The following is a 57671-nucleotide window of genomic DNA, read 5'->3' on the forward strand; positions in this document are numbered from 1 at the left end:
TGTGGGCCTCGTGGTCCCCACCGGCTACTCCTTCAACCTGACCGGAACGGCCATCTACCTCACCCTGGCCTCGATGTTCATCGCCCAGGCCTGCGACATCCACCTCAGCTGGGGCCAGATCCTGCTGATGCTCGGCATGATGCTGCTGACCTCCAAAGGCGCGGCCGGCGTCACCGGCAGTGGTTTCGTGGCCCTGGTGGCGACCCTGACGGTCATGCCCACCCTGCCGGTGGCCGGCGTGGCCCTCATCGTTGGCATCGACCGCTTCATGAGCGAGGCCCGCGCCCTCACCAGCACGGTCTGCAACATCGTCTCCTGCGTGGCCATCGCCAAGTGGCAGGGTGAGCTGGACATGGGCAAGCTCCGCTCCGAGCTCCAGGCGGGCTTCGTGCCCACCGAAGCGGAAAAGATCCAGCTGGCCGAACCGGCCCTGGCCCACTAACCGGCCGGCAGGCCACCACCCCCAGTGTTTGCCCGGGATCCCAGCAGGGGTCCCGGGCAAACCCTTGCAAGGGGGACTACTTCACACCCCTTACGGAAAGGACCCGGAATGAGTGAGCGCCAAACGGAACAGGACACAGCGGAAGACTGTGACGCCGACACGTGCTTCTACTGCCAAAGCCCGGAAACCGACTAGGGGCCAAGTCGCTGGGTCCAGCCGTCGGGCAGGTGTTGCGCGGCAACGGGCCCTAAACCCACTGCTCCCACACCGTCAGCTGCAGGCTGACGGTCCCGGACGAGCCAGCCACAACAGCACCAGCCCCCGCGGAAGGGTCGACGGCGGCACCCGCCTTGCCGCCGTCGTCGTCCCTCCCATCAAAACCAGCATTCCCGGCAAAACCAGCCCAGCGCATCAGGCGCGGGCCGCCGCGACAGCCCCGTCAGCGGAACGCACCGGCGCCTCCAGTCCCAGGTGCTCGCGGAGCGTGCTGCCCCGGTACTCCGTGGGGTACACGCCGCGTTCCTGCAGCTCCGGCACCAGATGGTTCACGATGTCATCCAGCCCGCTGGGGACCAGCCACGGCGAGATGTTGAACCCGTCCACCGCCCCCACCCGCGCGTACTCGGCCAGCTGGTCCGCCACCGCCGTGTAGGAGCCGGTGAAGGTGGAATCGATCCGCGCGGTCTTCGAGGTGACGAACTGCCGGATGGACAGCCCCTTGTCCTTGGCCTCGGCCCGCCACTGGTCCGCCAGCTGCCGGGCCTTGGCACCGTGGAAACCGCTGCCGCGGGTCTCGGACGTTTCCTCCACCACAGGATCGATCTCCGGCAGCGGCCCGTCCGGATCGTAGGCCGAGAGTTCGCGGCCCCAGAACTGCTCCAGGTAAGCGATGGCCTGCTGCGGGCCGATCTGCAGGCTCCGTACCCACTCCTTCTTTTCCGCGGCCTCGGCAGCGGTCGGCGCCAGGATGAACTCGCTGGCCGGCATGATCTGGACGGCATTGGCCCCGCGCCCGGCGGCCAGGGACCGCTCCACCAGGTCCTTGCGGAACTCCACGGCGTCGTCGAACGTGGGGTGGGCGGAGAAGATCACGTCGGCCTGCCGGGCGGCGAAGCTCCGGCCCTCCGGCGAGTCGCCGGCCTGGAACAGCACCGGCCGGTACTGGGCGCTGCGCGGCAGCCGCGGCGTCACATCCACGGTGTAGTGCTGGCCCTCATGGAGCACCCGGCGGGCGGGACCGTCCGGCGTTTCCCACGAATCCCAGATCCGCTTGGCCGTTTCCACGAACGCCTCTGCGTGCTTGTACCGGTCCGCGTGGTCCAGGTAGCCTCCGCGGCGGAAGTTCGCCCCGGTCCAGGCGTTGTCCGTGGTCACGATGTTCCACGCCGCACGGCCGCCGGAGACCAGGTCCAGCGAGGCCAGCCGGTGGGCCAGGTCCGCGGGATCGTTGTACGTGGTGTTCTGGGTGGCCACCAGGCCGATGTTCTGTGTGACGGATGCCAGGGCGGCCAGCATGGTCTGCGCGTCGGGGCGGCCCACCACGTCCAGCGCGTGCGGGCGTCCCAGGTGTTCCCGCAGGCGCAGCCCCTCGCCCAGGAAGAACGCGGCGAAGAGGCCGCGCTCGGCGGTCTGGGCGATGCGGCGGAAGGATTCGAAGTCTGTCTGCGATCCGGACTCGGGGGCCTTCCAGATGGTGCCGGAGTTGACGCCCTGAAAGAAGACGCCGAACTGGATCTGGCCGGACGGCGTGAATTGGTCCGGCGTGCCAACCTGGGATTTAGCACGGGTGTGCTGTGTCATGATTTTCCCCTTACTTTCCGGCACCGGCAGGCGCAGCGGCTGCGGTTGCATAACGGCTGGCTGGGCGGTCCAGGCCCAGCAGATCGCGGAAGGTGCCGTCCTGCACAACCGGGCGGAGTGCCCGGCGCCGGCGCAGTTCCGGCAGCACCAGCCGGCCCAGCTCCTCGAGATCGACAAAGAGCGACGCCGGGTGCAACCGCACGCCGTCGGCCTCCTTTAAAAGGTCAGCCAGGAAGTCGGTGAGACTGGCTGCAGAACCTGCGAACGCCGCCCTGCCGCCGTCGAACGACGCACCCCTCGCAGCCGCGGCCTGCCCGCGGGCGTCCAGCACGAGGTCGAGCTCGGCAACCACCACAACGCCGGCTCCCACGCGGGCCCGCACATCACGGACCTCGGCAGCAAGCAGTTCCGGCGTCGGGGCGGACACCAGCACGGCGTCCACGGCCTCCACCGGAACCCCGCCAATCAGCGAAGCGGGAGCCAGCACGGGCAGCTGCCCCTGCAGCGGCCGCGGGATGATGGACGGCCCCTTGACGGAGTAGCCGGGACCGGCAAAGCCAGCAGGCGTTCGGAAGTCCACATAATGCAGCTTGTCCACGTCGATGTACCGGCCGGTGGCAACGTCCCGGATCACGGCGTCGTCCTCCCAGGAATCCCAGAGCCGGCGGGATACCTCGATGGACGCCGCGGCCTCCTGGCCCAGCGCTGCCCCAGTGACAACAGAACGTCCGACGGCGGCGGCAGCCCCGGGTGCCTCAGCGGCGGTGACGATCCACCCGGCGCGGCCGCCGGAGACGTAGTCCAGGCTGGCCAGCTGGGTGGAGATGTGGAACGGCTCCGTATATACGGTGTCCACCTCGGGCACCAGCGCGATGGTCCGGGACACGGGCCCTGCGAACGCGGCCCGCTGCAAAGCGTTCGCACGGCCGGGAGCGGGCGCGTCGGTGAAGGTGGCAGCGTGGAAGCCCGCGGACTCGGCTGCCAGCACGGCTCGGGTGAGGTCCGCACCGTCCCAGCCGGCGCCGTCGAGCTCGATGGCCAGGAAGCCCGGGTTTTCAAAGGTACTCATTTCTGATCCTTCCCGGTCGGAGCGGCCGTGGCGGTTGCCGGCGTTGCCGCGAAGTTTTCCGCTGTGATGGTCTTGGATTCCGGCAAGGCTTCCTCGGACAGGCCCCAGCGTTCCAGCACCTTCCCGTAGGAGCCGTCCTGGATGACCTCGTTCAGGGCCTCGGAAATCACCGGCGCCAGCCCGTTGCCGCGCAGCGTGGTGGCGGCCACCAGGGTCTCGGACGGCCAGCCGGCGTTGACCTTGCCCACCACCTTCAGGTCGTCACGGGTGTTCTCCCGGTACACGGTGGACGGGTACGGGGCGATGTTCAGGTCCGTGCGGCCGGAGGACAGCGCCAGGATGGTGTCGGCGTCGGACGAGTAGTACTGCAGCGTGGCCGGCGCCTTGCCCTTGGCCTCCAGCTCCTTGTTCCAGGCCAGCAGGATCTTCTCCTGGTTGGTGCCCGAGCCCACGGAGATCTTCAGGCCGGAAATGTCGTCAGCGCCCTTGATGTCATAGGTGGAGGACTTCTTCGCTTCGAACCCCATGTACGCGGCCCGGTAGCTGGCGAAGTCGAACAGCTTCACCCGGTCCTTGTTCACGCCCACGTTGGAGAACACGGCCTCGAAGTCGCCGGACTGGGTCTTCAGCGGCCAGTTCTCCCAGGACGTGACCTGGACATCCAGCTGCAGGCCCAGCTTGTCCGCCACCAGCTGGGCGATGTCCAGCTCCGAGCCGATCGGCGTCTTGTCGTCCGTGGCGTGGAAGGACAGCGGGATGGACCCGGCGGTGGTGGCCACGGACAGCTTGCCGTCCTTGCCGATCAGTTCCGGGACCTTGGCGGCGAGCGCGGGGTCCTTCTCCGCCCGGATCCGCTGCTGGTCCGGCGAGGTGTTGTACACGACGCCGTTACGGGCCGCCGTCGTCTGCGCCCCTCCGCTGGGGTTGCCCGCAGCGGAGGCGCCGGGGTCCGCGCAGCCGGCGAGCGCGGCTGAGCCAAGGAGTGCGGTGCCAAGGAGGACGACGGCGGGACGCGCCGCGGGTGCGCGGCGGCGGCCGCTGGTGGGGAAAGCCATGGGAGTTCCTTAGATGTTGAAGGCCGGTTCGAGCACCTTGGAGAAGAAGCTCCGGGTGCGCGGTTCCTGGGGGTTGCTGAAGATGTCCTGCGGGGTGCCCTGTTCCACGATCTGGCCCTGGTCCATGAACACCACGGTGTCCGCCACGTCGCGGGCAAAGCCCATCTCGTGGGTGACGATGATCAGGGTGGTGCCGGACTTGGCGAGTTCGCGGATGACATCCAGGACCTCGTTGACCAGTTCCGGGTCAAGGGCGGAGGTGGGCTCGTCGAACAGCAGGATCTTGGGGTCCAGGGCCAGCGCGCGGGCAATCGCCACGCGTTGCTGCTGGCCGCCGGAGAGCTGGCGCGGGTAGGCGTCAGCCCGGTCCTTGAGGCCCACCCGGTCCAGCAGTTCCAGGCCCCGGCGGCGGGCTTCCGCCTTGGAGCGCCGCGCCTTGCCGGGCTGGTGCGCGACGACGGGCGCTTCCGCCACGTTCTCCAGGGCGGTGAGGTGCGGGAACAGGTTGAAGTTCTGGAACACCATGCCGATTTCGGTGCGTTGCTTGAGGATGTCCTTTTCGCGCAACTCGTGCAGCCGGTCGCCGCGGACCTCGTAGCCCACCAGCTTGCCGTCAATGGCAATGTACCCGCCGTCCACCTTTTCCAGGTGGTTGATGGTGCGCAGCAGGGTGGACTTGCCGGAGCCGGACGGGCCCACGATCACTGCCACGCCGCCCGGTTCTACGGTGAGGCTGACGCCCTTGAGGACTTCGGTGGGCCCGAAGGATTTGCGCACGCCGGTGATCTCCACCAGGCCGCGGGTGGCGGTGGGGGCGGGAAGGGTCTCAGTCATCAGAAGTTCCTCCGGTTGGGCACCGCGTGGGTGGCGAAGAATTTGCGGGCCTTCTGCAGGGGCGTCAGCGGCAGGTTCCGCACCGCACCCTTGGAGTAGTGCCGTTCGATGTAGTACTGGAAGACGCTCAGCACGGACGTGATGACGATGTACCAGAGCGTGGCCACCAAAAGCAGCGGCAGGACCTGCTGGGTGCGGTTGTAGATGACCTGCACCGTGTAGAACAGTTCCGAGTAGGCCAGGACGTAGACGATCGAGGTGCCCTTGACCAGGCCGATGATCTCGTTGAACGCCGTGGGCAGGATGGCCCGCATGGCCTGCGGGAGCACGATCCGGGTGGAGCGGCGCCAGCCCGGGATGCCCAGCGCGGCCGCGGCTTCCAGCTGGCCCTGGTCCACCGAGAGGATGCCGCCGCGGATGATCTCGGCCGAGTACGCCGCCTGGTTCAGGGTCAGGCCCAGCACCGCTGCCGCGAACTGGCTGATCAGCGTGGTGGTCTGCACCTCGAAGAACCGGACATCGGTGAACGGGATGCCAAGGCTGATCTTTTCGTACAGGTAGCCCAGGTTGTACCAAAGCAGCATCTGAACCAGCAGCGGCGTGGACCGGAAGATCCAGGAGAACGTCCAGGACACCGAGACCAGCAGCGGCGACGCAGACAGCCGCATCAGCGCCAGGATGAAGCCCAGCACGAAGCCCAGAACCCCGGAGATGGCGGTCAGCTTCAGGGTTTCCATCAGCCCGTTGACAACGGACTGCGCGGTGAACCACTGCGCCACCACGCCCCACTCCCAGCGCGGGTTGGTGGCCAGGGACCAGGCCACGGCAAGGACGCCAAGCGCGACGACGGCAGTCCCCACCCAGCGCCCCGGATGCTTTGCTGCCACCACCCGGTAGGACGAATAGTCGGTGGCCTGCCGGACGGGGGCACCAGGCCCGGTTGGCGGCGCTTCCGCCGCGGGCTGCGGTTGTTGTGACTGCGCCACCTTGGTTGCTGCTGAACTCATGCGCCACCTCGATTCTTGTCGTGAATTCCTTGTGCGGGCGGTTGCCCCTGGCTGTTGCCTCTAATGTGGAGCCCTTGCGGCCCTCTGCTGGCTGCAAATCTAGGACCGCGCGGAACGGGCCAGCAAGGCGGCAGGTTGCATATCTTCACCGGAGTTCGCACGGCGTCATGAGTCGTTTTCTTGCGTCTTTTAACCGGCTGTGACGCGGAGTTAACGGGCATGACCAGGCCCTCGACCGCCGTCGTTACGGCTGCCTAGCATGGGCATCCAATCCACCCCCGCCGTCAGGAGCGCCCATGCCAGCCACCATCCCGGCCATCGTCTTCATCGGCGGCGGACCGCGCACGGCGGGCGTGCTGGAACGGATCGCAGCCAACCGGCCGGACGTCTTCGCCGGCCCGCTGCAGATCCACGTGGTGGAGCCGCACATCCCTGGTTCGGGCCGGATCTGGCGCTACGACCAGGACCCCGGCCTCCTGCTCAACTCGATGGCGGCGGACATCACCATGTTCACCGACGAGTCAGTGGACTGCGCCGGCCCCGCCGCCCCCGGTCCCGGGTTGGCCGAGTGGGCCGCCGGCGTGCTGGACGCCTCCATCATCGACGTTCCGGACTTCCCGCAGCCGCTGTGGAAGCAGCTGCGGACCCTGACCGGCACCACCTTCCCCACGCGGCAACTGCAGAGCCAGTACCTCGAATGGTTCTTCCGCCGGGCTGCCAGATCGCTGGGCCGCAGCGTGACAGTCCACCGGACCACCGCCCTCGGCATTACCGCTGTGGACGGCGGCCATGAGGTGGAGCTGGCCAATGGCCGGACCCTGCACGCGGACATCGTCGTCACCGCGCTGGGGCACACGGACTCCCGCCCTGACGCCGTCTCCGCCGGGTTCTCGGACTTCGCCGCCCGGCACGGCGGCTACCACGCGGCACCCGGCTACACCACCGACGTCGACTACTCCCCGATCGCCCCCGGACAGGACGTGATCGTCGCCGGGATGGGCCTGGCGTTCGTTGACCTGCTGGTCCTCCTCATGGAGGGGCGCGGCGGCAGGTTCGAGGAAATGCACGACGGCGGGCTGCGCTACCTTCCGTCCGGACGGGAACCACGGCTGTGGGCAGGGTCGCGCCGCGGCGTGCCGTACCACTCCAAGATTTCCACCTCCCTGCGCGGCCAGGCTCCGGGGCCGCTGCGGTTCTTCACTGCTGCTGCCGTGGATGCCCTCCTGGACGCCCACGGCGAGCTGGACTTCCGGCAGCACCTCTGGCCGCTCATCGCCAAGGAAGCCGGGTACTGCTACTACCGGGAACTCCTGACCGGCAGCCCGGAGCGCGCGGCCATGGAATGGGAAGTGTTTGCCGCCCGTTACGCAGAGGTGGACTGGTACAGCGGCAGGCGCGTGGACCTCGTAGCGGCTGCCGTGCCGGACCGGGGCCTGCACCTGGACCTGGAACGGCTGGACCGGCCCTTCGATGGTGTCCACTTTGCCGGGCACCGGGAGCTGCAGGACGCGGTGGCCCGATACATCGAGACCGATCTCTCTTTGCGCGACAGCCCGGACCATCCGGAAACCCTGGCCCTGTTCCTGGCCCTCCTGCACGTATACATGGAGGTGGGGCGCGTGGTTCCCGCGGAGCGCCTTAACGCGAAGTCCCAGCAGGCCATCCACGGCTGGTGGCATGGCTTCTTCAGCTTCGTGGACTCCGGTCCGCCGCCGCACCGCCTCCGCCAGATGCTGGCGCTGCACCGGGCCGGTCTGCTGCAGTTCCTCGGCCCCGGCCTGGAGGTATCCACCGACGACGCCAGCGGCACCTTCCACGCCACGTCCCCGCAGTCCGGAGTTTCGGTTTCCGCCACCGCGCTGATCGAGGCGCGGCTGCCGTCCACGTCGGTGGCCCGCTCCCTCAACCCGGTGCTCTCTTCGCTGTATGACGGCGGGCTGGGCAGCGAGCAGCAACTGCTGACCTCGGACGGCATCCACTCCACCGGGAAGCTGCTGGTCTCTGCCGGGCACCACCTGGTGGACGCGGAAGGCCGGGCCCAGGCCACCCTCTTCGGCGTCGGGCCCGGAACATCCGGCTGGGGTGCCGGCGCCTTTGCCAGGCCCAACACCAACGCGGCGCCCTTCCGGGAAAATGACGCCCTGGCCCGGAGCATCCTCGGTGTTGCCCGGGACATCGCCGCCCAGGGCCCGCCTGCCAATGTGGCCACCGCACAGGACAAAACAACTCCAGAACCAGCCGCCATCGGAAAGGGCCAGCACCATGACCGCAGAACCCGGGCTCAAGCCCCGCCCCCTCGATCCCGCCAGGCTCTCGGTCCTCAGCCTGCCCATGGATGATCCCCGGGTCCGGCCGCTCCTGGACGAGCTCGCCGTCGAATACGACACCCGCTACGGGGACCTGTTTGGGCGCACCGCTGCCGCGGACGAGCTGAACCGCTACCCCGCGGCGGAATTCGAGGAGCCGCACGGCGCGCTCCTGGTGGTCCAGGAGGACGGCGAGTCGATCGCCGGGGGTGCGTTCCGCCGCTATGACGAAACCACCGCGGAACTAAAGCGGATCTGGACACACTCGGCCCACCGCCGTCGTGGCCTGGGACGCCTGGTGCTGGCCGAACTCGAAGCCCTCGCCGCAGCCCGCGGCTACACCCGGCTGTACCTGACCACCGGGCCACGGCAGCCGGAAGCCAAGCACCTGTACCTCACCACGGGCTACCAGGCGCAGTTCGACCTGGACGCAGACCCGGAAACCATCGGCCCGCTGGCGTTCACCAAGGACCTCACCCCTGACCACAGGAACCCACGGCAGGACTGACCCGCCAGGATGCCGCCCCAGGAGGGTCAGCCGCCGCTAAGCTAGCGCCATGGCCACCAAAACCACAGCAGAGAAGCTTGCCACCATCCAGCAGGGCTACACGTTGGAAGGCGCCACCATCGAACTGGGAGCCGCCATCATCGACGGCGAGCTCCACAAGGACGCGCCGGTGCGGCTGCCGCTGGCCATGATGAACCGGCACGGGCTGGTGGCCGGGGCCACCGGTACCGGCAAGACCGTCACGCTGCACATGATGGCCGAGCAACTCTCCACGGCAGGGGTGCCCGTGTTCCTGGCCGACATCAAAGGTGACCTTTCCGGCCTGGCGACGGCCGCCGTCGGCAGCGACAAGCTCAGGGCCCGCACGGACAGCATCGGCCAGGTGTGGCAGGGGAAGACGTTCCCGGTGGAATTCCTCGCGCTGGGCGGCGACGGCAACGGCGTTCCGGTCCGTGCCACCGTGACCTCCTTCGGGCCCATCCTGCTCTCCCGGATCATGGAACTGAATGACACCCAGGAGTCCAGTCTTCAGCTGGTGTTCTACTTTGCGGACAAGAACGGCCTGGAGCTGATCGACCTCAAGGACCTCCGGGCCGTCATCCAATTCCTCACCTCGGACGAGGGCAAGGACAAGCTTGAGGAACTCGGTGGGCTGTCCAAGGCCACCGCCGGCGTGATCCTGCGGGAGATCGTGAACCTGGAAGCGCAGGGGCTGGAGAAGTTCTTCGGCGAACCGGAGTTCGACACCGCCGAACTGCTGCGCACCGCCCCCGACGGCCGCGGCGTGGTTACCTGCCTGGAACTGCCCACCCTGCAGACCAAGCCCATGCTGTTCTCCACCTTCCTGATGTGGCTGCTGGCAGACCTGTTCGAGGACCTCCCCGAGGCCGGCGACCTGGACAAGCCCAAGCTGGTGTTCTTCCTCGACGAGGCCCACCTGCTGTTCAACGGCGCCAGCAAAGCCTTCCTGGACGCCATCACCACCACGGTCCGGCTGATCCGGTCCAAGGGCGTGGGCATCTTCTTCGTGACCCAGACACCCAAGGATGTCCCCGCCGATGTCCTGGGGCAGCTGGCCAACCGGGTCCAGCACGCCCTGCGCGCCTTCACCCCCGAGGACGCCAAGGCCCTCAAGGCCACGGTGTCCACCTTCCCCCTGAGCGACTACGACCTCGAAGAGACGCTGACCTCGGCGGGCATCGGCGAGGCCGTCATCACCGTCATGAATGAAAAGGGCGCACCCACTCCGGTGGCGCTCACCCGGCTGCGGGCCCCGGAATCCGTCATGGGCCCCAGCGAGGACGCCCTGGTGCGCAGCACGGTGGCGGGTTCGGCGCTGCTGGGCAAGTACGGAACTGCGGTGGACAACCCCTCCGCCTACGAAAAACTCAATGGCAACGCCGCGGCGCCCACAGGACCGGCGGCACCTGCACCTCCTGCCGGCGTACCTGGCACCGGTACTCCTGGCGCCGGTAGCGGCGCTCCCGGCGCGTATGACGTTGACGCCGAGGCCCGCCGGATCGAGGAGGAGATCCTGGGCAGGCCAAGCAGCAGGCCCGCGCAGGTACCCGAACCCCAATACCCTGAGCCCCAATACGACGAACCGCGGGCCTCCGAGTCCAAGACGCGGGCCAAGGCGCCCCGGACGCGCCAGTCCCAGCCCCGCCAGCCGGAGCCGCAGCCGGGCGGCATGATGGGTGACCTTGGCGGAGTCCTCGGCGGCGCCCTGGGCGGCGGACTGAAGAGCATGGCGCGGTCCATGGGCACACAGCTGGGCCGCGAACTGCTCCGCGGAGTGTTCGGAACCTCGTCCCGGCGCCGCCGCCGCTGACCCCGCCACTGGTGTCCCGGGCCTTAGCCAAGGCTCCTGCCGAGGCTGTCCCCGCGTGCCGCCGTCGGGCGTTACGTAGGTGGTGTCCGCCGGATTAGGGGGACACCAACTTTAGAGTGCGTCCGCACTGACGTTACTGTGTAGAACGTGCAGATGAGTCAAGCGTTGGTGAGGATCGCGGCCGGATGGCTGCTGGGCCTCATGCTTGCCGTCGCCGCAGCCATTGTGGCCATCAACGTGGTGAACAATACCGTGGCCAGTCCGCAGCAGCCGGTCAGGGAATACCTGGACGCGCTCAGGAGCGGGGACGGCGGGCGTGCACTGGGGATCCTGCGGGCCGCAGTTCCGCCCAGCAACGCCGCCATGCTGGACGGCAGCGGGTTGCAGACCGCTGCGTCCCGGGTCACCAATGTCTCCATCGGGGACCCGCAGGAACGCCCGGGGAACCAGGTCATGGTGCCCATGGAATACACCATCGACGGCAGCCGGCTGCACACCGAATTCCTGCTGCAGAAGACCGGTACCGAGTGGCTGTTCTTCAACACATGGGCATTCGTCCCGTCACGGCTGCCCACCGTTGATATCACCGTGGTCAACGGCAACGAGGCAGTGGTGAACGGCGTTCCCGTGAACATGCCCAACGGCCGCAATTCCTTCGCTGTGTTCTACCCCGGCGAGTATGAGGCCTCCCTGGATGGGCAGTACTTCTCGGCCCCCGCCACGCGCGCCACGGTCACCGCCAAGGACGCCCCGGTGGCGCCGCTGAACCTGCTGACCCAGGCCACGGACAAGCTGAAGAACGATGTTGCCGCGAAGGTCAGGGAATTCCTGGACGGCTGCGCGGCCGAGGCCGTGAAGGAACAGAAGCTCCAGCCGGACTGCCCCTTCTATTACGCCAGCAACAACCGGGTCCAGGACGGCAGTATCCGCTGGACCGTCACCGAGTATCCGGGGGTATCAGTTGAGCCGTTCGACGGCCGGTGGGTAGTGTCGCCGCTGGACGGCAAAGCCAAGGTTGAGGCACTCCAGCAGAACGCCTTCACCGGGGCCTGGTACCCGCTGGACGCCGAGGTGGACTTCAGCTTCACCACCCGTCTGGACGTATCCGGTGACGCGGTCAAGGTCACACCTCAGCTGAGCTTCTAACCCTGCCCCCCGCCGCGTGCTACAGACTGGCCCAGTTTTGAAGCAATTCCGGCCGTGTTCTTCACTGTCCTAGACCCAATCCAGCCGAGAACTGGGCTGGTTTGGCTGTGGCCACCGCAGTGAGCCCCGGGCCAGCACCTCCCGGACCTGCGCCAGGACGGATTCAGGCGCATGAACCACGTCATCGTAAAAGAACCTGAGTACAGGCAGTCCGTGGCGCACCGCCTGGTTGTCCCTGCGGCGGTCCTTTTTGAATTGCCGGGGTTCCAGATGAAAAGCGAGCCCGTCGATTTCCACGATCAGGAAACCCTCCAGCAGGAAGTCGACCCGGCCGATGCCGTCAATCCACACCTGCGTCTCGGTGGCTATGCCGGCTTCCCTGAACAGCACCCTGGCCAAGGTTTCCAGGAGGGAGTCCGCACCGCGTTCAACCTTGGACACAACGTTCCGTGCCTTGCCGGATCGGTTGCCGTTCAGATGGCGGAACAGGAAGGACGGCTCAATGTCCCCGCGGTTGTAGGCGCACTCCACCATGACCAGCGACTCGAGTTCAGGCAGGCACAGCAGCGCGTGAAGCAGGACGTCGGGCAGTGCGGCAAGGGTCCGATGACGAGGCTGCTGTGTCAACGGAAGTCGGTGGCTGACACAGCGGACTGCGCTCCTCCCGTTGGTCTGCCAGTAGTGGGGCCGCGGCGGGGGTTGAAGCTGCCAGAGACTGTACTGCCGGGCGGCGGATGCACATGTCAGGAGGCTCCGGGCTCGCCCTGCGGCCACTAGGTCCGTTTCAGCGCCCGCAACGGCCAGCAACCCTCGCTCCAGCCGCACCATGCGGCCACTGCGGATTGCCCGGCGAATGTCCGTATCCGTCCCACCGGCGGCAACCACATCACGCCGCAGCAGCACGCCTCCAGCCGATTTGAGGATTTCGGTGGGGTCCATCAGGCCACAATGTCTGCTCCGCGTGGCTAGCGGCAGGGATCACCGGCGCCATGTGGACAAACGAGCTCTCAGAATGGCCCAGTTTTCGGGCTGCTGGAACAGAACTGGCCCGGTTTTCAGGCTTCAACAGTCTGAAAACCGGGCCAGTTTGGCCGGACCTTCGCCGGGTCAGTCCATCCCGCGGAGGTCCAGGACCAGTTCGGTGTCGCCGTCGGCCTGCAGGACCACGGGGATGCCCCAGTCCTGCTGGTAGAGGTGGCAGGCGGCGTGGTCCGGGATCTCGCCGTCCTCGGTCTCGGGGCCGTCGCAGGCCGCGGCGCGGGCGGTAATGTGCAGCACGCCCTCGGGAACGTCCGCAGACAGCTCCAGGGTGCGGAGGAGGCCCACCGAGGTGCCGCCGCCGGCCACCAGCAGCTCGGGCGGCGTGGAGGAGATCTTCAGCTGCGTGGGATCGCCCCAGCGGTCATCGAGCTTCTGCCCGGTGGGAGCCGTGAAGCGCACGGTCAGGTCCAGCGTGCCGGGCGCCACGGGGCTCTTGGGCCGCTGGGTCTGGGACGCACCCTCATCCACCTGTTGCGCTTCCTTGGGGATGGGCACGTACACCAGCTGGTGCTTGTTGGCCTCGACCACCACCAGGAGGGGCTCGGAACCGGCGGACTGGGTGTGGTCCACAATCACGTCGGACGGCTCGGCAAGCCCACGGGCCAGCGTGGACACGGTACCGGTCGCGGGGTCGTAGCGGCGTACGGCTCCGTTGTAGGTGTCAGCGATCGCCACGGAGCCGTCGGGCAGGACGGTCACACCAAGCGGGTGCTGAAGGCGGGCTTCGGCGGCGGGTCCGTCGCGGAAGCCGAAGTCGAACAGGCCCTTGCCCACGGCGGACTCCACGGTGATGGAGGCATCGTCGGCAATGACCAGCTTGCGGAGCGCCGAGGTCTCGGAATCCGCCACCCAGATGTTGCCGTCCGCATCCTCGGCCAGGCCGGAGGACTGGGCGAACCAGGACTCGTGGGCGGGACCGTCGAGGAGCCCTTCCAAGCCGTTGCCGGCGATGATCGACACGGCGCCGGTGACGGGGTCGAAGCTGAAGATCTGGTGCGTGCCGGCCATGGCCACCACCACCGCGTTGAGCTTGCGCGACCATACAACATCCCACGGCGAGCTCAGCGCAACATCCAGCGGGTCAGTGCCCAGCGAGCCACTGAAGCCGGCGCCTTCCTCGTCCACACGCGCCGGGCCGGTTTCCAGCAGGCGCTGGATGCCGTTGCCCGCCAGGGTGGAGGCCTTGCCGTCCGTGAGCGACAGTCCACGCAGGCGGTGGTTGACCGAGTCGGCAATCACGACGTCGTACCCCGCCTTGGCTGCCACGTCTTCCGGGAGCAGGACCAGGCCCTGGGGCTCGTTGAACTGGGCGCTGGCGGTGTCCCCCGCGGCGGGTCCGTCAGCGTAGCCCTTGGTGCCCGAACCGAAGGTGGCCAGCACGGTTTCGAAGTCGGTGCCGAGTTCCACCAGGCGGTGGTGGCCGGTGTCGGTGACCAGCCAGGAACCCTTCTCCGCAGCAACGGAAGCCGCGGCACCTGCCGACGTGCCGCCGTCGGCCGTTCCAGCCGTGGACCCGCGTCCCGGCGGGAGGAAGAGTGCCTTGCCGGGGAAACGCAACGTGCCGGACGTTGCCTCGGGTGCCACGTACGGGCCGGAGCCGCGGTGCAGGGTGCCCTTGGCCTCGTGCTCGGCGATCAGTTCGGGGAGCAGCACCGCGAGTCCGTCCGCGTGGCCTTCGCCGGAAAGGTGCGCCACGATGTAGCCCTCAGGGTCGATGACCACCAGGGTGGGCCAGGCACGGGCGGTGTACGCCTTCCAGGTGTCCAGCTCGGGGTCGTCCAGGACAGGGTGGTGGATCTCGTAGCGCTCCACGGCTGCCGCCAGCGCCACCGGGTCCGCCTCGTGTTCAAACTTGGGCGAGTGGACTCCCACGGTGACCAGCACGTCCGAGTACTGCTGCTCGAGCGGGCGCAGCTCATCGAGGACGTGCAGGCAGTTGATGCAGCAGAAGGTCCAGAAATCGAGGAGCACGATCTTGCCGCGCAGGGCTTCGAGGTCCAGGGACTTGCCACCGGTGTTCAGCCAGTTGCGGCCCACCAGTTCGGAGGCCCGGACCCGGGCATGGGTGCGTACGGTTTCGCTCATCAGCGTCCTTCCAGCTTGTTGCGTTCAGCCAGCTTGGCGTCGCGTTCGGCCAACTTGGCAAACATATCGTTGTAAGCGGTCAGATCGGCGTCGTTATTCCTGTCCGCCGCTCGGTCCACCCGTTTGGTCTCCCGCTGGTCCGACCTGGACCACATGACGGCGACGCCGATCGCCACCAGGAGCGTGGGCACCTCGCCGATGCCCCAGGCCACCGCGCCACCGGCCTGCTGGTCCAAAAGGGCCGACGGCCCCCAGGTACGGCCCAGGTTGCCGAAGTAGTCCGCTGCCATCAGGCCTGTGCCGCCCATGATGGACACACCGAAGAAGGCATGGAAGCCCATGGTGGCCAGGAGGAGCAGCAGCCGCATGGGGTACGGGGCCCGGCGCGGCAGCGGATCCGTGCCGATCATGCTTAGCACGAAGATGTATCCGGTGAGCAGGAAGTGCAGGTTCATCAGTTCGTGGCCCACGTGCTCGCGCATGGCGAAGCCGAACAGGTCCGAGTAGTAGAACAGGATGATGGAGCCGGCAAAGTTCGCAGCCGCGAACAGCGGGTGGGTGACCAGCTGCGAGAACTTCGAGTGCACGAAGACCAGGATCCACTCGCGGGAGCCGCGGGAGCCGTCCCCGCGGGCGGGCAGGGCACGCAGGGCCAGGGTCACCGGCGCGCCCAGCACCAGGAAGATCGGGGCCACCATGGTCAGCGCCATATGGTCCACCATGTGCGCGGAGAACAGGATGCGGCCATAGACCGACGGCGGCCCGGACGTGATGTACGTCAGCACCACCAGGCCGATGACCCAGTTCACGGACCGGAACCACTGCCAGGAGTCTCCGCGCCGGCGGACCTTGGCAACGCCCAGGAAGTAGGTGACCAGGCCGAAGAGGGCCACGCCGACCCAGATCCAGTCCAGGCGCCACTCGGTGAGCCAGCGTTCCGGGGTGAGCTCAGGCGGCAGCTCGTAACCGCTGAGGATGAAGGCCGGTGAGGCGTTGGGCGCCAGCTCCGTCGGCTGCGGCGGGGCTGAACGGCCCAGGGCCACGGCGATGCCGGACGTCGCGCCCATGATCAGCAGCTCCGCCAGGACCAATTGCCACAGCACCCGCCGTGAAGACATGGTGGCCCCCTTGCGGCCCAGCTGCGGGATGACCCACTGCCGGTGCATGAAGCCGATGCCGCCGAGGACCACTGCCGCTGCCGTCTTGGCCAGGATCAGCTGCCCGTAGGCGGAGCCGAAGAGATCCGACCAGCTGGTGACGCGGATGCTGGCGTTGATGATTCCGGAGGCGAAGACCAGGACAAAAGCGAAGCCGGCCAGGGTGGAGAAGCGGCGCAGCGTGGGCTCGGTGATGTCTGTTGTTGCCCCCGGCTTGCTGCCTGTCAGGATCCCGGACAGCAGGGCGAGGATGATGATGCCGCCCACCCAGGTGCTGACCCCCACGAGGTGCAGGCCGAGGGAGTTGATGGCGCCCTCATGGTCCGACGAGCTGGAGGAGTGGCCGATCAGGGCCGTGGGCACCAGGCCGATGAGGGCCAGGATGAGGGTCAGGGCCAGGCCGCCGAGGGACCGGACGCCGAACAGGGCGGTTGTCACCACTGCGGCAATGATGGTGACGGCGAGCCAGGCCCGGCCCGTATCGATGTCCGTCATGAAATAGACCAGGGCCTGCGTGAAGGCGGGGTCGCCGGACAGCCCCTGACCGGCCACGTCGGCGTAGGTGAGCACCAGGACCGCGATGGCGGACAAGGTCCACACTGCGCCCGCAGCGGCAGCCACAGCCAGCGCGCGGGTGAACGCGGGATGTTCGGGCGCCTCGCTGCCGGCGGGAGTCTCCCGGTCCCGGCCACGTGCGTTTAGGTTCTTAAGGTTCTTCGGGAGGATGCCGACGGCGAAGATCAGGCCGCCAATAACAGTCGCCAGGGACACGTTGTGGATGGCCTTGCTGATGGGCAGCCCCCAGCGGACCAGGGCTCCCGGATCGGCGACGCTGCGGGCCGCTGCTGCACCGGAGAAGATCAGTGCTGCTGCGAGGCCCAGGAAGAGAGCCGCCAGGCCTGCCAGCTGCCAGGGCACCGGGATCCCCCGGTTTCCGGCGTCCCGGACCGCAGCTCCCTTGCCAGGACTGGTCTGGGGCGGGGTGGAACGTGGTTTTGCGGCAGAAGACACCATTCCATTGTCCGCTACGCCTGCCCGGGCAGCGAATCCGGGTTAAACGCCAAGGAGCGGCAACCCGTGGGGTTGCCGCTCCTGTTCCAGCCGGCTGCATGCCGGCCGGGAATAAGCTCTACTTCTTGGAGACTGCAGCCTTCAGCTTGGAGCCGGCGGTCAGCTTGACGCTGTGGCCTGCTGCAATCTGGATGGTTTCGCCGGTCTGCGGGTTGCGGCCGGTGCGGGCTGCACGGTCGGTACGCTCGACGGCGAGCCAGCCCGGGATGGTGATCTTCTCGCCGGCGGCGACAGAAGTCTCGAAAACCTCGAACAGTGCGTCGAGGACGGAGTTGACGGCAGCCTGGCTGGTGCCGGCCTTGCCAGCTACCTCTGCAACAAGTTCACTACGGTTCTTAGCCATTGATGTCCTCCTGGACGGTTCTGATTCTGGAGCCTGCACACGGCATGCGCGCAGGCCACTGTTCGAAAACTTACCAGCTTGGACGGTTCCGGGCCGCAAATTCCGCGTGTTTCCGCCATTTTTTGAGGTTAATCACCGATTCTTCGGGCCTTTTCACCCTCCTCAACCCATCACGGGCATGCCGCAGCCCCGCGGGCCACGCTTGGCTGACAGGTACGTACGACGGAGGCCGACACGTCCCAGCCACCGCCCGCCAGGGTGCATGGCCGGAAGGCCCGCAGCGCGTGTTGTTTTGTTTGTTAAATGTGGGAGGCCCCAACCGTGTGTGGTTGGGGCCTCGACCATGAATGATGTTCCGGCGGTGACCTACTCTCCCACACCCTCCCGGGTGCAGTACCATCGGCGCTGTGGGTCTTAGCTTCCGGGTTCGGAATGGGACCGGGCGTTTCCCCCACGCTATGACCGCCGTAACCCTTGTACCCGAACCCCTGGGGGTTGGGAAATCTGTGGTTACAACATGTGGTGTTGTATTCAGTTGTGTTGGTTCCGTGTGCCAATGCCCCGTGTTGGGGGGTTGTTGGTTGGGAACCACATAGTGGACGCAAGCAGAATTTTGTATGTATCTGTGTGGTGTAAGTTATTGGCCTATTAGTACCGGTCAGCTTCACGAGTCGTTAGTCCTCGCTTCCACATCCGGCCTATCAACCCAGTGGTCTGGCTGGGGGCCTCTCACACAATAATGTGTATGGAAATCTCATCTTGAAGCGAGCTTCCCGCTTAGATGCTTTCAGCGGTTATCCCATCCGAACGTAGCTAATCAGCGGTGCACTTGGCAGTACAACTGACACACCAGAGGTTCGTCCGTCCCGGTCCTCTCGTACTAAGGACAGCCCTTCTCAAATTTCCTGCGCGCGCAGCGGATAGGGACCGAACTGTCTCACGACGTTCTAAACCCAGCTCGCGTACCGCTTTAATGGGCGAACAGCCCAACCCTTGGGACCTACTCCAGCCCCAGGATGCGACGAGCCGACATCGAGGTGCCAAACCATGCCGTCGATATGGACTCTTGGGCAAGATCAGCCTGTTATCCCCGAGGTACCTTTTATCCGTTGAGCGACGGCCATTCCACAATGTACCGCCGGATCACTAGTCCCGACTTTCGTCCCTGCTCGAGATGTCTCTCTCACAGTCAAGCTCCCTTGTGCACTTACACTCGACACCTGATTGCCAACCAGGCTGAGGGAACCTTTGGGCGCCTCCGTTACTTTTTAGGAGGCAACCGCCCCAGTTAAACTACCCATCAGGCACTGTCCCTGACCCGGATTACGGGCCGAAGTTAGATGTCCAAAGTGACCAGAGTGGTATTTCAACGATGACTCCACCCGAACTGGCGTCCGGGCTTCAACGTCTCCCACCTATCCTACACAAGCCACTCCGAACACCAATACCAAACTATAGTAAAGGTCTCGGGGTCTTTCCGTCCTGCTGCGCGTAACGAGCATCTTTACTCGTACTGCAATTTCGCCGAGTTTATGGTTGAGACAGCGGGGAAGTCGTTACTCCATTCGTGCAGGTCGGAACTTACCCGACAAGGAATTTCGCTACCTTAGGATGGTTATAGTTACCACCGCCGTTTACTGGGGCTTAAATTCTCAGCTTCGCCGTGAGGCTAACCGGTCCTCTTAACCTTCCAGCACCGGGCAGGAGTCAGTCCGTATACATCGTCTTGCGACTTCGCACGGACCTGTGTTTTTAGTAAACAGTCGCTTCCCCCTGGTCTCTGCGGCCCCGATCCCCTCCCGGACGCGAAGTCCGATCAAGGTTGGGGCCCCCTTCTCCCGAAGTTACGGGGGCATTTTGCCGAGTTCCTTAACCATAATTCTCTCGATCGCCTTAGTATTCTCTACCTGATCACCTGTGTCGGTTTGGGGTACGGGCGGCTAAAACCTCGCGTCGATGCTTTTCTCGGCAGCATAGGATCACCAAATCCCCCCAAACGGGGGTCCCATCAGATCTCAGGCCATATGAGTGGCGGATTTGCCTACCACTCGCCCTACATCCTTAGACCGGGACAACCATCGCCCGGCTCGGCTACCTTCCTGCGTCACACCTGTTAATACGCTTGCCTCCCAGGATCAGGTCCCGCGCTCCACCAAAACCCTCACACCACAAGGGTGATCGGGCAGGTCTCGGGCGGTTAGTATCCCCTGTTCAACATGGACGGTTTTTCGCCGGTACGGGAATATCAACCCGTTGTCCATCGACTACGCCTGTCGGCCTCGCCTTAGGTCCCGACTTACCCAGGGCAGATTAGCTTGACCCTGGAACCCTTGATCATTCGGCGGACGGGTTTCTCACCCGTCTTTCGCTACTCATGCCTGCATTCTCACTCGTGTAGGCTCCACCGCTGGTTTACACCGCGACTTCACCGCCCACACGACGCTCCCCTACCCATCCAGACGCCTGAACCACAAGGGCTTAGCTAATATCTGAATGCCACAACTTCGGCGGTGTACTTGAGCCCCGCTACATTGTCGGCGCGGAATCACTTGACCAGTGAGCTATTACGCACTCTTTTAAGGGTGGCTGCTTCTAAGCCAACCTCCTGGTTGTCTGGGCAACTCCACATCCTTTCCCACTTAGCACACGCTTAGGGGCCTTAGTTGGTGGTCTGGGCTGTTTCCCTCTCGACTATGAAGCTTATCCCCCACAGTCTCACTGCTGCGCTCTCACTTACCGGCATTCGGAGTTTGGCTGACGTCAGTAACCTTGTAGGGCCCATTAGCCATCCAGTAGCTCTACCTCCAGCAAGAAACACGCAACGCTGCACCTAAATGCATTTCGGGGAGAACCAGCTATCACGAAGTTTGATTGGCCTTTCACCCCTACCCACAGCTCATCCCCTCCATTTTCAACTGAAGTGGGTTCGGTCCTCCACGACGTCTTACCGTCGCTTCAACCTGGCCATGGGTAGATCACTTCGCTTCGGGTCTAGATCACGCCACTCACACGCCCTATTCAGACTCGCTTTCGCTACGGCTGCCCCACACGGGTTAACCTCGCGACGTAACACTAACTCGCAGGCTCATTCTTCAAAAGGCACGCCGTCACCAGAATCAGACTGGCTCCGACGGATTGTAAGCACACGGTTTCAGGTACTGTTTCACTCCCCTCCCGGGGTACTTTTCACCTTTCCCTCACGGTACTGGTCCGCTATCGGTCATTAGGGAGTATTTAGGCTTATCAGGTGGTCCTGACAGATTCGCACGGGATTTCTCGGGCCCCGTACTACTTGGGATACTCTCACAGGCGGTACAAACACATTACGGTTACGGGACTAACACCCTCTCTGGTAAGCCTTTCAAAACCGTTCACCTATGCGCGCACATCACACCCCACCAGCCCGGCAGAACTGGTATGGAAAGTCCCACAACCCCGACCATGCAACGCCCGTACTATCACACATGGAACGGTTTAGCCTGATCCGCGTTCGCTCGCCACTACTAACGGAATCACTATTGTTTTCTCTTCCTGCGGGTACTGAGATGTTTCACTTCCCCGCGTTCCCCCCACGCACCCTATGTGTTCAGGTACGGGTCACCAAGTCACTCGCGCGCTTGGCGGGGTTTCCCCATTCGGACACCCTGGGATCACAGTCCGGTTATCGACTCCCCCAGGCTTATCGCAGATTCCTACGTCCTTCTTCGGCTCCTAATGCCAAGGCATCCACCGTGTGCTCTTAAAAACTTGACCACAAAGATCAAAAACAAGCTCACTCGAGAGAACCATGAAAACTGTCCCGCGCACCCAAAGGCACACGAACCAGATCCAGGTTCATTTATCTTGGAAATTGCTTCTTATACAAGATGCTCGCGTCCACTATGTAGTTCTCAAACAACAACCCCACACCACACACCCCACACACACGTGCGTGGGGTGTCATGGCAGGGAAACCAGAAACAAACACTCCCACCAGAACACCACCCACACCCCGAAAGGCGAAGACAGCGAACCCGTGGTCCTGTTGCCTCAGGACCCAACAGTGTGCCAAACACGAAAACCACCACATCACCACGCCCACCGTTCCAGAACCACCACCAGGTGGGATTCGTACTAGAGAAGGACACGACAACACAACGGCCGCTATTTGTTGATATTCCACCCATGAGCACCCGCCGCAGGACAATCGCCTGCGCAACGGGCTTGCTTCCTGACAACCCCCACACCCGGACATACATCCAGGCCGGTAGCTGTAGGCGCTCCTTAGAAAGGAGGTGATCCAGCCGCACCTTCCGGTACGGCTACCTTGTTACGACTTAGTCCCAATCGCCAGTCCCACCTTCGACAGCTCCCTCCCACAAGGGGTTAGGCCACCGGCTTCGGGTGTTACCAACTTTCGTGACTTGACGGGCGGTGTGTACAAGGCCCGGGAACGTATTCACCGCAGCGTTGCTGATCTGCGATTACTAGCGACTCCGACTTCATGGGGTCGAGTTGCAGACCCCAATCCGAACTGAGACCGGCTTTTTGGGATTAGCTCCACCTCACAGTATCGCAACCCTTTGTACCGGCCATTGTAGCATGCGTGAAGCCCAAGACATAAGGGGCATGATGATTTGACGTCGTCCCCACCTTCCTCCGAGTTGACCCCGGCAGTCTCCTATGAGTCCCCACCATCACGTGCTGGCAACATAGAACGAGGGTTGCGCTCGTTGCGGGACTTAACCCAACATCTCACGACACGAGCTGACGACAACCATGCACCACCTGTAAACCGACCACAAGTGGGGGACCTGTTTCCAGGTCTTTCCGGTTCATGTCAAGCCTTGGTAAGGTTCTTCGCGTTGCATCGAATTAATCCGCATGCTCCGCCGCTTGTGCGGGCCCCCGTCAATTCCTTTGAGTTTTAGCCTTGCGGCCGTACTCCCCAGGCGGGGCACTTAATGCGTTAGCTACGGCGCGGAAAACGTGGAATGTCCCCCACACCTAGTGCCCAACGTTTACGGCATGGACTACCAGGGTATCTAATCCTGTTCGCTCCCCATGCTTTCGCTCCTCAGCGTCAGTTAATGCCCAGAGACCTGCCTTCGCCATCGGTGTTCCTCCTGATATCTGCGCATTTCACCGCTACACCAGGAATTCCAGTCTCCCCTACATCACTCTAGTCTGCCCGTACCCACCGCAGATCCGGAGTTGAGCCCCGGACTTTCACGGCAGACGCGACAAACCGCCTACGAGCTCTTTACGCCCAATAATTCCGGATAACGCTTGCGCCCTACGTATTACCGCGGCTGCTGGCACGTAGTTAGTAGCGCTTCTTCTGCAGGTACCGTCACTTTCGCTTCTTCCCTACTGAAAGAGGTTTACAACCCGAAGGCCGTCATCCCTCACGCGGCGTCGCTGCATCAGGCTTGCGCCCATTGTGCAATATTCCCCACTGCTGCCTCCCGTAGGAGTCTGGGCCGTGTCTCAGTCCCAGTGTGGCCGGTCACCCTCTCAGGCGCTACCCGTCGTCGCCTTGGTAGGCCATTACCCCACCAACAAGCTGATAGGCCGCGAGTCCATCCAAAACCACAAAAGCTTTCCACCAACCACCATGCGATGATCAGTCATATCCGGTATTAGACCCAGTTTCCCAGGCTTATCCCAGAGTCAAGGGCAGGTTACTCACGTGTTACTCACCCGTTCGCCACTAATCCACCAGCAAGCTGGCATCATCGTTCGACTTGCATGTGTTAACACGCCGCCAGCGTTCATCCTGAGCCAGGATCAAACTCTCCGTTGAAGTAAAACAGACACAACCAAAACCACCGGAAATAACGGCGACAAAGGCTGCACAAAATTTGAAACCAGCTAAAAACACCAAACCACACCACAGGGGCGGCACGATTCGGCAAATTCAACCAATTACATACATAATCGGTATCAACAAACTTGGCACACTATTGAGTTCTCAAACAACAGACACACCCGGCACCACCCAAACCAACGTTCAGGATCGCTCCGGAGCAACTTTCCAAACTTACCCGATCCCACAATCCGAGTCAAATCCATCTTCCAGGACCCACACCGAATCGAAGACCGCCCCCACCCAGCAACAGCACGCATAAAAGCGAACCATTTTCCAGGCCGTTCAAAAAAGGGGGTTGGCCGCTATTTTTCCGCTTCAGCGGCGGCGACTCAGAAAACAATACCCGCACACAACCCCCACCGCAAATCGGGCTAAACCGGGCCGCACGGGCCACCCTAAACCCCGGAATGACGCGGTTTTTCGCTGCCCAGGCAGGGGCTTTCGCCCCTCTTGCGTCAGTTGGCCGCCTTTATGGAGTGGCTCACATCTGCTGCACGCCGTTCCCCGTTACCCGGAGGACCAGCTCGAAGTCCGCCGCCCGCGGCTTCAACCGGTATGGCTCCAGAACGCCGGGCCCGCACGCTGCTGTCCCCACACCCCTCATGGCATGGTCAAGGTGGATGTAGGTGCGCCCGTCCGGAATGAGATCCGGCCTGTGGGTTGCTGCTGCCAGGGCCTGCATGCTGTACGGCCGGACTGTCAGCGCAAAGGACGCGCCGGAAACGTGCAGCTTCCTGCCACCCGTGCTCACTACCGCGGACTGCACGCCGGACCGGGCCCCCGACTCCTGGGGGCGGACGTACTCCACGTCCAGGTCGGCGAGGGGCAGCTCGAACCATCCTGTCCGGGTGCCTTGCCCGGTGTCCGGGTAACTCTGGTGCGGGCCCTGGCCGAACCAGCCCACGGTGGTTGTGCCGGCACCCAGCACAAGTTCCAGCCCGAGCCTCGCCCACTCCACCTCAAAGCCGGCGTTGAGCCACTCCCCTACCGGAGTGACATGGGTCCGCAAGGCCAGGGAGCCGGCGCTGCTGGTCCACTCATAGTCGACCAACACCCCGAACTGTTTGTCCGCCGCTCCCATGCGCGTGCTGACGCGAAGGTGCTCGCCGCCGTCGGGCGTTGTTTCGGCGCCGATGCCCAGCAGGCGGGTGTGCAGCCGGTCGAGTCCCGCCTCCTTCCACTGGATGGCAAGGGGCCGCTCGTCCGTGCTTCCCCACTCCCGGCCGAGGTCGTTGTCCGTGGGTGCCCACCACAGGACCAGGCCCAGTTTTTCCACGGGCAGGCCACCGATGCAGGTGGGCATGCCGGTGGCCCGGTCGAATACGGCAGGGCCCAGCCGGAGTTCCTGGTCGGTAACGTCAACCGGTTCTTCGGCCGGCGGCATGGCGGGTGGCGGCACCGCCCGGACTGCCTGCCCCCACGCCACCTCATGGCCGGCAGAACCCCAGGCAGTGTCCGCGGCGAGTACGGCGCTGACCGTGAGTACGGCCGGCTGGCTCTCCGGCAGGCCCGCCACATACCGGGCCACCTCCGCCGGCAGCTCCACAACAGCCCGGGACTGCGGTGCGAGCGGCGGCACTGCCACCGTTCCCTCCAGCTGCGTGCCGCCGTCGGCCTCCACCTTGTACTGGAACCGGAAGGCGGATGTGTCCGCGAAGTCCTGCCCGTTCCGCACGGTGAAGCCGGCCCAGGTGCCAGCCACCCCGATGTGCAGCGGCTCAATCACCTTCTTGAAATCCAGCAGGCCGGGACGTGGGTTGCGGTCGGCGTCCACCAGCCCGTCCGTGACGAAGTTCCCGTCATGGATCTCCTCACCGAAGTCCCCGCCATAAGCGAAGTGGTGGCCGCCGCCAGGGGAGGGGACGGTGATCCCGTGCTCAAGCCATTCCCAGACGAAGCCGCCCATAAGCCGGGGATACCGCTCGAACAGCTCCTGGTACTCGCTCATGCCGCCGGGGCCGTTGCCCATGGCGTGCACGTACTCGCACAGCATGAACGGCATGGCGCGGCGACGCGCATCGAGTGCGGCATCCTCCAGGGGCGGCTCGATGCCCTGCCCGATGAGCTCCGTCTCGGCTTGGCTGGCATACATCCGTGAGTAGACGTCCACGAAGGGCGACGACCAGTCGCCCTCGTAGTGGATGGGACGGGACGGGTCACGGTCCTTGGTCCATCGCGACATGGCCGCCAGGTTCCTGCCGGTGCCCGCCTCATTGCCCAGCGACCACATGATCACGGAAGGATGGTTTTTATCGCGCTCCACCGTCCGCTGCATCCGGTCCAGCAGCGCGGCTTCCCACTGCGGATCATCGCTGGGGTTGTGTGCCCAGCCGGCGCTGTGGAAGCCATGCGTTTCGAGATCGCATTCAAGAACCACATAGAACCCCAGCCGGTCCGCCAGCGCAAGGAACTCGGGGTGCGGCGGGTAATGCGAGGTCCTGATGGCGTTGATATTGTGCTGCTTCATCAACCGCAGCTCGGCCTCCACCACATCCGGCGGCACAACGCGGCCAAACCGGGGGTGGTGCTCGTGGCGGTTTACGCCGCGGAGCAGGATCCGCCGGCCGTTCACCTTGAACTGGGCGTCCTCGATGATGATGCTCCGGAAGCCCACCTGCAGCGAGACTGTCTCGCCGGGGCTGCTGACAGTGGCGTCGTAGAGGCGTGGGGTTTCAGCAGACCAGGGTTCCACGCCGGGAACTTGCTGCTCCACCCCGGCGGCCAGTTCGAGGCCAAGTTCCGGAACGCGGACGACGGCGTCAATCGCCTGCCCCGAGCGGGTCACGTCAACGCGGAGCGAGCCGGCGCCCGTTCCCGGGTCGTAGCCCGCGTGGACAAATACATCGTCGATGCCGTGCTCCGGCCGGCCTTGCAGCGTCACGTCCCGGAAGATGCCCGGGAGCCACCACATGTCCTGGTCCTCCACGTAGCTCGAGGCGGAGAACTGGGCCACCCGGACCGCCAGGATGTTGGTTCCTTCGACCAGGACGCCGGAGACATCGAATTCGTGGGCCAGCCTGCTCCCGCGGGTAGTCCCCAGTTCCACCCCGTTCAGCCACACGGTCCCGGCAGAATCGATGCCATCGAACCGGAGCACGGCGTGCGGGAGGAACTCCGGGCCTGCCTCAAAGGCCACCAGGTGGTCGCCGATGGGATTGGCATCCGGCACGTGCGGGGGTTCCACCGGGAAGGGGAACTGGACGTTGGTATAGGCCGGGGAGCCGTGGCCGTGCATGTTCCAGCTCGAGGGGACGGGAAGGGCAGTGAAGCCGGACAGCCCTGTGCCGCGCTGCCACCCGTCGTTGGGTGCCGTCCGGATTCCGGGGCTCAGCCGGAACTTCCATTCCCCATTGAGTGAGAGCCTGGGTGCGTCGGATTCGAGGTACGCCCGTGCTGGAAGGCTTCCCCGCCCCGGGGCCGCAGAGGCCAATTTCCGGGCCTCAGCGGCACCAAGATCCAGGGAGCGGGAGGGGGCCGTGGCGGCGGAGCCGTTACCGGCAGTTTCGGCTCGGTTGTGCAATGGCATGTGTCTTCCTTGGCGGGGAGGAGTACGGTACGTGAACGTTCACGGTGCTGCAGAAGAAGCCTAGCCTGTCCATTTCCATTTGAGTAGGGCTCAGGCGGACTGCCGGAGGACAAGCTGATGCCGGAGGGTCAGGAAGGCCTCGGCGCTGCGGTCCTTGATTGTGCCGGAAAGCAAGCCGTCCACGAGTCCGACGGCGGCGCGGCCCACCGCGCGAAGGTCAAGCGAGAGGGTGGTCAGCTCGGGGGTGAGCAGCTCACCGAGCGGTATCCCGTCCATTCCGATGACCGGACAATCGTTCGGGGCAGACCTGCCAGCTTCCTGGAGCGCCTTCAGTGCGCCTGCTGCCATCAGGTCGTTGAAGGCGAGAATGCCGTCGACCCGGCTGCCGCCCGTTGGGAGGAGGGCGATGGCTGATTTGGCAGCGGCCGCGGACGGCTCCGCCGGCAGGCGGGTGAGGTGCACGCCTGCCTGTTCGGCCTCGGCCGCTGCTGCCGTACTCCGGCTGCTGGCGTTATTGCCTTGGTCAGAGTCAAGGAAGATGATGTTCCGGCAACCACGGGACGACAGGCGTGTCAGGGCGAGCCGGGCAGCGTGACGGTAGTCGAAGGAGATTCCTCCGGCAGTGTCCGTGCCCGGGTAGTCGATGGCGACGACAGGGCGCTGGCCCATCAGCGCCTGCGCTTCGTCAGGGTGCGGCGCAAGGTAGCCGATCAGTGCGTCCACTTGGGGCGCAAGCCGGACAGCGGCAGTTACGGCGCTGCCGGTGCCATGGCCGTAGTCGTCCATCACCACGTTCCAGCCGCGCTCGGTGGCGGCTTCAACCACGCTGGAGGCAAAGGCCGGAAAATAGGGGTTTGTCAGGTCCGGGATGGCGAGTCCTATCGAAGTCCGGGCGCCCTGCACCAGGCCCTTCGCAAAGCGGCTGGGGACGTACCCCATTTCCGATGCGAGTCCCTTGACCCGTTCCCTGGTTTCCTGGCTGATGCCGGCCATGTCATTCATGGCACGGGTCACGGTCTGGCGTGATACACCGGCTGCAGCTGCCACATCCAGGATGGTGGCCCGCTTGCCCCTGGGTCCTGGGATCTGGGGGGTCATAGACGGTAAGTCTAGGCGGCTGGGCCAGATGCGCCATCAAATATGGCTGCTAACCGGGGGTTTTGGGGACCATACCTGATGGAGCAAGTCAGGGGTTGTTTTGTTTGTTAAATGTGGGAGGCCCCAACCGTGTGTGGTTGGGGCCTCGACCATGAATGATGTTCCGGCGGTGACCTACTCTCCCACACCCTCCCGGGTGCAGTACCATCGGCGCTGTGGGTCTTAGCTTCCGGGTTCGGAATGGGACCGGGCGTTTCCCCCACGCTATGACCGCCGTAACCCTTGTACCCGAACCCCCGGGGGGGGTTGGGAAATCTGTGGTTACAACATGTGGTGTTGTATGTAGTTGTGTTGGTTCCTACCAGTACCGTGCCCGTGTTGGGGGGTTGTTGGTTGGGAACCACATAGTGGACGCAAGCAGAATTTTGTATGTATCTGTGTGGTGTAAGTTATTGGCCTATTAGTACCGGTCAGCTTCACGAGTCGTTAGTCCTCGCTTCCACATCCGGCCTATCAACCCAGTGGTCTGGCTGGGGGCCTCTCACACAATAATGTGTATGGAAATCTCATCTTGAAGCGAGCTTCCCGCTTAGATGCTTTCAGCGGTTATCCCATCCGAACGTAGCTAATCAGCGGTGCACTTGGCAGTACAACTGACACACCAGAGGTTCGTCCGTCCCGGTCCTCTCGTACTAAGGACAGCCCTTCTCAAATTTCCTGCGCGCGCAGCGGATAGGGACCGAACTGTCTCACGACGTTCTAAACCCAGCTCGCGTACCGCTTTAATGGGCGAACAGCCCAACCCTTGGGACCTACTCCAGCCCCAGGATGCGACGAGCCGACATCGAGGTGCCAAACCATGCCGTCGATATGGACTCTTGGGCAAGATCAGCCTGTTATCCCCGAGGTACCTTTTATCCGTTGAGCGACGGCCATTCCACAATGTACCGCCGGATCACTAGTCCCGACTTTCGTCCCTGCTCGAGATGTCTCTCTCACAGTCAAGCTCCCTTGTGCACTTACACTCGACACCTGATTGCCAACCAGGCTGAGGGAACCTTTGGGCGCCTCCGTTACTTTTTAGGAGGCAACCGCCCCAGTTAAACTACCCATCAGGCACTGTCCCTGACCCGGATTACGGGCCGAAGTTAGATGTCCAAAGTGACCAGAGTGGTATTTCAACGATGACTCCACCCGAACTGGCGTCCGGGCTTCAACGTCTCCCACCTATCCTACACAAGCCACTCCGAACACCAATACCAAACTATAGTAAAGGTCTCGGGGTCTTTCCGTCCTGCTGCGCGTAACGAGCATCTTTACTCGTACTGCAATTTCGCCGAGTTTATGGTTGAGACAGCGGGGAAGTCGTTACTCCATTCGTGCAGGTCGGAACTTACCCGACAAGGAATTTCGCTACCTTAGGATGGTTATAGTTACCACCGCCGTTTACTGGGGCTTAAATTCTCAGCTTCGCCGTGAGGCTAACCGGTCCTCTTAACCTTCCAGCACCGGGCAGGAGTCAGTCCGTATACATCGTCTTGCGACTTCGCACGGACCTGTGTTTTTAGTAAACAGTCGCTTCCCCCTGGTCTCTGCGGCCCCGATCCCCTCCCGGACGCGAAGTCCGATCAAGGTTGGGGCCCCCTTCTCCCGAAGTTACGGGGGCATTTTGCCGAGTTCCTTAACCATAATTCTCTCGATCGCCTTAGTATTCTCTACCTGATCACCTGTGTCGGTTTGGGGTACGGGCGGCTAAAACCTCGCGTCGATGCTTTTCTCGGCAGCATAGGATCACCAAATCCCCCAAACGGGGGTCCCATCAGATCTCAGGCCATATGAGTGGCGGATTTGCCTACCACTCGCCCTACATCCTTAGACCGGGACAACCATCGCCCGGCTCGGCTACCTTCCTGCGTCACACCTGTTAATACGCTTGCCTCCCAGGATCAGGTCCCGCGCTCCACCAAAACCCTCACACCACAAGGGTGATCGGGCAGGTCTCGGGCGGTTAGTATCCCCTGTTCAACATGGACGGTTTTTCGCCGGTACGGGAATATCAACCCGTTGTCCATCGACTACGCCTGTCGGCCTCGCCTTAGGTCCCGACTTACCCAGGGCAGATTAGCTTGACCCTGGAACCCTTGATCATTCGGCGGACGGGTTTCTCACCCGTCTTTCGCTACTCATGCCTGCATTCTCACTCGTGTAGGCTCCACCGCTGGTTTACACCGCGACTTCACCGCCCACACGACGCTCCCCTACCCATCCAGACGCCTGAACCACAAGGGCTTAGCTAATATCTGAATGCCACAACTTCGGCGGTGTACTTGAGCCCCGCTACATTGTCGGCGCGGAATCACTTGACCAGTGAGCTATTACGCACTCTTTTAAGGGTGGCTGCTTCTAAGCCAACCTCCTGGTTGTCTGGGCAACTCCACATCCTTTCCCACTTAGCACACGCTTAGGGGCCTTAGTTGGTGGTCTGGGCTGTTTCCCTCTCGACTATGAAGCTTATCCCCCACAGTCTCACTGCTGCGCTCTCACTTACCGGCATTCGGAGTTTGGCTGACGTCAGTAACCTTGTAGGGCCCATTAGCCATCCAGTAGCTCTACCTCCAGCAAGAAACACGCAACGCTGCACCTAAATGCATTTCGGGGAGAACCAGCTATCACGAAGTTTGATTGGCCTTTCACCCCTACCCACAGCTCATCCCCTCCATTTTCAACTGAAGTGGGTTCGGTCCTCCACGACGTCTTACCGTCGCTTCAACCTGGCCATGGGTAGATCACTTCGCTTCGGGTCTAGATCACGCCACTCACACGCCCTATTCAGACTCGCTTTCGCTACGGCTGCCCCACACGGGTTAACCTCGCGACGTAACACTAACTCGCAGGCTCATTCTTCAAAAGGCACGCCGTCACCAGAATCAGACTGGCTCCGACGGATTGTAAGCACACGGTTTCAGGTACTGTTTCACTCCCCTCCCGGGGTACTTTTCACCTTTCCCTCACGGTACTGGTCCGCTATCGGTCATTAGGGAGTATTTAGGCTTATCAGGTGGTCCTGACAGATTCGCACGGGATTTCTCGGGCCCCGTACTACTTGGGATACTCTCACAGGCGGTACAAACACATTACGGTTACGGGACTAACACCCTCTCTGGTAAGCCTTTCAAAACCGTTCACCTATGCGCGCACATCACACCCCACCAGCCCGGCAGAACTGGTATGGAAAGTCCCACAACCCCGACCATGCAACGCCCGTACTATCACACATGGAACGGTTTAGCCTGATCCGCGTTCGCTCGCCACTACTAACGGAATCACTATTGTTTTCTCTTCCTGCGGGTACTGAGATGTTTCACTTCCCCGCGTTCCCCCCACGCACCCTATGTGTTCAGGTACGGGTCACCAAGTCACTCGCGCGCTTGGCGGGGTTTCCCCATTCGGACACCCTGGGATCACAGTCCGGTTATCGACTCCCCCAGGCTTATCGCAGATTCCTACGTCCTTCTTCGGCTCCTAATGCCAAGGCATCCACCGTGTGCTCTTAAAAACTTGACCACAAAGATCAAAAACAAGCTCACTCGAGAGAACCATGAAAACTGTCCCGCGCACCCAAAGGCACACGAACCAGATCCAGGTTCATTTATCTTGGAAATTGCTTCTTATACAAGATGCTCGCGTCCACTATGTAGTTCTCAAACAACAACCCCACACCACACACCCCACACACACGTGCGTGGGGTGTCATGGCAGGGAAACCAGAAACAAACACTCCCACCAGAACACCACCCACACCCCGAAAGGCGAAGACAGCGAACCCGTGGTCCTGTTGCCTCAGGACCCAACAGTGTGCCAAACACGAAAACCACCACATCACCACGCCCACCGTTCCAGAACCACCACCAGGTGGGATTCGTACTAGAGAAGGACACGACAACACAACGGCCGCTATTTGTTGATATTCCACCCATGAGCACCCGCCGCAGGACAATCGCCTGCGCAACGGGCTTGCTTCCTGACAACCCCCACACCCGGACATACATCCAGGCCGGTAGCTGTAGGCGCTCCTTAGAAAGGAGGTGATCCAGCCGCACCTTCCGGTACGGCTACCTTGTTACGACTTAGTCCCAATCGCCAGTCCCACCTTCGACAGCTCCCTCCCACAAGGGGTTAGGCCACCGGCTTCGGGTGTTACCAACTTTCGTGACTTGACGGGCGGTGTGTACAAGGCCCGGGAACGTATTCACCGCAGCGTTGCTGATCTGCGATTACTAGCGACTCCGACTTCATGGGGTCGAGTTGCAGACCCCAATCCGAACTGAGACCGGCTTTTTGGGATTAGCTCCACCTCACAGTATCGCAACCCTTTGTACCGGCCATTGTAGCATGCGTGAAGCCCAAGACATAAGGGGCATGATGATTTGACGTCGTCCCCACCTTCCTCCGAGTTGACCCCGGCAGTCTCCTATGAGTCCCCACCATCACGTGCTGGCAACATAGAACGAGGGTTGCGCTCGTTGCGGGACTTAACCCAACATCTCACGACACGAGCTGACGACAACCATGCACCACCTGTAAACCGACCACAAGTGGGGGACCTGTTTCCAGGTCTTTCCGGTTCATGTCAAGCCTTGGTAAGGTTCTTCGCGTTGCATCGAATTAATCCGCATGCTCCGCCGCTTGTGCGGGCCCCCGTCAATTCCTTTGAGTTTTAGCCTTGCGGCCGTACTCCCCAGGCGGGGCACTTAATGCGTTAGCTACGGCGCGGAAAACGTGGAATGTCCCCCACACCTAGTGCCCAACGTTTACGGCATGGACTACCAGGGTATCTAATCCTGTTCGCTCCCCATGCTTTCGCTCCTCAGCGTCAGTTAATGCCCAGAGACCTGCCTTCGCCATCGGTGTTCCTCCTGATATCTGCGCATTTCACCGCTACACCAGGAATTCCAGTCTCCCCTACATCACTCTAGTCTGCCCGTACCCACCGCAGATCCGGAGTTGAGCCCCGGACTTTCACGGCAGACGCGACAAACCGCCTACGAGCTCTTTACGCCCAATAATTCCGGATAACGCTTGCGCCCTACGTATTACCGCGGCTGCTGGCACGTAGTTAGTAGCGCTTCTTCTGCAGGTACCGTCACTTTCGCTTCTTCCCTACTGAAAGAGGTTTACAACCCGAAGGCCGTCATCCCTCACGCGGCGTCGCTGCATCAGGCTTGCGCCCATTGTGCAATATTCCCCACTGCTGCCTCCCGTAGGAGTCTGGGCCGTGTCTCAGTCCCAGTGTGGCCGGTCACCCTCTCAGGCCGGCTACCCGTCGTCGCCTTGGTAGGCCATTACCCCACCAACAAGCTGATAGGCCGCGAGTCCATCCAAAACCACAAAAGCTTTCCACCAACCACCATGCGATGATCAGTCATATCCGGTATTAGACCCAGTTTCCCAGGCTTATCCCAGAGTCAAGGGCAGGTTACTCACGTGTTACTCACCCGTTCGCCACTAATCCACCAGCAAGCTGGCATCATCGTTCGACTTGCATGTGTTAAGCACGCCGCCAGCGTTCATCCTGAGCCAGGATCAAACTCTCCGTTGAAGTAAAACAGACACAACCAAAACCACCGGAAATAACGGCGACAAAGGCTGCACAAAATTTGAAACCAGCTAAAAACACCAAACCACACCACAGGGGCGGCACGATTCGGCAAATTCAACCAATTACATACATAATCGGTATCAACAAACTTGGCACACTATTGAGTTCTCAAACAACAGACACACCCGGCACCACCCAAACCAACGTTCAGGATCGCTCCGGAGCAACTTTTCAAACTTACCCGATCCCACAATCCGAGTCAAATCCATCTTCCAGGATTCACATCGAATTGAAGACCGCCCCATACCAATTTCAAGCGCCCTAAAGAGCAACCAGATTTTGGCTTTGATTTCGGGGTTTTGGCCACCCGGTGAACAGTTCTTCACTGTCTCCCCCGCGGCGACTTAGAAAACAATACACGCACTCCGGGCCCACCGCAAACCGGGTCTCCGGGGGCCGGAAATCCGCGGTTTTGCGCGGCGAAACCCGGGATGGAGCACCCAAGCGGCCTGCCGGCGTCGTAATTCCGGCGTGTGGGCTGCCGCACAGCCCGCCGACCCGGCGCCCACCTGCCACGGCTTAACGCAGAAGGGCCGGCAACCCTAAGGTTGCCGGCCCTTCTCAAGCAGCTGGAATCAGCGGTGCTGGATTACCAGGAAGACTTGGTGATGCCCGGGAGCTCACCGCGGTGAGCCATGTCGCGGAAACGGACACGGGAGATACCGAACTTCTGGAAGGTGCCACGGGGGCGGCCGTCGATGATGTCGCGGTTGCGCAGACGGATCGGGGACGCGTTGCGGGGCAGCTTCTGCAGGCCCAGGCGGGCTGCTTCGCGTGCTTCGTCGGTTGCGTTTTCGTCAACCAGGGTCTTCTTCAGTTCGAGGCGCTTTGCAGCGTAACGCTCAACGATGACCTTGCGCTGCTCGTTGCGAGCAATCTTGGACTTCTTAGCCATGTTTAGCGCTCCTCTCGGAATTCGACGTGCTGGCGGATCTTGGGGTCGTACTTCTTCAGGACCATGCGGTCCGGGTCGTTACGACGGTTCTTGCGGGTTACGTAGGTGTAACCCGTGCCCGCGGTCGACTTGAGCTTGATGATCGGACGTACGTCCTTGTCCTTAGCCACTAGAGCTTCACCCCACGAGCCAGAACGTCGGCGACGACTGCGTCGATACCGCGCACGTCGATGGTCTTGATGCCACGTGCAGAAACCTGCAGCGTGACGTTACGGCGCAGGGACGGAACCCAGTAGCGCTTCTTCTGGATGTTCGGATCGAACCGACGCTTGTTGCGGCGGTGCGAGTGCGAAATGCTGTGCCCAAAGCCCGGCTCGGCCCCGGTCACTTGGCAGTGTGCTGCCATGACTTCTCCTCAAGAATTGAAAGTAATGATCCGCATATCTGCTGCTGGACCATGCTGCCAAGTGCGACCCACAGAATGTACGGGCAACGGTTAGTTACGCAACTTGAGCCCCTAACTACCGGCCACCCTGGAGAAAATTACCGGGCAACCGGAGCAATTGCGCACGCTCCGCGCACTTAGCGCCTACCAAGTCTACGAGTTGACGCAATTAAAGACCAATCGGGTGTATAAGGGCTTGCCCCTGCTGAAAGGTCACAGCCGCCGCTGGTCCCTTTTCACAGCAGGGACATAGCTTCCCCACGCATGTTTGATTCATGAACACGCAGCTCCTGCCGGCGTCCCCGGCCGCAAGCAGCTCCGGCCGCCCGGAGCTTTCACCACCGAAGATACCCGCCCGCGGCTGGTTTGCCCGCCAGTACCGCCAGCGCATGCTGCGGACGGACCTGCTGACCGTCATTGCCTGGGCATCCGTTGCCGCGGCAATCTCCCTGTGGCTGGCCGACGGCGGGGCCACCAACATCACTTCGCCCGCCCCACTGTTCACGGCTGCGGGGATCGTGGCCGGGCTGGCGGGCATGGACCTGGTCCTGCTCATGCTGCTCCTGGCCGCAAGGATCCCGTTCATCGACCGCACCATCGGCCATGACCGGGCCCTGGAATTTCACGGCAAACTGGGAAAGCCGTCCCTCTACCTCCTGTTGGCGCACAGCCTCCTGCTCGCCGTCGGATACGGCATGGCCGAGGGACTGGACCCGGTCAGCGAGTCCATCAACCTGTGGGTGCAGGTGCCCGATATGTGGCTGGCGTTCGTCTCCATGGCGCTGTTCATCGCCGTCGTCGTGACCTCCCTGGTGGCTGTGCGCCGGCGCTTCCCCTATGAGTTCTGGTACGTGGTCCACCTGCTGACCTACGCGGCGGTGGCAACGTCAATCCCGCACCAGTTCAGCGTGGGCGGCCTCTTCGCCGCCGGCACCTGGCAGCGGTGGTATTGGCTCGCCATCTGCATCTACACCGGCTCGGCGCTGGTGTACTTCCGCATCCTTGAGCCGGTGCTGGCCACCGTGCGCCACCAACTGACGGTGGCCCGTGTGGAAGCCGTGGCTCCGGGCGTGGTGAACATCGTCATGCGGGGCCGGAAGCTGGACCAGCTGGCAGGAACGGGCGGACGCTTCTTCATCTGGCGCTTCCTGGCTCCGGGCATGTGGTGGCACCCCCACCCGTTCAGCCTGTCCGCGGAGCCCGTGGTCAACGGCCGGGACGGCCAGGGGACGCTGCGGGTTACTGTCCGGAACCTTGGCGACGGTTCCGCCCGGCTGCTCCGGCTGCGGAAGGGCACCAAGGTGGCCCTGGAGGGCCCCTACGGAATGCTCAGCACGGCAGCCCGGACGAAGAACAAGGTGGTGATGATCGGCGCCGGCATCGGCATCACTCCCCTGCGCGCGCTGCTGGAGACCACCCCATTTGCTCCTGGCCAGGCCACGGTCCTCCTCCGCGGCCACACCGACAAGGAGCTTTACCTGGGCAACGAAATCCTTGACCTCTGCCAGGCGCGCGGGGTCCGGCTCTTCCACCTCACCGGGCCGCGGGGCCACGGCCAGTCCACCTGGCTTCCCGAGGAGTCGGTGCGCAACGGCTACAGCCTTACCTCCTATGTGCCGGACATCAGGGATGCGGACGTCTACGTCTGCGGCCCGGCGGCGTGGGCGGCCAACGTCATTGCGGATGCCGGGAAGGCCGGCGTCCCCGAGGAACAGATCCATCACGAAAGGTTTGACTGGTGAAAATTCGCGGAACAGTCGCAGCAGCTTTGGCCTCCGCCGGGATCCTCCTGGCGGGCTGGCAGACAGGCACGCAGGCGGGCGGCATCAGCACCGTGGCATCAAGTACGACGGCGACAGGCACCACGGGTGCCACCGGCACGGGAGCGTCGGGCTCGTCGGGGTCCTCCAGCTCGTCGGGCACCACAGGTTCCTCCGGGTCCGCAAGCTCCTCCGGGTCCACGAGCTCCGGATCCTCCAGTTCCTCCACCTCCGGCACCTACAAAGGAAACACCGTCCAGACCCGGTTTGGCCCCGTGCAGGTCCAGATCACGGTGGCGAACGGGAAGATCACCGATGTCACGGCGCTGCAGCTGACCAACACGGACGGCAAATCCATCCAGATCAGCAACCGCGCGGCGCCCCTGCTCCGCAGCAAGGTCCTGGCGGCACAATCTGCCAATGTCCAGACCGTCAGCGGCGCCACCATCACCAGCGACGCCTACCTCACCTCTCTCCAGGCAGCCATCGATGCAGCAAACCTCTAACCCCATGCCGGCACCCGCCGGCACGGCTGGCATCACTCTAAAGGCCCGCACCTTTGAATGCATGGGAACGGTCATCGGCCTGACGATGCCGGTGGACTCCCCCGCGGAAGGGCAGCCGGGGCTCGACGTGCTCGCTGCCGCCACCGCCGTCGTCGAACGCCTGTTCCGGGACCTGGATGACACGTTTAGCCTGTACCGTCCCGAGTCGGAAGCCAGCCGGCTGGCGCGCGGTGAACTGAAGCTGCCCCACGCGTCGGCACAGATGCGGGAGCGTTACACCGAAGCCCATGAGTGGCGCCTGCGCACGGAAGGGGCCTTCACCCCTGAAAGGCCGGACGGGGTGCTGGATCTGTCCGGCATCATCAAGGGCCATGCCATCCGCGAGGCCGGGACGTCGCTCCTTGCCCTGGGCCGCCGGGACTGGTGCCTGAACGCCGGCGGCGACGTCCTGGTCAGCGGCTCGCCGCACCCCGGCAGCGCCGAGCCCTGGAAAGCCGGCGTGGTGGACCCTGCCGACCGCCAGACCCTCATCACCGGATATCCGCTGGGCGGCAACAGCCGGCACAGCGCGATGGCCACCTCCGGCTCCGCTGAACGCGGCGAGCACATCTGGCGGGTGGCGGGCGGGGCGCGTGACGCCGGGTTTGTCCAGGTCACCGTTGCCGCCGAGGATATTGTCACCGCCGACGTCCTGGCCACCGCCATCGTTGCCGGCGGGACACGGATGCTGGACCATGCCGCGGACAACTGGGACGTTGCCGTACTGGCCATCCGCGCGGACGGCTCAATGCTGGCGACTCCGGCGTTCCAGCCAGGGTCGGAAAGGCGCAGCCAGGACCCGCGCTAACGGGACCCGCGCTACAGCCGCGTGAGCTGGGGGTACTTGGCCTGCAGGTTGTCCCCCGAGGATTTGCCGGTGACGCGGCGGACCACCCACGGCGCCGCGTACTCGCGGAACCACTGGGCGTTGGCACGGATGGCGTCGGCCCCGCTCAGTTCCGGGACCGGAGTCATGGGCGGGACATCAATGGAGTGGTCATACTTGAGGACCTCAAGCACGCGCTTGGCCATGTTCGCGTGGCCGGCGGCGGACATGTGCATCCGGTCGTGGGCCCACATGCCCCAGTCGTAGTACTCGCTGAAGCGCCAGTAGTCCACCAGCAGGGCGCCGTGGTCCCCGGCGATCCCGCGGACCAGTTCGTTGTAGATGGCAGTGCGGCCGCGCATGGTGCCGAACACCTTCGAGCCCCGGGCGTCGAAACCCGTGAACATCATCACGGTGGCACCGGTGGCAGCGAGCTTCCCCACGGCGTCGTTGTATTCCACGAGGAGGTCATCGATGTCCACGCGCGGGCGGAGAATGTCATTGGCACCGGCGTAGATGGTCACCAGGGTGGGGTTGAGCTCGACGGCGGCGTCCACCTGCTCAGCCAGGATCTGGCGGAGCTTCCTGCCACGGATGGCAAGGTTGGCGTAGCCGAAGTCCGGGTCCGCGGCGCAGAGTTGTTCCGCCACACGGTCGGCCCACCCGCGGACACCGTTGGGACGTGCCGGGTCGTCGTCACCGACGCCTTCGGTGAAAGAGTCGCCAAGTGCCACAAACCGGGAAGTGAAATCCATGCGGTTAGTTTGCCACCCGTTGCCGGAAGCAACCAATCACCCGGGATGCTCCGCAGGTCAGCCCTGGGTTTCGCGCAGGATCCAGTGGTCCGAGTCCAGGCGTCCCACCACTTTTTCACCGATCCGCGCCAAGTCCAGCACGTCCTGTTCAGTCAGGGCATCGAGGAACAGGCCACGAACGTCCTCAACATGCGCCGGGGCCAGGCCCACGATGGTGGCCATGCCTTCCTCGGTGAGGTGCGCGGTGGTCACCCTCGCGTCGTGGGGGTGCGGGCGGCGTTCCACCCAGCCGCGCTTCTGCAGTTTGGTCACCACGTGTGAGAGGCGGGAAAGGGAGGCACTGGTGCGGGCTGCGAGCTCGCTCATGGGCAGGAACCGGTCCTCGGCTTCGGACAGCATGGCCAGGACCGTGTAATCGAACAGGGACAGTTTTCCCGCAGCGTGCAGCTTGGTGTCCAGGGCGGCAGGCAGCAGCGTATTGATGCTTACCAGTGCCAGCCAGGCGCGGCGTTCGTCAGCGTTGAGCCAGCGGGGTTCGGTCATGTTCCCTATTCTACGATTGATCCTTCAAGTAGCTGGTGCGCCGCCGGTAGGCTTGCCCCATGTATGTTGTCTCCCTCACCTACCGCGTGCCCCAGGAGATCGTCGACTTCCACAACGACGCCCACATGGCCTGGCTGCAGAAGGCGTTCGACGACGGCGTGTTCATCGCCGCCGGGCGCAAGATTCCGCGCACCGGCGGGTTGCTGCTGTCGCAGGCCGAACGGGAGACCCTGGATGCGAGCCTGGCGCAGGATCCGTTCTATACCAATGGGGTTGCCGACTTCGAAGTCATGGAGTTCCATGCAGGACGGGTGGCCCCGGGCTACGAAATCCTGTTGGACACCCCTCCCCAGCCCGCGCCCTAGGGCGTGCCGGCGCCGTAAGGTGTGCTGCCGCCGTCGTACGTTCCCGCGGCGAGCTTCTTCAACCCGCCCTTCCGCGGGACTTTGACCGGCTGGGGCCAGCGCGGGGTGAGGGTGTCCCCCAGCGTGACCCCACGGAGCTTGCGGCCGAAGAGCGGCAGGACCCAGTCGTGGACCCAGTGCCGCTGGCGCCGCTCCCACTCGCGCAGACTGGGCCGGGTGGGTGGTTCCCAGTCCTTGGGCTTGATCTTGTGCGGCACGCCCAGCTGGTCCAGCACCTGCCCTGCAAGGTATTTGTGCCCGGCTTTGGACATGTGGAGCCGGTCCGAGTCCCACATCCGCCGGTCGTGGAAGGCGTCCAGGGACCAGTAGTCCACCAGCACTGCACCGTATTTATCCGCGATGTCCCGGACCCGCTGGTTGTAATAGGTGTTCCGCTTCTTCAGCGGCTCCAGCAACGCGGACACCTTGACGTCGAAACCCGTGAAGAGGACCAGCGTGGCCCCGGTGCCGGCCAGCCGGGCCACCAGCTGTTCGTAGTCCGCCATGAGCGCCGGCATGTCGGTCTTCAGGTCCAGGATGTCGTTGCCACCGGCGTAGAGCGTGACAAGCGTTGGCCGCATCCGCAGCGCCGGTTCCAGCTGCTCGTCGACGATGTGCCGCAGCCGTTTGCTCCTGATGGCCAGGTTCGCGTATTTCCACCCTGGCTGCGCTTTGGCGAGTTTCTCGGCCACCCGGTCGGCCCACCCCCGCACCCCGTTGGGCAGCCGCTCATCCCGGTCCCCCACCCCTTCGGTAAAGGAATCCCCCAGGGCAACAAACACCCGCCGCCCGGAGTCAGGAAGCAAGGGATCAGAGGGCACCACGCTAACCTAGCCCCACAAAAGAAAGCGCAGGGAAAGCCGAGGTAAAGCAATGGTGACGAACCCTTGTAGCCGGAACCGGGGGCTTGCGTAGGAGCGCATCGCCGACAGGAGCGCAGTGAAGGCCGCCCGCGGCGGGAACGCAGCGGAAGGAGGTGTCTAAGCGACGGCAAGCCGCCGGTTCCGGCGTAGCCAGCAACGGGGCCGGGGCTACCCTTCGGCTTTGCCCTGCCGCCAGTACCCCATGAACGCCACCTGTTTCCGGTCGATCCCCACGTCGCGGACGAGGTACCGCCGCAGTTCCTTGATGACCCCTGCTTCGCCCGCCATCCAGGCGTAGAAGGGCAGGGCACCGGCGGGCAGGTGCGGGTTCCTGGAGCCGCTGATGACGGAGGATTCCAGGCGCCCGGGCGTCTCCCACAGGATGTCTTCATCCACGTTGACGTCATCGGGCTCCGGCCCAGCGCCGCCGTCGTCCGCCGTGATGCCCACCCAGCCGGGCACGGGGACGGCCTTGCGCACGGCTTCCTCAAGCAGCTGCCCGTGCGGCCGGGACCGTCCGATGGCGGCGCCGCGGGCCAGCCAGGTGATTTCGATGTCCGCCGGGGAGCTGAGTTCCAGGAAGTCGCCGGCCTGCGGAACTTCCAGGAAGGCATGGCCACTCATGTACGACGGGAGGGTTTCCAGGATCGCGGAGATGGCGGGGACGGCGGTTTCGTCGCCGGCGAGCAGGACGCGCTGGGCCATGCCGGGGCGCCACTCGATGCCGGAATAGGTTTCGGCGGTGACACAGTGCGCGGCGCGGTTGTTCGGGCCGATGATGGTGAGCGGGTCGCCGGGTTTGGCCTTGGATGCCCAGTCCGCGGCCGGCCCGGCGTGTCCGTGGTCGTCGGCGTGCATCACTAAGTCGACGTCGATCTCGGGGTACACCGCATCCAGCCGCGCCTCCCGGACCGTATACGTGCGCATCGAGCCGCGCACGGCCGGGTCCATGGCCAGCCAGTCCCGGTACCAGCCTGCGTCGCCCGTGTCGAAGGCGGGGACCGGCAGCGGCGCGCCGTCCGGGGCCTGTGACGGGATGACCAGCTTGACCCGGAGGTCCAGGGTGTGGCCGTGGACGCCGAAGTCTCGCAGGGAGTAGCCGCCGAAGGTGATCCTGCGGAACGTGGGGCTCAGCTGCTGGACGGCGGAGACGGTCACCTCGAAGGCAAGGCTCATTGGCTGGGTGGCGGCGCTTTGCCGGATCTTCATGAAACGAGCTCCAGTTCGGTGGTTGTGGCGTGGTGGCGGCCGATGGGAAGGATCAGCGGGGTACCGGAGACAGGATCCGGGATGACCCGGCTCTCCAGGCCGAAGACGTCTTTGACCAGGTCCTCCGTCACCACGTCCCCCGGGGAGCCCAGGGCCGCAACAGCGCCGTCCTTCATGGCAATGACGTGGTCCGCGTAGCGTGCGGCCAGGTTGAGGTCGTGCAGGACGATGGCCACGGTGGTGTCCCGCGTGCGGTTCAGGTCCGTTACCAGGTCCAGGACCTCCACCTGGTGGGCCAGGTCCAGGTAGGTGGTGGGTTCGTCCAGCAGCAGGACGTCGGTTTCTTGGGCGAGGGCCATGGCGATCCAGGCCCGCTGCCGCTGGCCGCCGGACAGTTCGTCCACGTCCCGCCCGGCGAGCTCCAGCGTTCCGGTGGCTTCCAGCGCGCGCTGCACCGCGGCGTCGTCCCCTTCACTCCAGCTGCGGAAGAAGCCCTGGTGCGGGTAGCGTCCCCGCCCCACCAGGTCGCGGACGGTGATGCCGTCCGGGGCGCTGGGGTGCTGGGGAAGCAGGCCCAGGGTGCGGGCCAGTTCGCGTGCCGGACGGGAATGGATGTCCTTGCCGTCCAGGGTCACGGCGCCATCGGCGGGTTTCAGGAGCCGGGACAGGCCGCGCAGCAGGGTTGACTTTCCGCAGGCGTTGGCGCCCACGATCATGGTCACCCTGCCTTCGGGGATCCGGACGCTGAGCCCGTCCACCACGCAGCGCTGGTGGTAGGCGAGGGTCAGGTCCTTGGCTTGGAGAACTGCCACGTCAGGCATCCTTTCGGTTGGCCGTGACCAGGAGCCACAGCAGGAACGGTGCGCCGAGCGCGCCGGTGACCACGCCCACCGGCAGCACGGTGCCGCCCAGGAGCAAGGGGGCCAGGTTGGCTGCGAAGTAGTCGGCCGCCAGGACAATCAGGGCGCCCACCATGGCCGACGCCGGCAGGCTGGCTTTGCCGGTGAAGCGGTGGGCGATGGGACCGGCCAGGAAGGCGACGAACGAGACCGGTCCGGCAGCCGCCGTCGCCACTGCTGCCAGCGATACCGCGACGACCACCAGTGCCAGGCGCGCGGTGTTGACCCGGACGCCCAGGCCGGCGGCTGCGTCATCCCCCAGTTCCAGGATGCGCAGCGGCCCGGCGATAAGCCCAGTGGCGGGAACCAGGGCGGCGAGCGCGAGGAAGAGGATGCCGGCGCGGTCCCAGTTGGCGGAGTTCAGGGATCCGTTCAGCCAGACCAGGGCGTCGGCCGCCGTGCGGATGTCGGCCCGGGTCATCAGGAAGCTGACCACGGCCTGGAGGGCTGCCGCGGTCCCCACACCGGCCAGGACCAGCCTGTTTCCGGCAGCGGTTCCCCTGCCGGTTCGGCGGGCGCCGCGGGAGATCGCGTAAATCAGGGCTGCCACCGCCAGGGCACCCGCCAGCGCGGCCCCGGACACCGCGGCACCGGATGCGCCGAAAACAACGATCGCAACAACCGCCGCCGCGCTGGCCCCGGAACTGATGCCGATGACGTCCGGACTGGCGAGGGGGTTCCGCAGCATGGTCTGGAACAGGGCGCCGGCCAGGCCGAACGCGATCCCGATCAGGAGGCCGATGACCGCACGGGGAAGCTTGTTCTCCATCACGATGAAGCTGGCGCCGGGAATCTTCACACCGCCGGTGAGGTGGTTGAAGACGATGGTGAAAAAATCCGGGATGGTCACCGTGTAGCTGCCCAGAAGGACGGACGCAAAGAACAGGAGCACGACGGCGGCAGCCAGCACCGCGGTCCGGTGCAGTCGCCCCCGTCCCCCGCGTTGCTCCATCACTTTTGGTCCTTGAGGACCGGTTTTGGCAGCCATATCTGATAGCGCAACGCCGGTCACAGGCCTGCCCCTTTCCCGCGGCGGACCAACCACACGAACACGGGGGCGCCGATCAGGGCGGTCATGATGCCCGCCGGGATTTCACCGGGAAGCAGCACCACCCGGCCAACGATGTCCGCGCCCAGCAGCAGCGCCGGGGCGGCCACCAGGGACAACGGCAGGATCCAGCGGTAGTCCGGGCCGGTGAGGAAGCGGACGGCGTGCGGCACCACCAGGCCAACGAAACCGATGGGCCCCGCCAGCGCGGTGGCCGTGCCGCACAGCAGGACCACCCCCAGGGCCGCCACAGCGCGGGACATGCCCACCCGTTGGCCCAGTCCGCGGGCAACGTCGTCCCCCAGGGCAAGGCTGTTGAGGGTCCGCCCGGCCAGCAGCACGACCAGCGCACCGGCCGCCAGGAACGGCAAACCCGGTAGGAGCACCGACCAGTCGCGGCCCGCGATGCCGCCCACCTGCCAAAAGCGGAACCGGTCAAGGGTGTCCTGGCTGGAGACCAGGATGACATTCATGAGCGATGCCAGCCCGGCACTCAATGCGGCTCCCGCCAGCGCGAGCTTCACCGGCGTGGCGCCCTCCCGGCCCAGCGAGGCGATGAGGTACACCACGACGGCCGCCGAGGCGGCCCCCGTGAACGCGAACCAGATGTAGCCGGAGAAGGTGGTCACGCCGAAGACGTAAATGCCCGTAACCACCGCCAGGGCAGCTCCGGCGTTGACTCCAATGATGCCGGGATCGGCCAGCGGATTATGGGCAACACCCTGCATCGCCGCACCGGCAAGGCCCAACGCACCGCCGGCCAGCAGGCCCAGGACGGTCCGCGGGATGCGGGCCTGCACCACTGCGTGGTCCCCGTTTGCGGGATCGAACGCTGTGAGCGCCTGCCACACAGTGCCGAGGGGAACATCACGGGCGCCCACGGCCAGCGATGTGCCGGCCAGGAGCACCAGCACGACGACGGCGGCCAGCAGCCAGGCGGGCCGCCTCCTACCCGGAGCATCACCGCGGAGGGTGCCGGGGACTGCCATGGCCTGCACCTGGGTGCCGTTGTCCGCTGCCGGACGCGCCGTCGTCGTACTCATCAAAGGGTGCCTACTTCACTGCATCCGCTGCTTTAGCCAGCTGCGGCAGGAACGTGTCCACGGACCAGGGCAGGCTCAGCGGCGACGATGCCGAGATGGAAAGGGTCAGGGTGTTGTCCGAATCGGCCACCAGGGCACCATTCTTGATGGCCGGGATCTGGCCGAGCAGCGGGTCCGCCTTGATGGCGTCGGTGGTGGAGGCATCGGGAACCCAGGTGACGAAGATGTCCGACTGCAGTTCATTGGCCTTCTCGGCGGACCACGGAATGTAGAACTCCTTGGAGCCCTTGGAGTTGTCCGCCACTACCGGGGCCAGGGTCATACCGATTTCGCTGAGGAAGCGGGGGCGGTTGTCGTTGGCGGTGTAGACGTTTACGCCGTCGCCCTTGGCGGGTTCCAGGTTGCCGTAGATGAAGCTCTTGCCTTGAATCTGCGGGTACTGGGCCACCTTGTCCTTGACCATCGACTCGGTGTCGGAAACCAGTTTGGTGGCTTCGGCTTCCTTGCCCAGGGCCTTGCCGATGATGGTGGTGGAGTCCTGCCAGGACGTTCCATAGGCCACCTCGGGGTGGGCCACGACGGGGGCGATTTCGCTGAGTTTCTTGTAGTCCTCTTCCGTGAGGCCGGAATAGGCAGCAAGGATCACGTCCGGGTTGAGCTTGGCGATCTCCGTGAAGTTGACGCCGTCCGCCTCGGAGTACTGCACCGGGGCCTTTTCGGAACCGAAGCCCGCGCCCAGCTTTTCAAGCGCGGCATCCTTCCAGGGGGTGGAGCCCTTGTCATTGCCGCCCCACTCGTTCCTGGGGACGCCAACCGGAACCACGCCAAGCGCGATGGCGACGTCGTCGTTTACCCAGGAGACGGTGGCAACCCGGGTGGGCTGCTTCTCGATGGTGGTACTGCCGTACACGTGCTCGATGGTGACGGGGAACGCGGTGCTGCTGCTGGAGCTGCCGGTATCCGCAACGGTGGTGGCAGGACCTGTGCTGCACGCAGACAGCGTGAGGGCCGCCGCGGCCAGCACTGTGCCGTCCTTAACGGCCGAGGAAAACAGCGTGCGGCGGGTGGGCGCCGGGCCGGGAAAGAGGGGGAACGTCACGGGGCTCCTTGAATCGGGCTGATCAAAACTTAAGTAAGGCTAACCTATATAAATCACCATTACGCAACACTTTTATCACCTAATCCATCAACGTGACGAAACCCACATTCTGCGGTTGGCTGCTTGGACAGGACCCGCATCGTTTGGCAGGATGGCCCTTGCTGGTCCGGCTCCAGAGACACCGGACGGCTGAACACGAAAAGGACAACGGGAACGATGCGCACGCAGAGGGCCAACTGGGCCGCCGCTGCCGTGGAGAGCGGGGTGGCCGCTCTGGCCTGCACCGCGGAGACTGACTGACTCCCCCGTTATCCCTCGGCCCGGCTCCGGGACGCCCACCCTTCACGAAAGTTTCAGCCATGCAATCAGTCACGTCCCAGCAGATCCGCTCATCCTTCATCAATGCCAGCCGCTCGGAAGCCGCAAAGCTGACCCTGCCCAAAAACTTCGACTCCCTCGACTGGGACAGCCTGGAGTTCCTCGGCTGGCGGGATGAAAAGATGCCGCTGCGCGGCTACCTCGTGGTCCCGGGACAAAAGGGCCTCACCGGCATCATGCTCCGGGCACCCGAGGGAGGGGCCAAAAAGAACCGGTCGGTGCTGTGTGAGCTCTGCCGGGATGTGTTGTCCAACGAGGACGTGTTGTTGTGGGTCGCCAAGCGGGCAGGCCAGTCCGGGCGGAACGGCAATACCGTCGGCACCCTGATCTGCGCCGACTTCGTCTGCTGCGGCAACGTCCGCAGGGAGCCGCCCGTCAATGAGATCAATCCCGATCCCGCCGCCGTGGTGGAACGCCAGATCAAGGGCCTGCAGGACCGCACGGCGCTGTTCCTTGCGCGCGTTCAGGCCAAGTAGAACGTCAGGAGAAGCAGGCGGGGGAAGTTCCGTTACGGCCGTGAACGGGACTTCCCCGCCTGCCGGTCAGCGGTAGGAGAAGCTCATCAGCACCGCCTTCAGCGTCTGGCCTTCGGCGCCCCAGTACCAGGCCTTCGCCGCGTCATCGTTGGCGAACGGCTCTCCGGTGAACAGCACGTCTGCGGCCAGGATGCGGTCGCCAAGCATGATGGGGGCGGCCTGGATCTTGCCGTCAGGTGATACGGGAAGTCCCGCAGTGAGCCCCATGCGGTACTGGACCGCTCCGTTGACATGATCAACATAGAACGACGAATGGGGCGTGGGAACGGTCCGGCCCACCAGGCCCGGCACGGGGTCCACCTCCAGGAGAAACCTCGCGGCTGGTCCGGCCCCGGCGTCGCCAACCTGGCTGTAGTAGATGTTGATCTGCTGCTTGCCGGCATCATCCAGCACGGTGGCTGTTTCCACCGAGGGTGATGTGGAAACCTGGTCGTGCTCCACACGCCAGCCTGCCGGGTGGGTGAAGGAAAGCCGGTCATCGGGGAAGGTGAAAGTCACTGGCGCCGCTGGTGACTGGATTGCCGGCGGGGGCGTTGCCGTTGCGGTTGCTGTAGCCGGGCCGGCGGAATTAGCCGCCACGCCGCCACTGGTCGAGCAGCCAGCAACGCAAAGCACGGCTGCGGTGAGGAGAAGCACGGCGCGCTGCGGGAGGCGCATGGGAATGCCTTTCAAGAGGACGCCATTGTTCTCTCGTGGAACAGCGCGGACCCAGCATCCCGCAGTACCTATGGGATTTATTCAGGCGAGGTGTGGTTGGTTATCCCAGATTGGCACAACGAAAACACCGGCCACCACTGCCGGGACAATAAATCCACCAATTTGTTATTCAGCGGATATTCCGCGGTGTCCGGTTACCGCAGGACGATATCCACCGGGTTCGCCTCCGACCGCCACACGCCCTCCTCGCCGGCCCGGGGACGGATCACCGGCGCGGTGAGGACACCGGAGCGGTTGGTGCGCCGGTCCCGGAGGATTTCGGTGACGGAGCCCAGGTGCCGGGACAGGTCGATCACGTTTTCAGGCGCGGCCAGCAGCAGCTGGAAACCGAATTCGTGCAGTGCCTTGATCCCGGCGCCGGCGAACTCCTCGGACGCGAGCACAAAGGCCTCGTCCATCATCACGGTGCCGTAGGTGGTGAAGCCCTGCTCGGCGATGCCCAACTGGTAGCTCAGGGCCGCGGCCATGATGAACGCGGTGAACCGTTGCCGCTCGCCGCCGGACATGGACCCGGTGTCGGCGTGCATGAACACCTCGGTCTTCTTGCCGCCACGCGGACCGGTGACTTCCCGGTGCTCCTTGCACTGGATGAACAGGTGCCCGCGCACGTCCAGCACCTCGGCCCGCCATCTTCGGTCCTCGGGCGCCTGGGAGCCAAGCCGCTTCACCAGCGTCTCCAGGGATTTGTAGCGGGCGGTGAGCTCGCCGTCGTCGTCCCCCTCAGCGCCGGATCCCTCCGCCCGGGCGGCCTCCGTTTTGGCGGCTGTGCCGGGCCTTCAGCGCGTTCTGGATGGCGTCCTTGAACTGCTTGGCCGTGGGCGGCAGTGTCTGTTTGATGTCCAGCTCCAGGTAGCTGCCTTCGTGGAAGTTCACCTGCGACAGGATGCCGTTCAGGGGCAGTATGCGGCTGGTGATGGAGCGGCGTTCCTCGTCCAGCAGGTGCAGCAGGGTGCTGAAGGACTCGTGCGTGCGCTGGTTGAAGAACTGGCGGAACTCCGCCTCCTGCGCGGGCAGGCCGTCGTTCACGATCGCGTGGTAGCGCGCCTCGAACTCGCTCGCCGCGCCGATGCTGGTGCCGTGGTCAGCAGAGATGGCGCTGCCCCACTCACGCACGAAGCCTTCGAAAATTCGGGTAAGCCGCTCCGCCGTCGACTGCCCCCGCGACTCCGCGGTGTGCAGTTCACCCAGCAGCGCGGTCCGCACCCGGTTGGCCAGGTTGTCCAGCTCGTGCATTTCCGTGATCTCGCCGAAGTCGGCGAAGTAGGGTTCCAGGGCTTTAACGGTGGCGTCCGACGGCGGCGCCTCGGCCAGGCGGTCACGCGCGGCTTCCAGCAGGCTGTCGGCAGCCGTCAGCTGGCGGTCGAGTGCCTTGTATTCGCTTTGCAGGACCGCTGCGGACTCGGTACTGGACTGGTGCTTGTGCCGGACTTCCTCGATGGTGGCGCGGAGCGGTTCCAGGTCCGCCTGTGCCGCCAGGGCATCCTTGAGCCGCTGCTCGATCCGCGCCAGCTCATCGGCGGCCACCGCGGCAGACACCTGTTCCCAGGGACGGTCGTCTTCCGCGATCCGGCGCAGTGCGTCAAGCTGCCGGCTCATGCCCTGGTGCGAATCCTCCCGGCTCTGCGCCAGTTCGGCGGCCTTGGCCACGTCCTGCCGGAGGTCCTCCACCTGCCCGGCCACGAGCTCCAGCTTGGCCGCATTGTCAAAGCCCAGGACGTAATCCTGGCGGCTGGTGAACCGGTCATCCTTCTCCACCGTGTGCCGGTTGCGCTTGACCACGCCGCCCAGGCTGAGGCCCTTGTCCAGGGCGGCCAGTTCGTCCGGATCCTCCACGCAGGGGTAGGCGAAGTCCAGGGCGATCCGCTCGCGGACCCACTCGCCGGCCTCAGCAGCCGCACCCGAGGCGAGGATGTCCAGCTTGGTGAGCAGGTCGCCGTCGCGCGCGTCCTCCACGGCGAGCGCACCGCCGGCCAGCGGCTTGGAGACATCCACTGCCCGCAGCGCGCCGCGGACGTTGTGGTCATTGAGGTAGCGGGTCACGGCGCCGAAGTGCTCGCCGGGAACCAGCAGGGTGGTGGCGAGGTTGCGGAGCGCACGTTCGGCAGCGGGGCGCCACCGTTCCTCCCCGTCGGCGAGGTCCATGAGCTCACCGGCGAAGGGCATGCGGTCCTCGGGGATGCCGGTTGCGGCGGCAATGGCGGCGCGGTTTTCGATGCTCGACGGCGGCAGCAGGGATTTGCGCGTCTTCAGCGAGATGAGTTCCTGCTCAGCCGCGGCCAGTTCGCGTTTCCGGGTGGCGTGCGCGTCGAACGCCTCGAACCGCAGCTCCTGCAGGGCCTGCGAATCATCCTTCAGCTCGGCGGACCGGACCGCCGCCTGCTCGTGTGCCTGCTCCCAGCCGGCGGCGCTCCACTCGAGCTGCAGGCCGGCGTCGGCCAGTGCCTGCTGGGCCGCCTCCTCCACCTGTTGCCTGAGTTTCAGGCCAACCCGGGCGTTCTCCAGCGACTGCTCGATGGCCGAGATCGCGTTGCCGCCCTGGTTGTTGTAGTCGGTTTCCAGCTGCCGCAGCTCCTTGGCCAGGCCGTCCCGGACCGCACGCTCGGCGCCGAGTTCCTTGGCCTTTGCCTGCGCCAGCTCGCGGAAACGGACCAGGGTCTTCTGGTGGACCGTGACGGCCAGCTGCTGCCGGTACGCCTCGAACTCCCCGCCCACCAGCTCACGGAGCCGGTTCGCGTCCAGCAGCGACTGCGCGTATTCCCGGTTCAGTCCCGGGACCGGAGCCAGCTGGTCCCGCTGCTGCCGGACGTCCTCGAGCCGCTGGCGGATCGACATCAGGTTGCTGAACTCCTCCACCACATCGTCAGCGGCGGCCAGCGTTGCCGGCGCGTCGAGGACCTGGTCGCGGAAGAAGGTGTTGACGCTGCCGCCGAGGCCCTTGCCGGCCTGGATGACGCGCAGCAGGGGCAGCGCCTGGTCCGAGCTGATCCCCAGCAGGCGCCGGAACCGCTCCGCGAACGCCTTGTGCACGTCGAACACCTGGGCGTGCGGGAAGAGCGCCTCCAGCGCGCCCTTGGTGAAGCGCTTGTCCGCGATGCCCTCCACCGCCTCAAGGTCCAGGGGCACGTTGTCGATCAGGTAGAACCGGCCGACGCTGGACTCGGTGCCGTTCTTGGGCAGGTCGAACAGCGCCGAGACCGTCACCCGCGTGCCGGCGGCGTTATCGAACGTCAGGGCGACGGCGGACCAGGTGGCACCCGGGCGCTGGAACGCGCTCGCCGAGCCCTCGCCCACGGCCTTGTCCCCCACCTTGCCGCGCATGTACGTGAAAGTGGTCCGCTTGTCCTCCACGGCACCCGAACGCTGCGCGGCGGCTTCGTTGGACCGTGGCCGGGCATCGAACACCCGCAGCATCGCATCGAAGAGCGTGGACTTGCCCACGCCGGAGTTGCCCGTCAGCAGGGTGCCGTTCCGGTCCACGTGCATCGTGTGCGCGCCGTGGAACGTCCCCCAGTTGACCACCTGCACCAAGGCAAGCCGCATCTGTCCCGGGTTGGTCACGTCCCCCAAGGGAAGCATGCTCGCGATTGTCACTGTCCTGCCTCCTTAGCTGTGGTTGGGAACGACGACAGCGCTGCTGCCCCCGCCCCTTCGCCGGGCAGCATTGGTCCCGCGGACCATGCGCCCCGCTCCGACAGGCCCGATGCCACTCCCGGGGCGGCAGCGCCGTCGTCGTCATTCTCGTCCCCACCTTGGGCGTCAAACTCCAACAGTGCTTCCGTGCCTGTGGGGTCCGCCGAGGCTGCTACCAGGGCCTCGATGTGGGCCGGGATGTCGCCGATGTTTTCGAACGGGAGGGCCAGGGGCAAGGCGTTGGAGATGGTGTAGACGTCATCCAGTCCGGTGGGGAGCAGGAGCTGGCGGGCCAGGAGCTTGGTGATGGCGCGGGTGACCACGTCGGAGTCGCGGAGGGCGTCCTGCTGGCCGGCGGGCTGGTAGTGCGCCACCAGGTCCGTGATTTCCTCGCGGGTGATGGTGGGGTCCGTCTGGGCCGTGACGTGCCGGTCCAGCAGCAGGCGCAGCCGGAGCAGCACGATGGTTTCCACCCGGCTGAGGGCGCGCTGCTGGCGCAGGATGCTGGACCGGGTGCTGCCGCCGATCACCTCCGGATCCACGGGGCGCAGGACGGCGATTTTCCGCTCATGGTCCAGCTGCAGGGTCAGGAACAGCTCGGAAAGGCGGCTGCGCAGGATCACCTGGTTGTCCAGCAGCACTGTCCAGAGCTTTTCGTCCCGGCCGCCGTCAATGTAGGGGCCCTTGAGGAGCTTCACCAGGGCCTGCCGCACCTTCATCGACAGGACTCCGGTGTCGCCGGGGAACAAGGCGGCTCCGTCGACGAAGGTGTCGCGGGGTGAAACAGGTCCGGGGTACCCAGCGCCCGGTGCCGTCCTGGTTTCAACCTGCTCAACCAACGACTCATCCAGGTGTTCTCCAGCCGGGGTTTCCGCGGACTCAACTACCGGCGTCGTGCTTTCCTCAGTCATCTGAATCCTTTGCGAGCGTGACCACCGGCAGGTAGGCCCTGCGGGTGGAGCCGTCTATCTGTTCGAAGTCCAGGCCATCCCAGGCGCGGCGGTCGAAGTCCGCCCCTGCGTGCAGGGCTTCCGAGAGGAGGGCGCGGATGGTGTTGATGTGCTGCTCTTCGGGCGGCAGCTGGTGCCAGGCATCGGCAAGGGTTGCAGCTCCTGCCATGGCCGCCCGGACTACCGCCGGTTTGGCCTTGCCGGTCCGCGGCGAGCGCACTCGGTCCGAGTCCGTGAAGGCGATGGGATCGGCCAGGCGGGGCGGTGCCGCGAACTCGTCGGGATCGAAAAGCTTCACCATGGACAGGGACTCGAAGCCGGCGTTGTAAAGGACCGGCCCGGGTACCAGGCCGGGGCGTTCCCGCTCGTACGGGAGGGAACGGATGGCCTGCTCCGCTTCCCGCAGGACCTGCCGCAGCCGGACCGACTGGCGGAAGTCGTCGCTCTGGACGTAGGTGTTGAGGCTTTCGCTGAGCTTGCCGTAGATGCGCTGGATCTGGCTGTGCTGCTGGCGGAGCTCGGCCACCAGGTTCTTCAACGTTTCCCGGTCGTCGGGCGAGAGGTCGTCGGCGAACTGGCGGCTCAGCACCTCGCCGATGGCCGACCGGAACCTCAGCTGCTGCTGCGGATCCTCCAGGAATGCCGTGAAGGACCGGAACGTCCTGCCCTCGGGACTTTGCCGAAGCCGCTTGTCGGCCTCCAGGACCTGCGCCATGGTGGCGCCCTTGGTCAGGGACTCCTCGATGATCTGGTTGCGGAGGCCGCCCACCAATTCCTCGATGCGGTCACGCATCTTCTTGTAGTCCGCGGGCAGGCTGGCCGCCAGGTCCAGGATGTTTCCGGCGGCCTCCACCGCTTCATCGTCATCCAGCAGGCCGTCAAACTCGCCCGTACTGATGTCCTGGATGAGCTGCTGCCGCTCTTCGATTTCCTCTTCCAGGGCCTCAAGCCGGGCGCTCTGGTCCGGGTTCGTTTCGTTGGCGAGCTTCTCCACGTCGCCCAGCAGGGTGCCCAGGCGGGAGCCGTTCAGGGTGGAACGTTCGCTGGAGAGGCTGTCCAGGAAGGCGAGCACGCGCGCTGCCGGCTCGGTTGCCTCATAAACGATCTGGCCTGACTGGTTGCGGCGGGTCAGGAACTGCCGCCGGGTCCATTCGTCGCCGAAAGCCTTTCCGTTGGCCCCTCCCCCCAGCCCGGGATCCTGGCGGCGGAGCTCCTCAAGGAAGGAGTCGACGTCGGCATGGAATTCCTCGAGCGGAACCTGCGGCCGGGTGCGGGTGAAGGAAGCCTGGAGCACCGCAATCACCCACGGCGCCGAACGGGTCAGGGCCCAGGCAGGCCCCTTGGTGAGGAGTTCGAGGTCCCGGAGCCGGGCGCTGATGGCGTCAGCGGATGACCTGGCGGAGCGGGGCACACACTCTCCTTGGGCTGGTGGGCGGGGGCTGGGCAGGGGGTGCCCGAAGTGGACGGACCGGAAAACTGCCAACTACAAGGTTAACGCAGGCCGCCGCGACCGCTTCGTGACCTACCTGCGGGTAGTGTTTCAATCCCGTATCAACAGTCACATCAGCCCCATCCAGCACTGGCTGGGGAGGCATCCGTCCCCCTACGCTTCTGCTACTGGTCTTCGCCACCGCAGTCTTATGCACAGCAACGTCGCAGCAGGGGGATTCATGCAGTTCGATCTAAGCTCAGTGGAAACGTCAACTTTGGTCTTCATTGGGACACTGGTATTTGGTGCATTATTGGCCGCCTTCGTCCTCACGGCCGGGCTGGTTGCCCTGGTAGTGCTGGGGGCAGGGAAGCTCACCTGGATGGTGGTGGCCAATACCCTGATGGCGGTGGTCCACGGAATCAACTCCGCCTGGGACAGGCTGGTCCACCGCGCCTCGGCCGTCGAGCTTCCCGGCGATTTCCAGCCCCAGCCATCCCCTAGCACCGGAACCTACCCGCGGGTAATCTTGAGGGACAGCTGAAGGGTTCTCCAACCCGGCGGATCCATGGCTACACCGGCCAATCCGGCCAAGGAGATAACCCATGACCTCCGCAACTGACAGCCAGGCCAAAGACGCCCCGGCTGAAGAAACCCCCGTCCCCGCCGGAAACATCGGCGCCGGTGCTACCGCCGAAGATGCCCGGGCCGTCGCCGAGGCCGCCCGGGAAACAGGCTGGGACCGCCCCAGCTTCGCCAAGGGCCTCTATCTGGGCAATTTCGACCTGGACCTGGTCCACCCGTGGCCCGCCGCGGACCCCGCCTCCGTGGACCGGGGCGAGGCGTTCATGTCCCGCCTCACCGAGTTCGCAAAAACCATGTCCGGCCGCGTCATCGAACGGGATGCGAAGATTCCGGACGAGTACATCAAGGGCCTGGCGGACCTGGGTGTCTTCGGGATGAAGATCCCGGAGGAGTACGGGGGGCTGGGCCTCTCCCTGGTGTACTACGGCCGGGCCCTCGCCCTGCTGGGCAGCGTGCACCCCAGCCTTGGTGCCCTCATCTCCGCCCACCAGTCCATCGGCGTGCCGGAGCCCGTCAAAGTCTTCGGCACGCCCGAACAGAAGCGCGAGTACCTGCCGCGGTGTGCCGCAGGCGCCGTCACGGCCTTCCTCCTCACCGAACCGGACGTGGGGAGCGACCCTGCCCGCCTGGGCAGCACCGCAACGCCAACGGACGACGGCGACGCGTACCTTTTGGACGGCGTGAAACTTTGGACCACCAACGGCGTAATCGCCGAACTGGTGGTGGTCATGGCGGTGGTCCCGGCGCACACCGATCCTGACGGCACCCGGCACAAGGGCGGTATCAGCGCCTTCGTGGTGGAGATGGATTCTCCCGGCATCACGGTGGAGAACCGCAACGCGTTCATGGGCCTGCGCGGCATCGAGAACGGCGTGACCCGCTTCCACCAGGTCCGGGTGCCCGCCGCCAACCGGCTGGGCCGCGAGGGCCAGGGCCTGAAGATCGCGCTCACCACGCTCAACACCGGCCGCCTTGCGCTGCCCGCGCTGTGCGTGGCGTCCGGGCGATGGAGCCTGAAAATCGCCCGGGAATGGTCCAATGCGCGCACCCAGTGGGGCAGACCCGTGGGCGAACACGAGGCCGTGGGCAAGAAAATTGCCTTCATCGCGGCCTCGGCCTTTGCCCTGGACGCCGTATTTGAACTGTCCGCCGAACTTGCCGATGCCGGGCAGAAGGACGTCCGCATCGAAGCGGCGCTCGCAAAGCTTTGGGCCACGGAGATCAGCTGCCGGATCGCCGACGAGCTGGTCCAGATCCGGGGCGGGCGGGGATTCGAAACGGCCGAGTCACTGGCCGCCCGCGGGGAACGTGCAGTGCCGGCGGAGCAACAGCTGCGGGACCTCCGCATCAACAGGATCTTCGAAGGTTCCTCCGAAATCATGCGGCTGCTGATTGCACGGGAAGCCGTGGACGCGCACCTTGCCGCCGCGGGCGATCTTGCCTCCCTGGATGCGAGCCTGGCCGACAAGGCAAAGGCCGCCGTCGGCGCTTCCGGCTTCTACGCCAAGTGGCTGCCCAAGCTGGTGGCGGGGGCCGGCATGGACCCCCGCTCGTATGGTGAGTTCGGCAGGCTGGCCAGACACCTTCGCTTCGTTGAACGCTCGTCGCGGCGGCTGGCGCGGCAAACCTTCTACGGCATGGGCCGGTGGCAGGCCAAGCTCGAACGCAAGCAGGCGTTCCTGGGCCGCGTCGTGGACATCGGCGCGGAACTGTTTGCCATGACAGCGTGCTGTTCCCGGGCCGAGATGCTCCTCAAGACCTCCCCTGACAAGGCCGCCGGCGCCTATGAGCTCGCCGACGCTTATTGCGAGCAGGCGAGGGTGCGCGTGGACGAATACTTCGACCAGCTGTGGCGCAACACGGACGACGCCGACCAAACACTGACGCGCAAGGTCCTCGCCGGCGATTATGAATGGCTGGAAGTGGGGGTCCTGGACCAGTCCGAAGGCACCGGTCCCTGGATCGCAGATGCTTCCCCGGGACCTTCCGCCAAAGAGGACCTTCACCGGAAGTACCGGTAAAACCGCAGGTCACAAAATAGTAAGCACGCTTGCTATCACCCGGGGCGGGTGGTTGAGTTGAGCCATGAGCAGCTCAACGGACCCAGAGAACCTGCCTCCCCGCCGTGCCCGGGAGGATGAAACCACCCGGGGCGGAAGCCACCGGGAAGCAGCCGCGGATGATGCCGCCACGCGTTCGATGGACCAGGCACCGGTTCGCCCAAGGGACCGCGACCGGGACGTGGACCGGGACTACGTGGCGCCGACGGCGGAGCGGACGTATGAACCCGCCCCGACTACGGCGACACCTGGGGTGGCGCCCGTGGCGGACCCAACGCTGGCAAACCGGGAAACCGCCGTGGCGCGCCAGAAGGAGCGGTTCGGGGGCATCAAGGTTGGCTCTGCCTTCTTTGGCTGGCTGACCGCCACCGGCATGGCCGTCCTGCTGACCGCACTGGTGGCAGCAGCCGGGACCGCCGTGGGCCTTGCCAGCAACACGGACGTCAACCAGGCCGTGAACCAGGCGGCGCAGAACAGCGGCACCGTTGGACTGGTGGGAATCATTGTTCTACTGGTGATCCTGTTCCTCTCCTATTACTGCGGCGGCTACGTGGCAGGCCGGATGGCGCGCTTCAACGGCGCCAAGCAGGGGCTCATGGTGTGGGTGTGGGCGTTGATCGCGGCCATCGTGGTGGCCGTGCTGGGACTCGTGGCGGGGCAGCAGTTCAACGTCCTGGCCAACCTGAACAGCTTTCCGCGCATCCCGATCAATGAGGGACAGCTCACCACCACCAGCATCATCGCCGCGGTCGTCGTTGCCGTGGTGGCCCTCGTGGGTGCGGTGCTGGGTGGCCTGGCGGGCATGCGGTTCCACCGGAAGGTTGACCGTGCCGGGTTCACCCCGGACAGCGAGTTTTACGACGACGAGGAGTAGTCAGGCGAGGATGTCGCCGTCCACGTACAGCCAGTGTCCGCCCTCCCGGACGAACCGGCTGTTCTCATGAAGGACGCCGCGCTCCTTGCCGTGCCGGTAGAACGCCTTGAATTCCACGGTCCCTTCCGCGTCGAAGGGGCCGCCGTTCCCGGTGGCCACGATGTCCAGGCGGCGCCATTCCATGGCAGGGTCCAGGTCCAGGGCTGCCGGCGCGGTGGACGGATGGTGTGTGCGCAGCAGGTAGGCCTCGTCCAGCAAGGCAAAGGCGCTGTACCGGGACCGCATCAGCTGTTCCGCCGTTGCGGCCTCCGCCCTGCCGGAATGGAACCGGCCACAGCACGCCGCGTAG

At 64.7% G+C, this 57671-nt stretch carries 39 protein-coding genes, 6 rRNA genes and 2 pseudogenes (2 of these 47 running past the window's edge); 13 read left to right on the plus strand and 34 right to left on the minus strand.

Annotated features, from left to right (window positions below):
* Nucleotides 1-442, plus strand: partial view of a C4-dicarboxylate transporter DctA gene (dctA, locus tag NMQ03_RS19735; RefSeq protein WP_255173618.1) — the 3' portion only. The gene continues 869 nt to the left of window position 1, outside the view; only the last 442 of its 1311 coding nucleotides appear in the window; the start codon falls outside the window, past its left edge; it ends in the stop codon at nt 440-442.
* 411 nt (nt 443-853) lie between these two features.
* Here the strand turns inward: dctA and NMQ03_RS19740 are convergent, their stop codons facing one another.
* The 5 genes from NMQ03_RS19740 to NMQ03_RS19760 are packed head-to-tail and all read right to left on the minus strand — an operon-like array spanning nt 854 to nt 6207.
* The gene (locus NMQ03_RS19740; RefSeq protein ID WP_255173619.1) at nt 854-2242 is read right to left on the minus strand and encodes an NtaA/DmoA family FMN-dependent monooxygenase; all 1389 of its coding nucleotides are present in this window, start codon (nt 2240-2242) and stop codon (nt 854-856) included.
* Between the two features lie 10 nt (nt 2243-2252).
* Entirely contained in the window at nt 2253-3311 is a 1059-nt protein-coding gene (locus NMQ03_RS19745) for an LLM class flavin-dependent oxidoreductase (protein ID WP_255173620.1), read from the minus strand.
* The gene (locus NMQ03_RS19750) at nt 3308-4366 is read right to left on the minus strand and encodes a transporter substrate-binding domain-containing protein (protein WP_255173621.1); all 1059 of its coding nucleotides are present in this window, start codon (nt 4364-4366) and stop codon (nt 3308-3310) included. Before NMQ03_RS19750 ends, NMQ03_RS19745 begins: the two co-directional genes overlap by 4 nt.
* A gap of 9 nt (nt 4367-4375) precedes the next feature.
* Nucleotides 4376-5200, minus strand: coding sequence for an amino acid ABC transporter ATP-binding protein (locus tag NMQ03_RS19755; RefSeq protein WP_303693915.1), 825 nt, complete (start codon nt 5198-5200; stop codon nt 4376-4378).
* Nucleotides 5200-6207, minus strand: coding sequence for an amino acid ABC transporter permease (locus tag NMQ03_RS19760; protein ID WP_255173622.1), 1008 nt, complete (start codon nt 6205-6207; stop codon nt 5200-5202). The genes NMQ03_RS19755 and NMQ03_RS19760 overlap by 1 nt, the downstream gene beginning before the upstream one ends.
* A gap of 296 nt (nt 6208-6503) precedes the next feature.
* Here NMQ03_RS19760 and NMQ03_RS19765 point away from each other — a divergent pair, with 296 nt between their 5' ends.
* The 4 genes from NMQ03_RS19765 to NMQ03_RS19780 all read left to right on the plus strand — a co-directional run bounded on the left by NMQ03_RS19765 (nt 6504) and on the right by NMQ03_RS19780 (nt 11998).
* Nucleotides 6504-8546, plus strand: a complete 2043-nt coding sequence (locus NMQ03_RS19765; protein WP_255173623.1) for an FAD/NAD(P)-binding domain-containing protein — start codon at nt 6504-6506, stop codon at nt 8544-8546.
* Nucleotides 8470-9021, plus strand: a complete 552-nt coding sequence (locus NMQ03_RS19770; protein ID WP_255173624.1) for a GNAT family N-acetyltransferase — start codon at nt 8470-8472, stop codon at nt 9019-9021. Before NMQ03_RS19765 ends, NMQ03_RS19770 begins: the two co-directional genes overlap by 77 nt.
* 49 nt (nt 9022-9070) lie before the next feature.
* Nucleotides 9071-10852, plus strand: coding sequence for a helicase HerA-like domain-containing protein (locus NMQ03_RS19775; protein WP_255173625.1), 1782 nt, complete (start codon nt 9071-9073; stop codon nt 10850-10852).
* Nucleotides 10853-11005: 153 nt separating this feature from the next.
* On the plus strand, nt 11006-11998 hold the full coding sequence (locus tag NMQ03_RS19780; protein WP_255173626.1) for a hypothetical protein: 993 nt from the start codon (nt 11006-11008) through the stop codon (nt 11996-11998).
* A 69-nt stretch (nt 11999-12067) separates the two neighbouring features.
* Here the strand turns inward: NMQ03_RS19780 and NMQ03_RS19785 are convergent, their stop codons facing one another.
* The 16 genes and pseudogenes from NMQ03_RS19785 to rpmB all read right to left on the minus strand — a co-directional run bounded on the left by NMQ03_RS19785 (nt 12068) and on the right by rpmB (nt 35130).
* Nucleotides 12068-12625: an endonuclease domain-containing protein gene (locus NMQ03_RS19785; RefSeq protein WP_255173627.1), complete on the minus strand. Its 558-nt coding sequence runs from the start codon at nt 12623-12625 to the stop codon at nt 12068-12070.
* A 228-nt stretch (nt 12626-12853) separates the two neighbouring features.
* Nucleotides 12854-12937, minus strand: a pseudogene (locus NMQ03_RS21255) (hypothetical protein); the annotation flags it as partial.
* Nucleotides 12938-13105: 168 nt separating this feature from the next.
* Nucleotides 13106-15124 (minus strand): NHL domain-containing thioredoxin family protein, encoded by a 2019-nt coding sequence (locus NMQ03_RS19790; protein WP_255173628.1) that lies wholly within the window; start codon nt 15122-15124, stop codon nt 13106-13108.
* A complete protein-coding gene (locus NMQ03_RS19795) occupies nt 15124-17295 on the minus strand; it encodes a cytochrome c oxidase assembly protein (RefSeq protein WP_255173629.1) in 2172 nt (723 codons plus the stop codon). The genes NMQ03_RS19790 and NMQ03_RS19795 overlap by 1 nt, the downstream gene beginning before the upstream one ends.
* A 115-nt stretch (nt 17296-17410) precedes the next feature.
* The gene (locus NMQ03_RS19800; RefSeq protein ID WP_011693739.1) at nt 17411-17695 is read right to left on the minus strand and encodes an HU family DNA-binding protein; all 285 of its coding nucleotides are present in this window, start codon (nt 17693-17695) and stop codon (nt 17411-17413) included.
* A 353-nt stretch (nt 17696-18048) separates the two neighbouring features.
* Nucleotides 18049-18165, minus strand: a 5S ribosomal RNA gene (rrf, locus tag NMQ03_RS19805).
* A gap of 157 nt (nt 18166-18322) precedes the next feature.
* A 23S ribosomal RNA gene (locus tag NMQ03_RS19810) occupies nt 18323-21448 on the minus strand.
* A gap of 514 nt (nt 21449-21962) precedes the next feature.
* A 16S ribosomal RNA gene (locus NMQ03_RS19815) occupies nt 21963-23480 on the minus strand.
* Together the 16S, 23S and 5S rRNA genes form the textbook arrangement of a ribosomal RNA operon.
* A gap of 547 nt (nt 23481-24027) precedes the next feature.
* The gene (locus NMQ03_RS19820; RefSeq protein ID WP_255173630.1) at nt 24028-27072 is read right to left on the minus strand and encodes a glycoside hydrolase family 2 TIM barrel-domain containing protein; all 3045 of its coding nucleotides are present in this window, start codon (nt 27070-27072) and stop codon (nt 24028-24030) included.
* Nucleotides 27073-27162: 90 nt separating this feature from the next.
* Nucleotides 27163-28170 (minus strand): LacI family DNA-binding transcriptional regulator, encoded by a 1008-nt coding sequence (locus NMQ03_RS19825; protein ID WP_255173631.1) that lies wholly within the window; start codon nt 28168-28170, stop codon nt 27163-27165.
* A 161-nt stretch (nt 28171-28331) separates the two neighbouring features.
* Nucleotides 28332-28448 (minus strand): 5S ribosomal RNA (gene rrf / locus NMQ03_RS19830).
* 161 nt (nt 28449-28609) lie between these two features.
* Nucleotides 28610-31734, minus strand: a 23S ribosomal RNA gene (locus tag NMQ03_RS19835).
* A gap of 514 nt (nt 31735-32248) precedes the next feature.
* A 16S ribosomal RNA gene (locus NMQ03_RS19840) occupies nt 32249-33769 on the minus strand.
* Nucleotides 33770-34418: 649 nt separating this feature from the next.
* On the minus strand, nt 34419-34724 hold the full coding sequence (gene rpsN, locus NMQ03_RS19845) for a 30S ribosomal protein S14 (protein WP_015938870.1): 306 nt from the start codon (nt 34722-34724) through the stop codon (nt 34419-34421).
* A 2-nt stretch (nt 34725-34726) separates the two neighbouring features.
* Nucleotides 34727-34894 carry a 50S ribosomal protein L33 gene (rpmG, locus tag NMQ03_RS19850; RefSeq protein WP_013602737.1) on the minus strand — a complete coding sequence of 56 codons (168 nt, stop codon included), beginning with the start codon at nt 34892-34894 and terminating at the stop codon, nt 34727-34729.
* Nucleotides 34894-35130 (minus strand): 50S ribosomal protein L28, encoded by a 237-nt coding sequence (rpmB, locus tag NMQ03_RS19855; RefSeq protein ID WP_255173632.1) that lies wholly within the window; start codon nt 35128-35130, stop codon nt 34894-34896. Before rpmB ends, rpmG begins: the two co-directional genes overlap by 1 nt.
* Before the next feature lie 314 nt (nt 35131-35444).
* Between rpmB and NMQ03_RS19860 the strand changes: the two genes are divergently transcribed.
* From NMQ03_RS19860 to NMQ03_RS19870, 3 genes are all read left to right on the plus strand, one after another.
* Nucleotides 35445-36911 (plus strand): ferric reductase-like transmembrane domain-containing protein, encoded by a 1467-nt coding sequence (locus tag NMQ03_RS19860; RefSeq protein ID WP_255173633.1) that lies wholly within the window; start codon nt 35445-35447, stop codon nt 36909-36911.
* The gene (locus tag NMQ03_RS19865) at nt 36908-37435 is read left to right on the plus strand and encodes an FMN-binding protein (protein ID WP_255173634.1); all 528 of its coding nucleotides are present in this window, start codon (nt 36908-36910) and stop codon (nt 37433-37435) included. The genes NMQ03_RS19860 and NMQ03_RS19865 overlap by 4 nt, the downstream gene beginning before the upstream one ends.
* A 61-nt stretch (nt 37436-37496) precedes the next feature.
* A complete protein-coding gene (locus tag NMQ03_RS19870; protein WP_255173635.1) occupies nt 37497-38282 on the plus strand; it encodes an FAD:protein FMN transferase in 786 nt (261 codons plus the stop codon).
* Between the two features lie 11 nt (nt 38283-38293).
* On the opposite strand, the gene NMQ03_RS19875 is transcribed toward NMQ03_RS19870, so the two are convergent.
* Together NMQ03_RS19875 and NMQ03_RS19880 are read right to left on the minus strand one after the other, a co-directional pair.
* Nucleotides 38294-39055, minus strand: coding sequence for an SGNH/GDSL hydrolase family protein (locus NMQ03_RS19875; RefSeq protein ID WP_255173636.1), 762 nt, complete (start codon nt 39053-39055; stop codon nt 38294-38296).
* Between the two features lie 57 nt (nt 39056-39112).
* On the minus strand, nt 39113-39598 hold the full coding sequence (locus NMQ03_RS19880) for a MarR family winged helix-turn-helix transcriptional regulator (RefSeq protein WP_255173637.1): 486 nt from the start codon (nt 39596-39598) through the stop codon (nt 39113-39115).
* 59 nt (nt 39599-39657) lie between these two features.
* Here NMQ03_RS19880 and NMQ03_RS19885 point away from each other — a divergent pair, with 59 nt between their 5' ends.
* Nucleotides 39658-39963, plus strand: coding sequence for a YciI family protein (locus NMQ03_RS19885; RefSeq protein WP_255173638.1), 306 nt, complete (start codon nt 39658-39660; stop codon nt 39961-39963).
* Here the strand turns inward: NMQ03_RS19885 and NMQ03_RS19890 are convergent.
* The 6 genes from NMQ03_RS19890 to NMQ03_RS19915 all read right to left on the minus strand — a co-directional run bounded on the left by NMQ03_RS19890 (nt 39960) and on the right by NMQ03_RS19915 (nt 46163).
* Nucleotides 39960-40823 carry an SGNH/GDSL hydrolase family protein gene (locus tag NMQ03_RS19890; protein ID WP_255173639.1) on the minus strand — a complete coding sequence of 288 codons (864 nt, stop codon included), beginning with the start codon at nt 40821-40823 and terminating at the stop codon, nt 39960-39962. The two genes, NMQ03_RS19885 and NMQ03_RS19890, sit on opposite strands and share 4 nt — an antisense overlap.
* 210 nt (nt 40824-41033) lie before the next feature.
* The gene (locus tag NMQ03_RS19895) at nt 41034-42074 is read right to left on the minus strand and encodes a siderophore-interacting protein (protein WP_255173640.1); all 1041 of its coding nucleotides are present in this window, start codon (nt 42072-42074) and stop codon (nt 41034-41036) included.
* A complete protein-coding gene (locus NMQ03_RS19900; protein ID WP_255173641.1) occupies nt 42071-42886 on the minus strand; it encodes an ABC transporter ATP-binding protein in 816 nt (271 codons plus the stop codon). The genes NMQ03_RS19895 and NMQ03_RS19900 overlap by 4 nt, the downstream gene beginning before the upstream one ends.
* A 1-nt stretch (nt 42887) precedes the next feature.
* The gene (locus NMQ03_RS19905) at nt 42888-43925 is read right to left on the minus strand and encodes an iron chelate uptake ABC transporter family permease subunit (RefSeq protein ID WP_255175678.1); all 1038 of its coding nucleotides are present in this window, start codon (nt 43923-43925) and stop codon (nt 42888-42890) included.
* Nucleotides 43926-43981: 56 nt separating this feature from the next.
* Nucleotides 43982-45010, minus strand: coding sequence for an iron ABC transporter permease (locus NMQ03_RS19910; protein ID WP_255175679.1), 1029 nt, complete (start codon nt 45008-45010; stop codon nt 43982-43984).
* Nucleotides 45011-45074: 64 nt separating this feature from the next.
* Entirely contained in the window at nt 45075-46163 is a 1089-nt protein-coding gene (locus tag NMQ03_RS19915) for an iron-siderophore ABC transporter substrate-binding protein (RefSeq protein WP_255173642.1), read from the minus strand.
* A gap of 359 nt (nt 46164-46522) precedes the next feature.
* Here NMQ03_RS19915 and NMQ03_RS19920 point away from each other — a divergent pair, with 359 nt between their 5' ends.
* On the plus strand, nt 46523-47017 hold the full coding sequence (locus NMQ03_RS19920) for an FBP domain-containing protein (protein WP_255173643.1): 495 nt from the start codon (nt 46523-46525) through the stop codon (nt 47015-47017).
* 66 nt (nt 47018-47083) lie between these two features.
* Here the strand turns inward: NMQ03_RS19920 and NMQ03_RS19925 are convergent, their stop codons facing one another.
* The 4 genes and pseudogenes from NMQ03_RS19925 to NMQ03_RS19940 form a co-directional block, all read right to left on the minus strand.
* Nucleotides 47084-47575, minus strand: coding sequence for a hypothetical protein (locus NMQ03_RS19925; RefSeq protein ID WP_255173644.1), 492 nt, complete (start codon nt 47573-47575; stop codon nt 47084-47086).
* 353 nt (nt 47576-47928) lie between these two features.
* Nucleotides 47929-51385: pseudogene (locus NMQ03_RS19930) on the minus strand (ATP-binding protein).
* Nucleotides 51382-52335: a DUF4194 domain-containing protein gene (locus NMQ03_RS19935; protein ID WP_255173645.1), complete on the minus strand. Its 954-nt coding sequence runs from the start codon at nt 52333-52335 to the stop codon at nt 51382-51384. The pseudogene NMQ03_RS19930 and the gene NMQ03_RS19935 overlap by 4 nt, the downstream one beginning before the upstream one ends.
* Nucleotides 52328-53785 (minus strand): DUF3375 family protein, encoded by a 1458-nt coding sequence (locus NMQ03_RS19940; protein WP_255173646.1) that lies wholly within the window; start codon nt 53783-53785, stop codon nt 52328-52330. Before NMQ03_RS19940 ends, NMQ03_RS19935 begins: the two co-directional genes overlap by 8 nt.
* Nucleotides 53786-54044: 259 nt before the next feature.
* On the opposite strand from NMQ03_RS19940, the gene NMQ03_RS19945 reads away from it, so the two are divergent.
* From NMQ03_RS19945 to NMQ03_RS19955, 3 genes are all read left to right on the plus strand, one after another.
* Nucleotides 54045-54347 (plus strand): hypothetical protein, encoded by a 303-nt coding sequence (locus NMQ03_RS19945; protein ID WP_255173647.1) that lies wholly within the window; start codon nt 54045-54047, stop codon nt 54345-54347.
* Nucleotides 54348-54408: 61 nt separating this feature from the next.
* Nucleotides 54409-56409, plus strand: a complete 2001-nt coding sequence (locus NMQ03_RS19950) for an acyl-CoA dehydrogenase family protein (RefSeq protein WP_255173648.1) — start codon at nt 54409-54411, stop codon at nt 56407-56409.
* A 64-nt stretch (nt 56410-56473) separates the two neighbouring features.
* Nucleotides 56474-57322, plus strand: a complete 849-nt coding sequence (locus NMQ03_RS19955; RefSeq protein ID WP_255173649.1) for a TIGR04086 family membrane protein — start codon at nt 56474-56476, stop codon at nt 57320-57322.
* Here NMQ03_RS19955 and NMQ03_RS19960 read toward each other — a convergent pair whose 3' ends face one another.
* Nucleotides 57323-57671, minus strand: the 3' portion of a protein-coding gene (locus NMQ03_RS19960; RefSeq protein WP_255175680.1) for a YchJ family protein. The gene runs 20 nt beyond the window's last position; 349 of the gene's 369 nt are visible here — the last part of the coding sequence; its start codon lies off the right edge, out of view; its stop codon occupies nt 57323-57325. It abuts the gene before it with no gap.

Origin of the sequence: Arthrobacter sp. DNA4 (assembly GCF_024362385.1) — a bacterium.
Classification (GTDB): Bacteria; Actinomycetota; Actinomycetes; order Actinomycetales; family Micrococcaceae; genus Arthrobacter.

Coding starts and splice junctions, on each gene's coding strand:
- NMQ03_RS19780 (WP_255173626.1), top strand. CDS start 11,006: ATGAGTCAAGCGTTGGTGAGGATCGCGGCCGGATGGCTGCTGGGCCTC.
- rpsN (WP_015938870.1), bottom strand. CDS start 34,724: ATGGCTAAGAAGTCCAAGATTGCTCGCAACGAGCAGCGCAAGGTCATC.
- NMQ03_RS19945 (WP_255173647.1), top strand. CDS start 54,045: ATGCAGTTCGATCTAAGCTCAGTGGAAACGTCAACTTTGGTCTTCATT.
- NMQ03_RS19920 (WP_255173643.1), top strand. CDS start 46,523: ATGCAATCAGTCACGTCCCAGCAGATCCGCTCATCCTTCATCAATGCC.
- NMQ03_RS19860 (WP_255173633.1), top strand. CDS start 35,445: ATGAACACGCAGCTCCTGCCGGCGTCCCCGGCCGCAAGCAGCTCCGGC.
- NMQ03_RS19750 (WP_255173621.1), bottom strand. CDS start 4,366: ATGGCTTTCCCCACCAGCGGCCGCCGCCGCGCACCCGCGGCGCGTCCC.
- NMQ03_RS19885 (WP_255173638.1), top strand. CDS start 39,658: ATGTATGTTGTCTCCCTCACCTACCGCGTGCCCCAGGAGATCGTCGAC.
- NMQ03_RS19895 (WP_255173640.1), bottom strand. CDS start 42,074: ATGAAGATCCGGCAAAGCGCCGCCACCCAGCCAATGAGCCTTGCCTTC.
- NMQ03_RS19950 (WP_255173648.1), top strand. CDS start 54,409: ATGACCTCCGCAACTGACAGCCAGGCCAAAGACGCCCCGGCTGAAGAA.
- NMQ03_RS19935 (WP_255173645.1), bottom strand. CDS start 52,335: ATGACTGAGGAAAGCACGACGCCGGTAGTTGAGTCCGCGGAAACCCCG.
- NMQ03_RS19910 (WP_255175679.1), bottom strand. CDS start 45,010: ATGGCAGTCCCCGGCACCCTCCGCGGTGATGCTCCGGGTAGGAGGCGG.
- NMQ03_RS19790 (WP_255173628.1), bottom strand. CDS start 15,124: ATGAGCGAAACCGTACGCACCCATGCCCGGGTCCGGGCCTCCGAACTG.
- NMQ03_RS19825 (WP_255173631.1), bottom strand. CDS start 28,170: ATGACCCCCCAGATCCCAGGACCCAGGGGCAAGCGGGCCACCATCCTG.
- NMQ03_RS19770 (WP_255173624.1), top strand. CDS start 8,470: ATGACCGCAGAACCCGGGCTCAAGCCCCGCCCCCTCGATCCCGCCAGG.
- NMQ03_RS19880 (WP_255173637.1), bottom strand. CDS start 39,598: ATGACCGAACCCCGCTGGCTCAACGCTGACGAACGCCGCGCCTGGCTG.
- NMQ03_RS19820 (WP_255173630.1), bottom strand. CDS start 27,072: ATGCCATTGCACAACCGAGCCGAAACTGCCGGTAACGGCTCCGCCGCC.
- NMQ03_RS19875 (WP_255173636.1), bottom strand. CDS start 39,055: ATGGATTTCACTTCCCGGTTTGTGGCACTTGGCGACTCTTTCACCGAA.
- NMQ03_RS19740 (WP_255173619.1), bottom strand. CDS start 2,242: ATGACACAGCACACCCGTGCTAAATCCCAGGTTGGCACGCCGGACCAA.
- NMQ03_RS19870 (WP_255173635.1), top strand. CDS start 37,497: ATGGGAACGGTCATCGGCCTGACGATGCCGGTGGACTCCCCCGCGGAA.
- NMQ03_RS19755 (WP_303693915.1), bottom strand. CDS start 5,200: ATGACTGAGACCCTTCCCGCCCCCACCGCCACCCGCGGCCTGGTGGAG.
- NMQ03_RS19955 (WP_255173649.1), top strand. CDS start 56,474: ATGAGCAGCTCAACGGACCCAGAGAACCTGCCTCCCCGCCGTGCCCGG.
- NMQ03_RS19795 (WP_255173629.1), bottom strand. CDS start 17,295: ATGGTGTCTTCTGCCGCAAAACCACGTTCCACCCCGCCCCAGACCAGT.
- NMQ03_RS19800 (WP_011693739.1), bottom strand. CDS start 17,695: ATGGCTAAGAACCGTAGTGAACTTGTTGCAGAGGTAGCTGGCAAGGCC.
- NMQ03_RS19765 (WP_255173623.1), top strand. CDS start 6,504: ATGCCAGCCACCATCCCGGCCATCGTCTTCATCGGCGGCGGACCGCGC.
- rpmB (WP_255173632.1), bottom strand. CDS start 35,130: ATGGCAGCACACTGCCAAGTGACCGGGGCCGAGCCGGGCTTTGGGCAC.
- NMQ03_RS19775 (WP_255173625.1), top strand. CDS start 9,071: ATGGCCACCAAAACCACAGCAGAGAAGCTTGCCACCATCCAGCAGGGC.
- NMQ03_RS19760 (WP_255173622.1), bottom strand. CDS start 6,207: ATGAGTTCAGCAGCAACCAAGGTGGCGCAGTCACAACAACCGCAGCCC.
- NMQ03_RS19745 (WP_255173620.1), bottom strand. CDS start 3,311: ATGAGTACCTTTGAAAACCCGGGCTTCCTGGCCATCGAGCTCGACGGC.
- NMQ03_RS19905 (WP_255175678.1), bottom strand. CDS start 43,925: ATGGAGCAACGCGGGGGACGGGGGCGACTGCACCGGACCGCGGTGCTG.